The sequence below is a fragment of the Ideonella azotifigens genome, from assembly GCF_006519715.1.
Taxonomy (GTDB): Bacteria; Pseudomonadota; Gammaproteobacteria; order Burkholderiales; family Burkholderiaceae_C; genus Ideonella; species Ideonella azotifigens.
In genome coordinates this window covers 1-53,808 of record NZ_VIDT01000001.1, presented here as the reverse complement: position 1 = coordinate 53,808, position 53,808 = coordinate 1, and the positions used below count along the sequence as shown (strand labels likewise).

The 53,808-nt window shown below is 65.4% G+C and carries 60 protein-coding genes and 3 pseudogenes (1 of these 63 only partly in view); 23 read left to right on the top strand and 40 right to left on the bottom strand.

From position 1 onward, the window contains the following. Positions 1-535, top strand: partial view of a sugar ABC transporter substrate-binding protein gene (locus FKP22_RS00315; protein ID WP_141284049.1) — the 3' portion only. The gene continues 434 nt to the left of window position 1, outside the view; 535 of the gene's 969 nt are visible here — the last part of the coding sequence; its start codon lies off the left edge, out of view; the stop codon is at positions 533-535. A 23-nt stretch (positions 536-558) separates the two neighbouring features. On the opposite strand, the pseudogene FKP22_RS00310 reads toward FKP22_RS00315, so the two are convergent. From FKP22_RS00310 to FKP22_RS00295, 4 genes and pseudogenes are all read right to left on the bottom strand, one after another. Then, positions 559-750, bottom strand: a pseudogene (locus FKP22_RS00310) (LysR substrate-binding domain-containing protein); the annotation flags it as partial. Positions 751-812: 62 nt separating this feature from the next. Continuing rightward, positions 813-1,484: a carboxymuconolactone decarboxylase family protein gene (locus FKP22_RS00305; protein ID WP_141284045.1), complete on the bottom strand. Its 672-nt coding sequence runs from the start codon at positions 1,482-1,484 to the stop codon at positions 813-815. Between the two features lie 88 nt (positions 1,485-1,572). Next, positions 1,573-2,028: a (R)-mandelonitrile lyase gene (locus tag FKP22_RS00300; RefSeq protein WP_231013141.1), complete on the bottom strand. Its 456-nt coding sequence runs from the start codon at positions 2,026-2,028 to the stop codon at positions 1,573-1,575. A 38-nt stretch (positions 2,029-2,066) separates the two neighbouring features. Continuing rightward, a complete protein-coding gene (locus tag FKP22_RS00295) occupies positions 2,067-2,531 on the bottom strand; it encodes a (R)-mandelonitrile lyase (protein WP_141284041.1) in 465 nt (154 codons plus the stop codon). Positions 2,532-2,660: 129 nt separating this feature from the next. On the opposite strand from FKP22_RS00295, the gene FKP22_RS00290 reads away from it, so the two are divergent. The 6 genes from FKP22_RS00290 (at position 2,661) to FKP22_RS00265 (ending at position 8,012) form a co-directional block, all read left to right on the top strand. After that, positions 2,661-3,575 carry a LysR family transcriptional regulator gene (locus FKP22_RS00290; RefSeq protein ID WP_141284039.1) on the top strand — a complete coding sequence of 305 codons (915 nt, stop codon included), beginning with the start codon at positions 2,661-2,663 and terminating at the stop codon, positions 3,573-3,575. Between the two features lie 238 nt (positions 3,576-3,813). Next, complete coding sequence (locus FKP22_RS31685) at positions 3,814-4,101, top strand: hypothetical protein (protein WP_170200671.1); 288 nt, start codon at positions 3,814-3,816, stop codon at positions 4,099-4,101. 605 nt (positions 4,102-4,706) lie between these two features. Then, on the top strand, positions 4,707-5,228 hold the full coding sequence (gene radC / locus FKP22_RS00280; protein ID WP_141284037.1) for a RadC family protein: 522 nt from the start codon (positions 4,707-4,709) through the stop codon (positions 5,226-5,228). A gap of 874 nt (positions 5,229-6,102) precedes the next feature. Next, complete coding sequence (locus FKP22_RS00275) at positions 6,103-6,585, top strand: single-stranded DNA-binding protein (protein ID WP_141284034.1); 483 nt, start codon at positions 6,103-6,105, stop codon at positions 6,583-6,585. 89 nt (positions 6,586-6,674) lie between these two features. Further along, a complete protein-coding gene (locus tag FKP22_RS00270; protein WP_141284032.1) occupies positions 6,675-7,550 on the top strand; it encodes a DUF932 domain-containing protein in 876 nt (291 codons plus the stop codon). A gap of 108 nt (positions 7,551-7,658) precedes the next feature. After that, positions 7,659-8,012 carry a DUF7673 family protein gene (locus FKP22_RS00265; RefSeq protein WP_141284030.1) on the top strand — a complete coding sequence of 118 codons (354 nt, stop codon included), beginning with the start codon at positions 7,659-7,661 and terminating at the stop codon, positions 8,010-8,012. Between the two features lie 38 nt (positions 8,013-8,050). Here the strand turns inward: FKP22_RS00265 and FKP22_RS00260 are convergent, their stop codons facing one another. The 5 genes from FKP22_RS00260 to FKP22_RS00240 form a co-directional block, all read right to left on the bottom strand. Next, positions 8,051-8,362: a type II toxin-antitoxin system RelE/ParE family toxin gene (locus FKP22_RS00260; RefSeq protein ID WP_231013132.1), complete on the bottom strand. Its 312-nt coding sequence runs from the start codon at positions 8,360-8,362 to the stop codon at positions 8,051-8,053. Between the two features lie 8 nt (positions 8,363-8,370). Then, a complete protein-coding gene (locus tag FKP22_RS00255; protein ID WP_141284029.1) occupies positions 8,371-8,649 on the bottom strand; it encodes a ribbon-helix-helix domain-containing protein in 279 nt (92 codons plus the stop codon). A gap of 93 nt (positions 8,650-8,742) precedes the next feature. Beyond that, a complete protein-coding gene (locus FKP22_RS00250) occupies positions 8,743-9,201 on the bottom strand; it encodes a hypothetical protein (protein ID WP_141284027.1) in 459 nt (152 codons plus the stop codon). Then, complete coding sequence (gene stbB / locus FKP22_RS00245) at positions 9,198-9,947, bottom strand: StbB family protein (RefSeq protein ID WP_141284026.1); 750 nt, start codon at positions 9,945-9,947, stop codon at positions 9,198-9,200. The genes FKP22_RS00250 and stbB overlap by 4 nt, the downstream gene beginning before the upstream one ends. Then, positions 9,944-10,393, bottom strand: a complete 450-nt coding sequence (locus FKP22_RS00240) for a helix-turn-helix domain-containing protein (RefSeq protein ID WP_141284024.1) — start codon at positions 10,391-10,393, stop codon at positions 9,944-9,946. The genes stbB and FKP22_RS00240 overlap by 4 nt, the downstream gene beginning before the upstream one ends. A gap of 257 nt (positions 10,394-10,650) precedes the next feature. Here FKP22_RS00240 and FKP22_RS00235 point away from each other — a divergent pair, with 257 nt between their 5' ends. Together FKP22_RS00235 and FKP22_RS00230 are read left to right on the top strand one after the other, a co-directional pair. Beyond that, positions 10,651-11,313, top strand: coding sequence for a hypothetical protein (locus FKP22_RS00235; RefSeq protein WP_170200670.1), 663 nt, complete (start codon positions 10,651-10,653; stop codon positions 11,311-11,313). Between the two features lie 15 nt (positions 11,314-11,328). Next, on the top strand, positions 11,329-12,303 hold the full coding sequence (locus tag FKP22_RS00230) for a relaxase/mobilization nuclease domain-containing protein (protein ID WP_141284020.1): 975 nt from the start codon (positions 11,329-11,331) through the stop codon (positions 12,301-12,303). 21 nt (positions 12,304-12,324) lie between these two features. Here FKP22_RS00230 and FKP22_RS00225 read toward each other — a convergent pair whose 3' ends face one another. The 3 genes and pseudogenes from FKP22_RS00225 to FKP22_RS00215 form a co-directional block, all read right to left on the bottom strand. Continuing rightward, entirely contained in the window at positions 12,325-12,843 is a 519-nt protein-coding gene (locus FKP22_RS00225) for an ATP-binding cassette domain-containing protein (protein ID WP_141284018.1), read from the bottom strand. Between the two features lie 129 nt (positions 12,844-12,972). Next, a complete protein-coding gene (locus tag FKP22_RS00220; RefSeq protein ID WP_141284016.1) occupies positions 12,973-13,485 on the bottom strand; it encodes a hypothetical protein in 513 nt (170 codons plus the stop codon). A 154-nt stretch (positions 13,486-13,639) separates the two neighbouring features. Further along, positions 13,640-14,604: pseudogene (locus tag FKP22_RS00215) on the bottom strand (IS5 family transposase). Between the two features lie 216 nt (positions 14,605-14,820). Between FKP22_RS00215 and FKP22_RS00210 the strand changes: the two are divergent. Beyond that, positions 14,821-15,123 carry a hypothetical protein gene (locus FKP22_RS00210; RefSeq protein WP_141284014.1) on the top strand — a complete coding sequence of 101 codons (303 nt, stop codon included), beginning with the start codon at positions 14,821-14,823 and terminating at the stop codon, positions 15,121-15,123. Between the two features lie 24 nt (positions 15,124-15,147). On the opposite strand, the gene FKP22_RS00205 is transcribed toward FKP22_RS00210, so the two are convergent. The 20 genes from FKP22_RS00205 to FKP22_RS00110 form a co-directional block, all read right to left on the bottom strand. After that, positions 15,148-15,372 (bottom strand): hypothetical protein, encoded by a 225-nt coding sequence (locus FKP22_RS00205; protein WP_141284012.1) that lies wholly within the window; start codon positions 15,370-15,372, stop codon positions 15,148-15,150. 548 nt (positions 15,373-15,920) lie between these two features. Beyond that, positions 15,921-17,150, bottom strand: a complete 1,230-nt coding sequence (locus tag FKP22_RS00200; protein ID WP_141284055.1) for a DUF1173 family protein — start codon at positions 17,148-17,150, stop codon at positions 15,921-15,923. 31 nt (positions 17,151-17,181) lie between these two features. Next, the gene (locus FKP22_RS00195; protein WP_141284010.1) at positions 17,182-18,324 is read right to left on the bottom strand and encodes an LPD7 domain-containing protein; all 1,143 of its coding nucleotides are present in this window, start codon (positions 18,322-18,324) and stop codon (positions 17,182-17,184) included. 32 nt (positions 18,325-18,356) lie between these two features. Next, positions 18,357-18,926 carry an OmpA family protein gene (locus tag FKP22_RS00190; RefSeq protein WP_233446784.1) on the bottom strand — a complete coding sequence of 190 codons (570 nt, stop codon included), beginning with the start codon at positions 18,924-18,926 and terminating at the stop codon, positions 18,357-18,359. Between the two features lie 99 nt (positions 18,927-19,025). Further along, positions 19,026-21,032: a type IV secretory system conjugative DNA transfer family protein gene (locus tag FKP22_RS00185; RefSeq protein WP_141284006.1), complete on the bottom strand. Its 2,007-nt coding sequence runs from the start codon at positions 21,030-21,032 to the stop codon at positions 19,026-19,028. Further along, a complete protein-coding gene (gene virB11 / locus FKP22_RS00180) occupies positions 21,029-22,114 on the bottom strand; it encodes a P-type DNA transfer ATPase VirB11 (RefSeq protein WP_141284003.1) in 1,086 nt (361 codons plus the stop codon). The genes FKP22_RS00185 and virB11 overlap by 4 nt, the downstream gene beginning before the upstream one ends. Then, complete coding sequence (gene virB10 / locus FKP22_RS00175) at positions 22,111-23,574, bottom strand: type IV secretion system protein VirB10 (RefSeq protein WP_141284001.1); 1,464 nt, start codon at positions 23,572-23,574, stop codon at positions 22,111-22,113. The genes virB11 and virB10 overlap by 4 nt, the downstream gene beginning before the upstream one ends. A gap of 4 nt (positions 23,575-23,578) precedes the next feature. Further along, the gene (locus FKP22_RS00170) at positions 23,579-24,490 is read right to left on the bottom strand and encodes a TrbG/VirB9 family P-type conjugative transfer protein (RefSeq protein WP_141283999.1); all 912 of its coding nucleotides are present in this window, start codon (positions 24,488-24,490) and stop codon (positions 23,579-23,581) included. Beyond that, a complete protein-coding gene (locus FKP22_RS00165; RefSeq protein WP_141283997.1) occupies positions 24,487-25,272 on the bottom strand; it encodes a VirB8 family type IV secretion system protein in 786 nt (261 codons plus the stop codon). The genes FKP22_RS00170 and FKP22_RS00165 overlap by 4 nt, the downstream gene beginning before the upstream one ends. 66 nt (positions 25,273-25,338) lie before the next feature. Further along, a complete protein-coding gene (locus FKP22_RS00160) occupies positions 25,339-26,043 on the bottom strand; it encodes a TrbJ/VirB5 family protein (RefSeq protein ID WP_141283995.1) in 705 nt (234 codons plus the stop codon). 26 nt (positions 26,044-26,069) lie between these two features. Further along, complete coding sequence (locus FKP22_RS00155; RefSeq protein WP_141283993.1) at positions 26,070-27,149, bottom strand: TrbL/VirB6 family protein; 1,080 nt, start codon at positions 27,147-27,149, stop codon at positions 26,070-26,072. A 12-nt stretch (positions 27,150-27,161) separates the two neighbouring features. Further along, a complete protein-coding gene (locus FKP22_RS00150) occupies positions 27,162-27,590 on the bottom strand; it encodes a hypothetical protein (protein WP_141283991.1) in 429 nt (142 codons plus the stop codon). Beyond that, positions 27,587-30,079 (bottom strand): VirB4 family type IV secretion/conjugal transfer ATPase, encoded by a 2,493-nt coding sequence (locus FKP22_RS00145; protein WP_141283989.1) that lies wholly within the window; start codon positions 30,077-30,079, stop codon positions 27,587-27,589. Before FKP22_RS00145 ends, FKP22_RS00150 begins: the two co-directional genes overlap by 4 nt. Next, positions 30,063-30,395, bottom strand: a complete 333-nt coding sequence (locus FKP22_RS00140) for a VirB3 family type IV secretion system protein (RefSeq protein WP_141283987.1) — start codon at positions 30,393-30,395, stop codon at positions 30,063-30,065. The genes FKP22_RS00145 and FKP22_RS00140 overlap by 17 nt, the downstream gene beginning before the upstream one ends. 18 nt (positions 30,396-30,413) lie before the next feature. After that, positions 30,414-30,704: a TrbC/VirB2 family protein gene (locus tag FKP22_RS00135; RefSeq protein ID WP_141283985.1), complete on the bottom strand. Its 291-nt coding sequence runs from the start codon at positions 30,702-30,704 to the stop codon at positions 30,414-30,416. Continuing rightward, the gene (locus FKP22_RS00130; RefSeq protein ID WP_141283983.1) at positions 30,701-31,210 is read right to left on the bottom strand and encodes a lytic transglycosylase domain-containing protein; all 510 of its coding nucleotides are present in this window, start codon (positions 31,208-31,210) and stop codon (positions 30,701-30,703) included. The genes FKP22_RS00135 and FKP22_RS00130 overlap by 4 nt, the downstream gene beginning before the upstream one ends. Before the next feature lie 10 nt (positions 31,211-31,220). Beyond that, complete coding sequence (locus FKP22_RS00125) at positions 31,221-31,784, bottom strand: hypothetical protein (protein ID WP_141283981.1); 564 nt, start codon at positions 31,782-31,784, stop codon at positions 31,221-31,223. Positions 31,785-31,921: 137 nt separating this feature from the next. Beyond that, the gene (locus FKP22_RS00120; protein ID WP_141283978.1) at positions 31,922-32,686 is read right to left on the bottom strand and encodes a helix-turn-helix transcriptional regulator; all 765 of its coding nucleotides are present in this window, start codon (positions 32,684-32,686) and stop codon (positions 31,922-31,924) included. Beyond that, entirely contained in the window at positions 32,667-33,065 is a 399-nt protein-coding gene (locus tag FKP22_RS00115; RefSeq protein WP_141283976.1) for a hypothetical protein, read from the bottom strand. The genes FKP22_RS00120 and FKP22_RS00115 overlap by 20 nt, the downstream gene beginning before the upstream one ends. Positions 33,066-33,263: 198 nt before the next feature. Next, a complete protein-coding gene (locus FKP22_RS00110; protein WP_141283974.1) occupies positions 33,264-33,671 on the bottom strand; it encodes an ACT domain-containing protein in 408 nt (135 codons plus the stop codon). 257 nt (positions 33,672-33,928) lie between these two features. On the opposite strand from FKP22_RS00110, the gene FKP22_RS00105 reads away from it, so the two are divergent. Both FKP22_RS00105 and FKP22_RS00100 read left to right on the top strand, forming a co-directional pair. Beyond that, positions 33,929-34,870: a fatty acid desaturase family protein gene (locus FKP22_RS00105; protein ID WP_141283972.1), complete on the top strand. Its 942-nt coding sequence runs from the start codon at positions 33,929-33,931 to the stop codon at positions 34,868-34,870. Continuing rightward, positions 34,867-36,132, top strand: coding sequence for an SLC5/6 family protein (locus FKP22_RS00100; protein ID WP_141283970.1), 1,266 nt, complete (start codon positions 34,867-34,869; stop codon positions 36,130-36,132). The genes FKP22_RS00105 and FKP22_RS00100 overlap by 4 nt, the downstream gene beginning before the upstream one ends. Here the strand turns inward: FKP22_RS00100 and FKP22_RS00095 are convergent. Then, positions 36,085-37,071 (bottom strand): HTH-type transcriptional regulator ArgP, encoded by a 987-nt coding sequence (locus FKP22_RS00095; protein WP_141283968.1) that lies wholly within the window; start codon positions 37,069-37,071, stop codon positions 36,085-36,087. The genes FKP22_RS00100 and FKP22_RS00095 overlap by 48 nt on opposite strands. A 737-nt stretch (positions 37,072-37,808) precedes the next feature. On the opposite strand from FKP22_RS00095, the gene FKP22_RS00090 reads away from it, so the two are divergent. Continuing rightward, positions 37,809-38,120 (top strand): hypothetical protein, encoded by a 312-nt coding sequence (locus FKP22_RS00090; protein WP_141283966.1) that lies wholly within the window; start codon positions 37,809-37,811, stop codon positions 38,118-38,120. A 223-nt stretch (positions 38,121-38,343) separates the two neighbouring features. On the opposite strand, the gene FKP22_RS00085 is transcribed toward FKP22_RS00090, so the two are convergent. Together FKP22_RS00085 and FKP22_RS00080 are read right to left on the bottom strand one after the other, a co-directional pair. Further along, positions 38,344-38,508, bottom strand: coding sequence for an AlpA family transcriptional regulator (locus tag FKP22_RS00085; protein WP_141284053.1), 165 nt, complete (start codon positions 38,506-38,508; stop codon positions 38,344-38,346). A gap of 371 nt (positions 38,509-38,879) precedes the next feature. Further along, on the bottom strand, positions 38,880-40,118 hold the full coding sequence (locus FKP22_RS00080; RefSeq protein ID WP_141283964.1) for a tyrosine-type recombinase/integrase: 1,239 nt from the start codon (positions 40,116-40,118) through the stop codon (positions 38,880-38,882). 475 nt (positions 40,119-40,593) lie between these two features. On the opposite strand from FKP22_RS00080, the gene FKP22_RS31680 reads away from it, so the two are divergent. The 7 genes from FKP22_RS31680 to FKP22_RS00045 all read left to right on the top strand — a co-directional run bounded on the left by FKP22_RS31680 (position 40,594) and on the right by FKP22_RS00045 (position 45,995). Continuing rightward, positions 40,594-41,070 (top strand): DUF2946 family protein, encoded by a 477-nt coding sequence (locus FKP22_RS31680; protein ID WP_170200669.1) that lies wholly within the window; start codon positions 40,594-40,596, stop codon positions 41,068-41,070. A gap of 113 nt (positions 41,071-41,183) precedes the next feature. Then, positions 41,184-41,525, top strand: coding sequence for a hypothetical protein (locus FKP22_RS00070; protein WP_141283962.1), 342 nt, complete (start codon positions 41,184-41,186; stop codon positions 41,523-41,525). After that, on the top strand, positions 41,522-42,919 hold the full coding sequence (locus FKP22_RS00065; protein ID WP_141283960.1) for a TolC family protein: 1,398 nt from the start codon (positions 41,522-41,524) through the stop codon (positions 42,917-42,919). The genes FKP22_RS00070 and FKP22_RS00065 overlap by 4 nt, the downstream gene beginning before the upstream one ends. Before the next feature lie 11 nt (positions 42,920-42,930). Then, the gene (locus tag FKP22_RS00060) at positions 42,931-44,328 is read left to right on the top strand and encodes a multicopper oxidase family protein (protein WP_141283958.1); all 1,398 of its coding nucleotides are present in this window, start codon (positions 42,931-42,933) and stop codon (positions 44,326-44,328) included. A gap of 29 nt (positions 44,329-44,357) precedes the next feature. Further along, the gene (locus FKP22_RS00055; protein ID WP_141283956.1) at positions 44,358-44,687 is read left to right on the top strand and encodes a copper-binding protein; all 330 of its coding nucleotides are present in this window, start codon (positions 44,358-44,360) and stop codon (positions 44,685-44,687) included. Positions 44,688-44,718: 31 nt separating this feature from the next. After that, positions 44,719-45,093, top strand: coding sequence for a copper homeostasis periplasmic binding protein CopC (gene copC / locus FKP22_RS00050; RefSeq protein WP_233446785.1), 375 nt, complete (start codon positions 44,719-44,721; stop codon positions 45,091-45,093). Then, positions 45,093-45,995, top strand: coding sequence for a CopD family protein (locus FKP22_RS00045; protein WP_141283953.1), 903 nt, complete (start codon positions 45,093-45,095; stop codon positions 45,993-45,995). The genes copC and FKP22_RS00045 overlap by 1 nt, the downstream gene beginning before the upstream one ends. Before the next feature lie 68 nt (positions 45,996-46,063). Here the strand turns inward: FKP22_RS00045 and FKP22_RS00040 are convergent, their stop codons facing one another. Together FKP22_RS00040 and FKP22_RS00035 are read right to left on the bottom strand one after the other, a co-directional pair. After that, positions 46,064-46,642: a DUF4337 domain-containing protein gene (locus FKP22_RS00040; protein ID WP_141283951.1), complete on the bottom strand. Its 579-nt coding sequence runs from the start codon at positions 46,640-46,642 to the stop codon at positions 46,064-46,066. 3 nt (positions 46,643-46,645) lie between these two features. Then, positions 46,646-47,161 (bottom strand): dihydrofolate reductase, encoded by a 516-nt coding sequence (locus tag FKP22_RS00035; RefSeq protein ID WP_141283949.1) that lies wholly within the window; start codon positions 47,159-47,161, stop codon positions 46,646-46,648. 202 nt (positions 47,162-47,363) lie between these two features. Here FKP22_RS00035 and FKP22_RS00030 point away from each other — a divergent pair, with 202 nt between their 5' ends. Then, positions 47,364-49,187, top strand: coding sequence for an ATP-binding protein (locus tag FKP22_RS00030; protein ID WP_170200668.1), 1,824 nt, complete (start codon positions 47,364-47,366; stop codon positions 49,185-49,187). A 15-nt stretch (positions 49,188-49,202) separates the two neighbouring features. On the opposite strand, the gene FKP22_RS00025 is transcribed toward FKP22_RS00030, so the two are convergent. From FKP22_RS00025 to FKP22_RS00015, 3 genes are all read right to left on the bottom strand, one after another. After that, entirely contained in the window at positions 49,203-50,066 is an 864-nt protein-coding gene (locus tag FKP22_RS00025) for a thymidylate synthase (RefSeq protein ID WP_141283945.1), read from the bottom strand. A 72-nt stretch (positions 50,067-50,138) separates the two neighbouring features. Continuing rightward, positions 50,139-50,822 carry a YiaD family glycine zipper/OmpA-like lipoprotein gene (locus FKP22_RS00020; protein ID WP_141283943.1) on the bottom strand — a complete coding sequence of 228 codons (684 nt, stop codon included), beginning with the start codon at positions 50,820-50,822 and terminating at the stop codon, positions 50,139-50,141. 130 nt (positions 50,823-50,952) lie between these two features. Then, positions 50,953-52,761, bottom strand: a complete 1,809-nt coding sequence (locus tag FKP22_RS00015; RefSeq protein ID WP_141283941.1) for an ABC transporter transmembrane domain-containing protein — start codon at positions 52,759-52,761, stop codon at positions 50,953-50,955. A gap of 117 nt (positions 52,762-52,878) precedes the next feature. On the opposite strand from FKP22_RS00015, the gene FKP22_RS00010 reads away from it, so the two are divergent. Beyond that, positions 52,879-53,490 carry a MarR family winged helix-turn-helix transcriptional regulator gene (locus FKP22_RS00010; protein WP_141283939.1) on the top strand — a complete coding sequence of 204 codons (612 nt, stop codon included), beginning with the start codon at positions 52,879-52,881 and terminating at the stop codon, positions 53,488-53,490. Positions 53,491-53,515: 25 nt separating this feature from the next. Beyond that, positions 53,516-53,808 (top strand): annotated as a pseudogene (locus FKP22_RS00005) (hypothetical protein); the annotation flags it as partial.

The following is a 53,808-nucleotide window of genomic DNA, read 5'->3' as shown; positions in this document are numbered from 1 at the left end:
GGAACGGGCCGGTGAACTGGCGGTGAAGTTGCTGCCGCACGACCATGCGGGCACCATCGGCGTGGTGGAAGGGGCAGCTGGCTTTTCCGCAGTTACCCAGCGCAATGAAGGATTCCGAAAGGCGCTGGACAAGTCCGGCATTCCTTACAAGATCGTCGCTTCTCGCGCCACGGACTGGTCTCCCGCCAAAGGAGAGGCCGTCTGCAGTGAAATGCTGAAGGCAAATCCCAAGCTGGACCTGCTATTCAGTCATGCCGATGACATGGCGCTTGGCTGCGCTCGCGCCATCCAGGCGGCAGGCGCAAAGACCCGCCTGATTGCCACTGGCGGGGGGTCCGCCTTGGGCAACGAGGCTGTTCGCAGTGGCGTTTTTGATGGGTCGGTTTGCACCCGTCCAGGTACAATTGGCCGCCTCGCTGCCAAAGCCCTTTACGAGGCTGCGACGGGTAAGAACACCGCAAAGGCTCAGTTCTTGACCTACGAGACCCCTTTGATCACCAGAGACACCCTTGCGAGCTGCCCACCTGAATGGTGACCGGTACCTTCAGGACCTGGCCTTCACTCGGTTTGGGCGGACTGCTGCAGCGCTTCGATCACCGTCGCCAATGCCCGCGTCGGATGCCGCCGACTGGTGTAATAGGCATGCAGGCCGGGGAAGCGCGGACACCATTCGGGCATCACCTTCTTGAGACGTCCGGCCTCGACATGGGGCAGGACCATGTCTTCCGGCAGGAAGGCCAATCCATGGCCTGAAAGCGCTGCTCAGTTTCCAGTCGGCGCCAACACAGTTAAGTTCACCCAAGAACAAAGCACTACACTGGCGGCATCGGTTGCGATGCCCGTTGAGCGGCGAGCGAAGCCCGTGCCCGGCTTGCGGCTTCGATGCCTACGCGATCTGCCAGAACCTCGACCAACCGGCCGAGCTGAGCGGCAGTGACTCCGATGTTCATGCTAAAACTTATGTGCGACCGCAGCTGAGATTCGGTGCCTTGCAATGCCGACAGCATGCTGACTGTAGCGAGTTCGCGAGTTTGCCAGTCCAGGTTGTCACGCTCGAAGATGTCGCCGAACAGATGCGTCTTGAGGTACTCATCGGCCGCAGGCACGAACTCGAACAGCGGACCCTTCACGGGGCCGCCAGCGAGCTTGGTTTGATTTGCTGTTCCGGCCGCCAGCAACGCATCGCCCTGTGCAATTGCGCGACTCGGCGTGCGGCCCTGCGCGTCCTGGAGGCCGCGCTGCTTGCGGGCGTCTACGACCTTCATCAACTCGCCCAGGGCATTCAAGCTGCGCGGAAAGCCGGCGTACGCGTAGAGCTGAATCAACACTTCCTTGGCGTCATTCACAGTCATGCCCGCGTCGAGGCCCTGATTCAGCGCGACGACCAAACGGGGCATGTCGCCGGCGGCGCCGAACGCAGCAATCGGAATGATGGCTTGCTGTCGAATCGACAGCGTTTGTGAGGCGGGCTGGGTATTGGACATGGCTTGTGACTCCTGCGCCGGTGCGGCTGCCTGGCAGAACGCGGCCGCGAAGCCCAGCGTTAAGCCGGCGGCGCATCGCCCAAATCGATCAGCGTGCCGTGTACTGCTCATCACTGACCTTCTCCATCCATTCGACATTTTTGCCATTGGCAGTCCCCGTGACCGCGATGTGCGTCATCGCCGTCGTGGGCGAAGCGCCGTGCCAGTGCTTGACGCCGGGCGGACACCACACGACATCGCCGGGACGGAGTTCCTGCACGGGCTTGCCCAATTCCTGAGTTCGACCAAATCCGGAAAGCACAACCAGTTGCTGACCCTTCGGATGGGAATGCCAAGCTGAGCGCGCACCCGGCTCGAAGGTCACGTAGGCTCCCGAGGCGTTGATGTCGCTGCTCGCTGGCCAGATCGGATCGACTCGTACTCGCCCCGTGAAGAAGGCCTCGGGCCCAGTCGCGGATGGTTGAGACCCAGCTCGAGTGATCTGTTGTTGTGCAGCGGCACTCGTTGGGGATGGCTCAACGGCGCCGGCGAGACACGCATGCATCACCGCGAGGCAGCCTGTGATTCCGGTCGTACGTACATTCATCTCGAACTCCTGGTGGGATAGGGTGTGGAGAGCAGGTCAACCGTGCGCTGCCGTGCTGCTCGATGGCCCTTCCAAATACTCGGCTCGGTCACGTGCTCCAACCACTCGACGTTCTTTCCGTCGAACGCCTCGGTCACGGCGATGTGTGTCATGGCCGTGGTCGCGGTCGCGCCATGCCAGTGCTTGTGACCCGGCGGGCACCAGATGACGTCGCCCGCACGGATTTCGACGATTGGCTCTCCTTCGCACTGGGTCCAGCCGCAGCCCGCCGTGACGATCAAGGTCTGTCCCAAGGGATGCGTGTGCCAGGCCGAACGCGCGCCCGGTTCGAAGGTTACGCTCGCACACGATGCCCGTGCCGGCGCAGGCGGACTGTTCAGCATGTCGATGCGGACCTCGCCGGTGAAAAAATCAGCGGGTCCTCTGGCGGATGGCTCCGTGCCGGGGTGTATGAGCTTCATTGGAAGGCCCCTTCATTTTGTTGGGTGCCGCTGCACGATGGTTGCGGTGACAATGGCCGAACTCTATTTGCGAGCACATTGGTTGAGAAGGTAGGAGAATCTGAACACGCTTGTGCACGCCGCTCACCAATGGCCAAAGAAAATCTGAACGATCTACAGGCTTTTGTTGTCGTCGCGCGGGAGCGCAGCTTCACCCGAGCCGCCGCCCAGCTAGGTGTGTCGCGTTCGGGAGTGAGTCACGCCATGTTGGCTCTGGAAGCGCGGCTCGGGGTTCGTCTTCTGACGCGCACCACAAGAAGCGTTTCGACGACCGAAGCCGGCGCCCGACTCCTTGGCGCGGTAGCACCAAGGCTGCAGGAAATCGAGGACGAACTCGGTTCACTCAGTGCGATGCGCGACCGGCCCGCCGGCACCGTGCGCATCACCGCGCATGACCACGCGATCACAACAGCGCTCTGGCCGCGGCTGCTGCCCTTGCTCCGGCAATATCCCGACATCCAGATCGAGTTCAGTGTGGACTATGGATTCACGGACATCGCCTCTCAGCGTTTTGATGCCGGCGTGCGTGTCGGAGACCGGGTGGACAAGGACTTGGTGGCCGTTCGCATCGCACCCGACATGCGAATGGCGGTCGTGGGATCGCCCGGATACATCGAGGGCAAGTCGATTCCGAAGACGCCGCAGGACCTGACCGCCCACCGGTGCGTGAACTTGCGCCTGCCCACCCGAGGCAACCTGTATGCGTGGGATTTCGAGAAGGGAAAGAAGTCCGTCAATGTGAAGGTCGAGGGCCAGACGGTTTTCAACAACACGCCTCTGATGCTGCGGGCTGCTGTCGATGGGATGGGTTTTGCCTACGTGCCGCTCGATCTTGTCCGCCCGCACATCGCCGAGGGCACACTGGTGGCAGTGCTGAGAGATTGGTGGCCTAGCTTTCCGGGCTATCACCTGTATTACGCGAGTCGGCGCCAGATGGCGCCCGCGTTGGCCCTTGTCATCGAAGCGCTCAGGTACCGCGGGCCGACTGAGAGTGCCCGCTTCTGACCGCGAACGCCATTGTCGCCGTGGACCACTGAAGCGCGGCGCTTTCATCACCAGCGAGAAGGCCGGCGAGGGGCTGGCGTTTGCTGGGGGAGTACGGTACCCGGCAAACTTCGGGCACCCGTCCCGCATTGCGCGTACCGGTCTTACTACCCCGCCGCTCGAAATCCCAGACGGGGTGAAGGGCCTCGAATCTGGTTCCCGGCGCGTTACCCGTTGCCGGCGATCGCGCGAGCTAGTTGTGCAAACTGCCCACATCAGTGAACCGGCCGGCCGGTCGGCCGGAAGGCGTCGCTTTCTCGTTGATCTGAAAGGTGTAACCCAGTTCTTCGGCACCGTGGGGAAATACTCGCCGTCGTTCGACAAGGAAGCGATCGATGTCGTCCACCCGCCGCTGCGCAGCCCGCTTGGCAACCCGCTGCGCGTCATCGATGCGACGGTCTCGGGTCTCAACACGCGTCCGTTGGCTCCGGCGCCATCGTTGAGCAACATGCGGATGAACTTCATGTACTCGCCCACCGTCGAGTAGAGGCCGTGGCCGCCCATGTCCATGGTCGGCGGCTGCGGCAGGACGAGCTCGGGCAATGGGGCACCCTGGTCAGGCTTGCAACTCGGTTGCAGATCCGCTCGAACGGCCCTTCGGTTACACAAGTGCCGTCTTTCGAGGCAATCCGTCGCCGGCCCAGTGATGGCAATGGCTTAGCGACGCCGCGCACGGGTTCTCCACAGCGTTGTCCCCATCGCTTGGGGGCAACTGCATGACTTGAGGCTTGGTGGGCGGTCGCTGCAAGCTTCGGGCAAGGGGCAGGCGTGTCCCCGCTTTGCTGGGCCGGGCTCGCGCGCTGGGCGTCGAGCCGCTGTCCTGCGGCCAACGTCTCGCCCCTGACGGGCTTTGATCCCTCACGCAGTTCGGCGAGGCCGGCATTGCCGGCGGTCCTTCCGCTGGTGTTGGTGGCGTGCGGAGGGGGGGTTGCCGTGTCGACCCATCGTGCCCCGACGTTCTCGCGGTCAAGGCCTGCGCGCTCGCGGTGGCGAGCGCTTGCGCCCTGCGGTCGTCGGCGAGCCTTGACAGCTGCGCTGCGTCGATGCGTCCCGGTCTCGGGCAATCCCGCCCGACTCAGACTGGAGCTCGCCATGTCCTCGACCGTTCAATCGTCTGCGCAGTTCGGCCTGTTCACCGCGCTGCTGGTGCAGGAGCCCGATGGCCACCACCGCGCGGCCAAGCCCGAAGAAGTGCTGCACGAGGCGCGGCAAGTGCTGTCGCAGTGGATCCGGCGCGGTCCGGAACTGACGTCGCCGCAGGAAGTCAGGGAGTACCTGTCGCTGCAGATCGGGCTGCTGGAACACGAGGTGTTCGCGATCCTCTTCCTGGACTCCCAGCATCGCGTGCTGGCTTGCAAGGAGATGTTCCGCGGCACGGTCAGCCAGACGTCGGTCTATCCCCGGGAGGTGGTCAAGGAAGCGCTGGCGCTGAACGCGGCAGCGGTGATCCTGGCGCACAACCATCCGTCGGGGCTTGCGGAGCCCAGTCGTGCAGATGAAGCCGTTACCAGCGGGTTGAAGGCTGCGCTGGCGCTGGTGGACGTGCGGGTGCTGGATCACCTGGTGGTGGCAGGCGCGGCGGCAGTGAGCTTTGCCGAACGCGGGCTCTTGTGAAGCCCTGGGCGGACCTGGTCCGCTCTCGTTGGCCTGCAGTCTGCCTGGCGTCTGAGGCTGCCGTGCCGTCTGTGGCGGGAACAGTCTCTCGCTGGGCGTGTCCCCGCTGCGTGGGGGCGGGCTGTTGCGCTGCTGCGCAGCGAGCCGCTGTTAAGGGCTCAGCGTCTCGCCCCTGACGGGCTGCCATCTCTCACGCAACACGGTCAGGCCGGCTGGGCCGGTGGGAACGGCGACGGCGGCCCTTTCCCGTGTCCGGGGCGCGCGGGCCTTGTTTCCTTCACGCTGCGCGTGAACGAGGCCTGCTTGGCGAACTGACCGGCTTGCAGTTCGCTGCGCTGCGCTCCACTCTATGCGGCGCCAGCCAGATCGCCACCCCGGTCACCCGCCATGCCCGAAGCCGGGCCGCTGAAGATCGGGTGCAAAGAAGTGTTCGCAGCGGCTCGACCGCCGCGCCAGTCGCTGCGCTTGGTGGCACGTCGGCCGCAGAGGCGCCGCTGCTCGTGGGCGTTCGGGCGCCTTCGCTGCAACCGCCGCGCCAGACAAGCTGGCACATCGGCCGCGACGCTGCGCCTCCCGTGGAGATACAGGGGAGGGCAGCCCGTGCGCCAGTCGTCCCACCGCGCTCCCCCCAACTGCGCCCCCATCGAATTGCGAGGGGGACTTGTGGGGGGATCTTCAAGCGGTGGGCCGGGAAACCGGCGCACTGCTTCGGCTGCGGGTCACACCACCCATCCCCCACCCCTTCCCGTGAGGGAAGGGGCCATGCCCACCCCCCGCCCGCCCGTGGGCGGGAGCGAGGAAGTCCGAGCGAGAGGATCAGTTTTGAGGAACACCAGGGCGGTGTCCGGCTGATCGTTCTTGCAAGGAGCCCCTCATGGCCAACGTTCAAGTCATCCAGCGTCACGCGCACCTGGCCGGTGCCGTCAAACTCGAATTCGTCAACGGCCGCGACGGCCAGGTTGCCAAGGCGGTGCTGACCGCGATCAGCAACACCCGGCGCGCGAACCGCGATCCAGCCGGCACCCGCGAAGAGGAAGCCACCGCGATCCAGTGGACGCTGTGGGGCAAGCAGGCCGAGAACGCAGCGGCGTACCTGGGCAAAGGCTCGCACGTCAACATCGTCGGCCGGCTGCGCAACAACAACTTCGAGAAGGACGGCGAGACCGTCTACGGCATGGCGTTCACGGCCGAGGACATCGACTACCTCGACAGCCGCGCCGAGAGCGAAGCCCGCCGCAACGGTGGCGCCGATGCCGAAGGCGTCAACCGCAGCGCCGAACGTGTCAGCACCGCGGCCTCGAATCGTAATCCCCGCAAGCCTCGCACCGCGCGCCAGCCGGCACACGCCGACGCCTGAAACGTTCCCCGGCGGGTCGCGGGTTGGGCCACAGGCCACTGCACCGCGCTCGCCCTTCGTGCCTTACTCAATGATCGAAGGAAATCATCATGTACTCGACCCCGACACTGGCCACCCGTTTTGCCCGCGACACCCGCGTGATGCATGGCGATCAAGCACTGAGCGAAGACCAGATGCGCGCCGCAGCGCCGTCCATCTTCGCCCAGGGCAAGCATGGCAGCCGCTCCGAGCGCTACACCTACATCCCCACCATCGACGTGCTGCGCGGCCTGCGCAAAGAGGGCTTCGAGCCCTTCATGGTGGCGCAGGGCAAGAGCCGCATCGAAGGCAAGAGCGAATTCACCAAGCACATGATCCGCATGCGCCACCATCGTGACGGCAGCGGTCAACTCAGCACCCGCGCCGAGGCCAACGAGATCATCCTGATCAACAGCCACGATGGCGCCAGCTCGTACCAGATGCTCGCGGGAATGTTTCGCTTCGTCTGCTGCAACGGCCTGATCGTGGGCGATGTGGTGGACGACATCCGCATCCCGCACAAAGGCAACATCCAGGGCGAAGTGATCGAAGGCGCCTTCCGAGTGCTCGACGAGTTCGAGGCGGTGACCGAGCACACCGAGGCGATGAAGGCGCTGCAGCTGCGGCCGCCCGAGCAGATCGCCTTTGCAAACGCCGCCCTGGCACTGCGTTTCGGTGAGCGAGGTCCGGACGAGGCCGGTGTGCAGCGTCCTGCGCCTGTCACGGCGGAGCAGCTGATTGAAGCGCGCCGGCCCGAGGACATCGGCCACAGCCTGTGGATCACGTTCCAGCGGGTGCAGGAGAACGTGATCCGCGGCGGGCAGCCCGGCCGCAGCGCCCAAGGGCGCCGCCTGCAGACCCGGCCGGTGGGCAGCATCGACCGCGGCGTGAGCCTCAACCGTGCGCTGTGGATGCTGGCCGAGGAGATGCGCAAGCTCAAGGGCTGAACCACCCGGCAACGCGCGCCAGATTTCTCTCCGAATCTGGCGCGCAGTTGGCAGCGCGCGGGCCCGACCATCGGGCCGGCCGTCCTCCCAGAAACCAAAGAGCCACGCATGAACCCCGATGCCATTTTTGCCGAGATCGTGCTGTGCGAGTCCCGATCGCACCTGGCCACCCAAGCAGCCGCGCTCGCATTCGCACGGCTGCTCAAGCTGGCCGAGGAACGCGACTCTGGCCAGATCCCGCGCATCGCACGCTTCCTGGCCGCCGCCTACAACGGCGAGGCCTTCAAGTTCGATCTGTTCGAACTGCGCGCTGTCGACGTTGCCATCAGCGACGACATGCTGATCTGCCTGGACGCACTGCGGTGGGCGCGCGCGGATCTGCACACGCTGGTGCCCGATGGTGATCGGCGCTTGCGTGCCGTGATCGACCGCTGGGGCCTGCAGTGGCCGGCCAGTAGCTGACGGCGGCACCGTCTCAGTTGCAGTCACGGCGCTCCGATTCAATCGTCCCAACGCTCCGTCAAAGCGCCTTCGTGGTCCTGTCTGCCATGGAACAAGCCGACGATGGACACGGTCCTGGCTTCATCGTCGACGGTGTAGGCGATCACGGTGCGCCCCCTGTGATGCGTGAGCCGCAGGCCTGTGCGGATGTCCTCGCGTGACACACCGCGTTGAGGGAACACCGCGAGCCCTTCGCAGGTCGAGACGACCGCATCCGTGTAGCGCTGTGCTGTGGTCGGCGAGGCGTGTTCCGCGATGTACAGGAACAGCGCTTCGAGCTGGTCGCTCGCCTCGGGGGCGAAGACGACCAAATGCGGCCTCAGGCCTTCGCCGATACCTTCTTGTGCGCCGCTGCCAGTCGCGCCTTGACGGCGTTGACCCCGACCGCACGTGACGAGTCGGCCTTCAGTGCGTCGTAGGCGGTGGCGACATCCTTGCGCAACCAGTCCTCGACCGCCCGATCTCGCGCGAGCAGGGTACGCAGACCGTCGCGGATCACTTCGCTCTCCGTGGCGTACTCGCCCGAGGCCACCTTGGCGCGCACGGCGTCGGCCATCTCGTTGGGCAGCGTGATGCTGAACTGCTGTGTTGAGCGCATGGCGGTCCTCGCGATTTCCGTAGGATTTAATCCTACACCAGGCCGACGAGCGCACGGCGACAGGGTCGCCCGGGCCGATGGATGCGAGCGCCATCACCGAGCCCACAGCCATGCCGCCATCGCCCAGGTGAGGGCAGAGGTCACCACAGCCGTCGCCGCGTGCGTTTGCCAGCGCGCGAAGGGGCCGGCGTGCTTGCCGGGAGGTTGTTGCTGTGCTGATAGGCGCTGCAGGGCAGGGCCCAGCTCGCTCCTGAACATCGCCAGAGCCGCCTCCTCCATGGCCCGGGTTTGCGCAGTCAGCGTACGCGCTGCCATCTCGTCGGTGCGGCGGGCGATGTGCCTGACCGCCTGCAGCTTGGCGTTTTCCGTGATGGCGGCCATCCGGGTCTCGAACGCGGCCAACTGGCCAGCGATGGCCTGGCCGGACTGGACCAGGGCCTGGCGGTTCGCGTCCAGTGCTGGCGCAAGCGCCTCCAGGCGTTCGATCAGCCTCCCAGCCTCACCGATCGCCTCGGCAATCAGCGCTTCGCGGGCGCTGCTGAGCTCGCTCACGCGGCCTTCCTGGAGGACGGCCGGGGGCTACGCTCTGCCTCGGATCCCAGTCTCAGCGCCAGGGCTGCGAAGCAGGCGTCCAGCTCAGGCACCACGCCGCAGGCCAGGCGCCGGGTGGCGAGCTTCTGTGCCAGGGCAAGTTTCTCTGCGGTGTCCTTGGCACGGGCGATCAGTCCCTTGTAGTCGGTCTCGTCGCGGGCCAGCTCCGCCAGGTCGACACCGGTTCCTCGGATGCGCGCATAGAGCTCGTTTGCGCCCAGTCGGCAGGCCGGGTTGGCCTGCGCGACCGGTTTCTTGGCCAGGAAGGCAAGCAGCGGCTCGAAGGACTGGGTCAGCTCGGCGTCGTGTTCCAGCATGTTGAAGACGACCTTCATGCGGGAGGCCGGCACGCCGAGGCGGGCCAGCTCGGCCAGGGTGGCGATGGTGTCCTGCTGTTGCTTGAGCGGTGGCACCGTGGGCACGACAAAGCAGTCGAAATCCTCCTGGCTGCCGCGGTAGCGCTGCATCAGGTTCAGGAAGTCCTCGACATTGCTGGCGCCGATGTCGACCACCAGGCTGTCGACGGTCTGCAGGTACTCCTGCAGCTCGCCGAACTGGCGCCCGCGCAAGGCCTGCCCCTGGCCCTCGTCCGCGTTGATGCTCTCGACCGCCACGTACTCGGCGCCCGGCAGACGAGGCAGCAGCAGGTGCCGGGCCACCGTGGTCTTGCCGACGTTGCCGGAGAAGTTGATGACCGCGAGTTTCATGATTGCTCCTCGTTGCGCTGCCTGGCGCGGATCAGGGGGTTGGTGATGTGGCCGCGCATGAAGGTCTCGGCAATGTCCTTGCCGCGTTGATCAACGGTGCGGTTTGGCGGGGCACTTGCGGCCGGAGGCGACGGTGCAGGCCTACGGGAGAGACCGTCACCGCTTGCAGGCTGACGCGGAGACGTATCGGCATCGGCACAGGCGGGTATCGCGTGCGTCGATGTAGCCATCGCTTTACGCCTGGCCAGCTCTCGGTGCACCGTGCTCCTGCTGACCGTGACCCCAATGTCCGCCAAGGCCTCGCAGATGGCGTCCAGCGTGTAGTCCAAGGCTTGAAGCCGTGCCATCTCGGCGGCGTAGGCGCGGGCCTTGCGCGAACCGCGGCCTGGCGGGCGTCTGGGCGCCAACTGCGTGCCGTCGTGGTGGTTCGGATCGGGGTCGTTCATGTGCGCTTTCGATTCGGTTTGATCCGGTTCCGATTCGCTTTTTGTCTCGGTGGCGTCTCACCCGTCTCATTGCCGTACCGGCTGTGTTTCGCATCTGTCTCACTGCTGTCTCAGTCATCCCGGTTTCGTCTCGGTTCGGTCTCGGTGCCGGTTCATTCGTCTCATGATCGGCCCGCCAGCCGGTGAGTGGCGGGCACGATTCCGGCCCGAATCTCGCAGACCAGCTGCATCGTTCGAGGCCGATACTGGGTTCCAAGGTGAGTGCAGAGATAGGCGCGGTGGCGCCGATGTCGGACACGCTCACGCGTGTGGTGCAACCCAGCTCGGAGAACCCGGTCATGACCTCCTCCTCAAGGGATCGAATCAGCGTCGACTTGTTTGGCCTGAAGGCTGCGCTGTTTGAGCGGGCGCGTGCCCACGGCGTCTCGCCGTCCCGGCTGGTTCGCGAGGCTGTGGTTGCGGCGATTGGTGGCGCTGAGCTGAGTGCCTCGCACGGCACGGCAGCCGGTTCGTTTGCGGCCCCATCCGACCGCGTGCGCCTCTCGTTGCGCATGAGCAAGGAGGCCATGCGCGAGACGCTGGCGGCAGCGCGACAGGCCGGCCTGTCGCCGGGCGCCTATGTGGCGGGTTTGGTGGCCGGTGTACCGGCGCTTGCTGGCGGCGGGACGGGGCCTGGCCGAAGCGAATGCATCGCTGTGCTGACGGCGTCCAACGCAGAGCTGTCGAATCTCAGCCGCAACATCCACCGCCTGACGGCACTGCTTCGCACTGCAGACGTCGAACCGGCCAGGCCGTATCGGGCCATGTTGGACACGGTGGCGGGCGACGTGCGCCGGCACCTCGCGTTGGTATCTCGCGTGTTAGCGGATTTGCAGCCTTGTGGTCGCAGCGCCCGATCCGTGGGCCAAGCGGCCTCGTGACTAAAGGACCTCGTCGTGGCGCAACGTCACAACATCGATGGTGTGTTGATCACCTGGGGTGACCGGCTGTTCTATCCCGGCAACCGGATGGTCGGCGCAAAGCCGCAGCCAAGGCTGACTGGCGACGCTGCTCGTTCACGTGCTGCGGCCATCCGAAGGCGCATCGAGGCGACGGTAGTTCGTCGAGCGCCGCAGGTGATGGTCAAGGTCACTGGCGGCGGACGTGGCATGCGGGCGATCGTTGCGCACTTCCGATATATCAGCAAGAACGGCCGGCTGGAGATCGAGGATCAACGAGGCGAGACGATGCGAGGCAATGACACCTTGCGGGATCTGGCTGACGAGTGGCGCTTTGGTGGTTCTCTGATTCCCGATGACGCCGAGCCCGGACACCGGCGCGAGGCCTTCAACATCATGCTGTCGATGCCCCGCGGCACCGACCCGCTGACCGTCCAGCGCGCAGCGCGAGAGTTTGCGCAGGACGAGCTGGCGGATCACAAGTACGTGATGGTGCTGCACGACCACCAGGCCAATCCCCACGTTCACATCAGCGTGCGGGCCGAGTCCAGGCAAGGCAAGCGGCTGAATCCGCGAAAGGCCGACCTGCATCGCTGGCGGGAGACGTTTGCGGAGAAGCTGCGAGGCCATGGCATTGACGCCGAGGCCACGAGGCAGGCAACCCGCGGACAGGCGCGCAGCTATGACCCGCTCTGGCGCATCAAGGCGAAGGAAGAAGGGAGGTTGCGCATGAACCGGCCGACCGAGAATGATGGTGCCAAGGCGATGGTCCGCCGTGAGACGGTGATCGGTGCGTGGGTGGAGATTTCGCGAGCGCTGGCTGCGTCAGACGACAGATCTGATCGAGGTTTGGCGGTGTCGATCGCCAAGTATGTGGAGGAGATGAGCGGGAGGAAGCAACCAGGGCAGGGACGTGCCGCTCCTAAAGACTTCGATCGGCCCAAGCCAGAAAAGCAAGTGCATCAGAGATGAGCCGCCGCTAAAATCGTCCTGTCAATACGAACGAAGTGAACGCACACCCAATGCGCTGTATCGATTGGCCTCCACGACGGCCCGCCCATATTCAGCCTCGGTCGGATCAAGGTCGGCACCGTCGTATTCGAGGTGCTTGATCGAAAGATCCTTGAGTGCGCGCTCGACCGTCAGATGGTGCGTTCCGAACGAGATCTCCGCGCGTGCAGTTGCGTGTACCGCGCCATCGCTCACCCGCGACCTGAAGAAGCGTCGGGCATGTTTCCACCCGACCAGATCGTGCGACTTGGCGCCGACCTCGAACGGATTGACCTTCTGAGGATTGAACGGTCCGACCAACAGCCGCAGCATCACGTTGAGCAGCGTGGTCTTGCCGAGGCCGTTGATGCCCGCGATTACCGTGATGCCAGGCAGGATGGGCCTGTCGATCCCAGTCCTGCCAACGCCTGGGAACAGCTCGTAGCCCGCGATCTTCAGTGACTTGAAGACCGGAAGCGCGATGTTTGGAAGCGCCGGAGCCTCTGCAACTGATTCGTCCAATGCTCTCTCCCTGGCGTGACTGGATGTCAAACCCTGGTTTTCAAAAATATATCCGTTTAGCGTGGTGCTGAGGGGGCGACTGCCCTTTGCTCCTCCGGCGAAAACCCTCACCTACGGTGGCTGGCCGGTTCATTTCGGGGCCAGCCTCTGCGTGAACTGCGTGTCAGCCGCAAGCGCATCGTCGTCCCTCATCATGATGTTCAAGGTGAAGGAGCTGTACGGGTGAAATTCCGGAAGGATGCTTCGAACCTGACCGCCAACCAGTGAGTAGTGGGCGATGCCTGGGAACATGTCTGGGTCGACTGGGTGTGTGGCGGAAGGGTTGTGGAACATCGACAGCCCCTCTGCCCACGACTCGGTGACGGAGCCCTGTTCCACGACGTGCATGAAACCCTTGGGTAGCACCGCGTTCGGGTCATGGTCATGGCGCACACCGAACCTTCTGATCGTCTGGTTGGGCAAGCCGAACCCCGCCAGCTTTCCCATGCGGTTGAACTTGGAAATCGTGCCGGACGCGGAAAATAGCACCGCGCTGATGTTTTCGGCGCCTGGCTGAAGAAAGAAGCCCGACGGGATAACCTTGCCGTTGTACTCATGCGTCTCGCATCTTGAGCGGCGAAATACCCAACTGGCCGGCGTCATCGAACATGAAGGTTACGCTGAACAAGCCATGAATTTCAACAAGCTCCGCCCGCCGATTTCGGCTTGCGAGATGAGGCCGGCGAATCACGCTTTGAGGACGCCTGAGGCTCCGCTCGGGGTCCTCAGGGGCCCATGGCGCCCACTGCGGACGCGCTCATGCCACCAGACGCTGCCGCGCCAAGTAGATGTTGGCCAGACCCAGGACTACGAAGGCGCGTGTGGCGTTCTTGGCAAGCTCTCGGTAGCGCACCTTGGCAAAGCCCCACAGCCGCTTGACCACGGCAAAGACGTGTTCCACATGGGCGCGGACCTTGGATTTGCTGCGGTTCTTCGAGCGCTCGACCTCATCGATTTTCGCCGGCCTTGCGCACGCGCTGGTTGGTGAAGTCCTTGGCCTTCGGGGCCTTGGTCTGGATCAGCGCCTTCTGGCTGGCATAGGCGCTGTCGCCATACACACGCTGTTCGTTGCCGTGCAGCAGATTGGGCAGCGGATGTTTGTCGTGCACGTTGGCTGCCGTCACCACGGCGCTGTGTGCAAGCCCGGTGCGGCTGTCCACGCCAATGTGCATCTTCTTGGCCGTTGTACCACTGCTGGCCCTTGCGCGTCTGGTGCATGTCCGGGTCGCGCTTCTTGTCGGCGTTCTTGGTCGAACTGGGCGCTCCGATGATGGTGGCATCCACGATGGTGCCCGTGCCCACCTTCAAGCCTCGCGTTTGCAGGACTTCTCTCACCTTGGCAAACAGCGCTTCGCCCAGCTTGTGCGTCTCCAGCAGGCGGCGGAACTTCAGCAGCGTGGTGCCGTCGGGCACGCGTTCACGCCCGAGGTCGATGCCCACGAAGCGCCGCAGCGCCGTGCTGTCCAGCAGCGCCTCCTCGCAGGCTTCGTCTGCCAGGTAGAACCAGTGCTGCACGAAGTACATCCTCAGCATGCGTTCCAGCCCGACCGGCGGGCGGCCGTTGCCAGCCTTGGGATAGTGAGGCTCAATGACCTCGCACAGCGCCGACCAAGGCACGATCTCCTCCATGGTCGCCAGGAAGATATCGCGCCAGGTCGGCTTTCGGTGCTGCTCGAATCCTTGGCCTTGATCGGCTGCCATCGCGAGGGTCTGCTGCTTCATCTTCACCTGCTCGTCTGTGCTGTCTCGACACATGCAAACCCCGCGCCAAATTCGACCTTGTTCAGCGTTGCCTTATATTGCCAGCTCACGGATGGCTGCAGCCCGTGCACTTCCGTGGACCTCATCGATTCTGTGGACGTTGAGGGTGCTTCCCAAATCCCCTCGCACAGCTGTAAAAGCCGCGTGAGTAGGACTGCGCGCGGCCGAGCGTGCCGGTTGGTCACCGCCGAACCGGCGTTTGTGCTCGTCGCGGCGCTCAGTGACGGCATTTCAACTCTCACGCAGCCGGCCAATGGGCGCAAACGGTTGCTGGCCGACCGTGGCTACGACAACCAGGCCAACCGGCTGGTGCTGCAGGCCCGCGGGCTGCAAGACGACATTGCCCGCCGAGCCAAGCCCGGACAGACAGCCGAGACGAGACTGAACCGGCGCAACCAGCCCATCAACAAGATCAGAGCTCGGGTAAAGCATGACTTCGCGGCCCTGCGGCAGCAAGGCGGCGATGCGTCCGAGCCATGACCCTGGCATGCAACGCGTTGGCCATCATGTTGCAGTGCGCGGCCCATTAATAAAAGAAGCACGCGGGCGCGAGCTGGTGTGGTTGGACAAAAGCACGGGTGCGTCTGCAAGGCCCGCTGCAGGTGCGGCAGTTGCTGCCCATTGTCGGCGCGGGGTGACTTGCATCTCGCGAATGAGCTTGTAGCCGTATAAAACCTTGCCGAGCTTCTTTGCCAAGAGGGCGTTGCGATCGGTGTGGGCCAGGCGCATTGCGCTTCAGCCTTCGAGCGCCTTGCCTTCGTTGAGCGACTGGCCCACCCGGCGCCAGTCGCTGCCGGAGAGTCCATAGCGTGCAGGCATCGGGGACGTGCAGTGCCCAGTCGCGCCGGCAAAAGCGCGGGAAGCTCAATGGTCTAGCACCTGGTTGCCCGCACTGCTCATCCGAGAGGTTGTACCAGCCCCTGCAGGAACGCCATGCGCATCAGCACCTTGGTGGGTACGGCGGGCAGTCTTCTTGCTTCGGTCTGCGCGGGGTCAAGCCGAATCCACGGCCACCGCCATCGCCGAGAAGTCGATCAGCGCGTCCATTGCCTTGAGGGTCTGAAGGTAGCCTTCAAGCCTGGCCTTGCGATGGCGCTGCAGGAACAAGTCGTCGGGAACCTCTTCGGGAAATATGCTCGAAGGCTATAGTGCGCGGCGTGATCATCTCGGCATCTTGCCGCAGCCTCGCACGGTCAAACGATCAAGGGGCGGCTTCTAGAAACCACCCCGATGGATCCTATGCAGGACGAGGACCTGCCTTGGCGGCTGAACGCTGCCTAACTGCCTTGCATGGTCGGCCGCGGAAGCGGCGGCATTTCGGCGCCGAGATCGCGCCAAACCCACGCTGAGGTCGTGCCCAATGGATCGGTGTGATCGAGGGTGGGGTTGACTGCCGACTGATCCACGTCAAGGCTGCGCCAGAGGTACAAGGCAAGCGGTGACTGCTCAATATCAGTCAGCGCGGCGGCGGGCAGTAGCACTTCGAGAGGCATGTCGTATCGAAGCACCTTTATGAAGTGCCGGTTCTCACGGGCAAGGGTGTCCAACAGCAGGCACTCGAAAGTGTCTTGCACCGGCAGCCATTGCCGGTTCACGGGCATCAGTGACAGCTCCGAGATTGTTGGCACGCCGAGGGTGCTGACCCCGAAGGTCGCGATGATCACCATGTGCAGGTCCGGCGCCGAGCCCCACATCGAAAGCTCCGGCTCAAAGCGTCGGCACAGCCGTCGGTAGAGCCGTTCGTCGAGAGCAAAGGCGAGGTCCGGCAGATGCTTCACCGTGGCCCTGGCGCCGAAGCGTGTCGGCACGATCTCCTTGAGCTCCGCGATCAACAGCATCAGGTGTTGTGCCCTGCCTTGCGCAGCTGAAATGCGGGCACACCGCGCAATGCGGCGTGCGTTGATCTCATCGCGCCGCGGGACACAAAACACCTCCGGCACGTAGAGCCGACCAAGAAGCTCAGCGTGGCGAGCAAATTTACCTTCTGCAGCCCGCAGCAGATGGCGCCGAACGGTGGCCCATGAGCGCTTGCCTTCGAAACCGGGATGCCAGTGCGTGAGCTCGGCCTGGTCCCACAGGTAGTGCAGCAGGGAGCGCATCGACAGCCTAGCGTCGCGGCTCACCGAGCCGCCGTTGACTCGGCAGGGGGCCGAGGTTGCCGGACGCCTGTCGAGCTTGGACAACGAGAAGTCGAGCTTCAGTGTGATGTTGCCGGTGCTCAGGTCTTCGGTAATCGCAGAACCCAGCGTTTGGTTCAACTCGTAGAACTCCGCTGGGAGTTCGTACGACGGGCAGTTGGGCGCATGGCGGCTGCCCGTGCCCGGCATGCGCTTGACGATGTGGCCATTGGCCACCCGGGCGACGTACATCTCGACGCCTTCCGCGAAGCACATGCAGCGAGGTCGCAGGCGGGCTGCGTACGCCTCGGCAATGGCCGCCACCAGGCCGGGTGATCCGATTTCAAACCGTCGCCCGCCGACCTCGTAGGCCGCAGTCAGCGCCTCCATGTCTCCGGCGGAAGTTTTCACTGGCGTGGTCTCACCGTGCAGGCGCCGGTGCGGCGCGCTCGCGCGAGCGCTGCAACTCGGGTGTTGGCACGACAGGCGTTCGCTGCGAAGGCGCCGACTTGTCATAGACCTTGACCTTGGGCGCCTCCCCGTTGCGAATTCGCTGGGCCAGCTTTTCGGTCGCAGCCGCCATCACGGCTGCACGCTGCTTCTCAGGCACATTCTTGGCGACCAGCACCGCTTCGACGGCAGCCAGTACGGCCTTGCGGCCGCCACTGCCCCTTGCGGAGGGCTTCTCGGCGGAGGCCGCTGCGGCGCCGCTGCTGGCCTCTCGGGCGGGCTCGATGCGATTGACCAGGCGCGCCTCGCGCTCGCGCTTGAGCACCTCCAGGTCACCCGGGTTCGGCTCGTAGCCCAGGGCCTTCACGCCACGCACCGACGCTTCCAGCCAGACCAGTCGCTTGAAGTCTTCGTTGCCCGAGACGCGCAGCGCCTTCCAGTTGCGGGCCTCGGCCACATCGACCATCGAGCGCGCAACCGACGGACTGTTGGTCTCCGTGGCCAGCCGGAACGGTGATTCGGTGAACGCCACGCGGGAGCTGTCGCCGCGGAAGCGGTATTCGGTGCGGCCGATGGACACATCGCCGACGCTCACCGGGGCGCGCTTGATGACGTAGCGCTCCATCAGCGCGGCTTCGAGGCGGGCGACGAGCACAGCGCGTTCGGCTTGGCCTTCCATCCTTGCGGTCGTCTTGACGGTGCCCCGCTCAGGTTTTGGTTGGACCCTGGCGGCGCCGGGCATGGGGGCCGCGTTTGCAGCGCCGGGCACCTCATCTCGCGCCGGCAATGGGTCCAGGGGGCGCTCGGGCTGCGCCGGGTGCTGCTGACCGCGCCGCCACCCACCATCGACTTTCTGGATCGCCGTTCGCTTGCCGTCCTCAGCCACCGCGACGAAACGGGTGATGCCCAGTTGATCGGCCTTGGCCACCATCTCCGGGAGGCTGTTCGCCCGGTAGGTGACCTCCGCGAAGGGGTCGCGCAGTTCGAAGCGCTCCGCAGGCTTGCTGTTCGACGCCTGGGTGCGGGAGATGGCCGCGGACGCGCGGCTGGCAGGTTCGACAGTGCCGCCCTGGGCCGGAGTGTCCGAGCCGACTGATGAGTTGTCTGCATCCATGGCGACCTCGCAATCGTAGGTTGGATGGAGGATCAGGGCTGGGCGACAGCGGTCGCGCTCAGTGCGACCGGCAGTGCGCTGTACAGCTCGATCTCGACGCGGCGGTTCAGGGCACGGCCGCCGGCGCTGGCGTTGTCGGCCACGGGGTCACCGGTCGGCTGGTAGGTGGTACGAATTCGCCCGGGTTCCACTCCGGCGGCCACCAGGTAGTCGCGGACTGCGGCCGCCCTGTCCCTGGCGATGCGGCTCTCGGCCGGCGCATCGCTGGTGCCGTCCGTGCGCCCACGCAGCAGCACCAGTGGCGATGCCTTGGCCTCCTCGACCAGGGCTGACGTGACATCGGCCGGAATGGCAACGCGCGTGCTGCCGAACTCGAATCGAACGGTGAAGATGGTGTTTGCCTGGCGCTGCTGACCCGACGACGCCTGCATGGCGGCAAGGATCTGCTGACGCGCCGCCATGTTCGCCAGCGTGGCGGCAGTTGTCTCCGCCAAGCGTCCGGACTCGGTGGCCATCAGACGAGTGTTCTGCAGGTCGTTCTTGCAGACCTGCAGCTCGACGGTCGTCTTCGCGTTGACCGGCCGCTTCTGCGATTCGTCCACCGTCGGCGGCTGCGGCGGCGAACTGCAGGATGCCAACAGCAGCAGCCAGGGAACGAAGGGCGTGAGGGTGATGCTTGTTCGCATGACGGTGCTCCCGGCTCAAATGATGTCTGCGCGCTCGAAGATGCATGGGTCGTCGATGAGCACGCCGTCTTCGTCTGCAGCGGCCTCGATCAAGCCACCGCTTGCGGCCTGGCCCGCCCTGGGGCCGACGACGAAGTCCAGCACGGCCTCGGCCACTTCGCCTGGCTGCCCGTCGGGCAGCTCAGGCAAACGGCTCATGTCGCAGACGAGTTGCTCGACGTCCAGGCTCTCACCGGACGCCAGTTCGTCGTCGGCGTAGCGCCAACGCTCCTGCACGCGTGCGAGGTGCAGGTCCATGTTCATGCGCGGCACGCCCGGCGGGGACAGCAAGCGTGAGGTGAAGGCGTTGTCGCGGTGGTAGCGAATCTTCTCGGCGAGGATCGGCTTGCAGTTCTCAAAGATCACCACCAGCCGTTCGCTGCCCAGCTCCTTGAATTCTTGTGGCAGCAACAAGGCTCGGCGCTGCTCGCTTTCGTTGCGGCTCACGCTGCTGTGCCCATGGCCGCCGATGGACCGGCTGCGCCCGCGTGAGGTGGCGCGCTCGGTGAACTGTCCCAGCATGGCGCTGTATTCGTCGGCATCGCGCTGTTCGCGCGGCGCGAAGAGGATCTGCAAGCCGTGGTTGGTGGCGAAGGTGCGGGCTTCCTTGTCGCCATAGACGGCGTCCAGCTGGGACATGGCCTGCACCACGGTCAGCAGCCGCAGGTTGTAGCCGGCAAGGAAGGCCGCTGAGCTGGTGATGACGCCAACGCGGCCCATGGCTGTGAACTCGTCATTGACCAGAAGGCACTGCACTGTCAGCGTCGGGTCCTGCTCGGGCAGGTGCTGGGTGTTCAGGTTGACGAGCTGCGAGAAAAACAGGTTCAGCAGCGGCCGGGCGTTGGCCAGCCGGTTCGGCGGGATGCGCACATAGACCGACATGCGACGACGGCGCACGTCCTGGAGCCGGAAGTCGTCGGCGCTCGTGGCCGCATCCACCACGGCATCCGCAAAGATGGTCAGCGGCGCGTTGAAGGTGGCCACCACGCTGGACAGCGTGTTCTCGGAGTTTGACAACAGGCGCTGCAGGGCGTCCGCACACTCGTCGGAGAAGGGGGCGCCTTCGTTCCTACGTGCTGTGAGCAGGCCGCTCAAATGATCCTTGAGCGAGCGGCCCTTGCCTGAGGATTGGCGCAGCATCTCGCCGATGGTGCGTGGCAGTGCGGGCGTCTCCAAGAGCACAAGGCCCAGGCCCAGGAACAGGTTGCGTGCCTGGTCGTTGAAGAAGGCTTCCGATGAAGTGCCGCCGCCATCGTTGGGGAAGAAGACCTGGCCAATGGTGAGCATGTCCCCCACGCGGTGCAGCAGGCTGGAGCGCACGGCGGTCAGCGGGTTCCAGCGGTGGCTGCGCGCGTCCTCGTCGAAGGGCGAGAAGGCAAAGACAGCCTGGCCATGCGTGGCGCGGTAGCCCGCTGTGATGTCGTAGTTCTCGCCCTTGATGTCCAGCACCACGACCGAGTCGGGCCAGTTCAGCAGGTTGGGGATCACGACACCCACGCCCTTGCCGCTGCGAGTGGGGGCAGACAACATCACCGACAGCTGGCCGGGCAGCGACAGGAATTTGCCGCGGTGCCGGCCGATGAGGATGCCGGGCTGACCGTCGCTGTCGCTGCGGGTCAATCCAGCGCGGTCTACCTCGGCGGGGCTGGCGAAGCGGGCATCGCCATGCAGCGCGCGACGCGGCCGTGCTGCGGCGACAAGGCCCGCAGGCAGCAGGATCAGCAGGCCGAACCCCGAGGCGCCAATTGAGAGCTGCAGCTTCTTGCGGAGTTGAGCATCGTCCGCATACAGGGCCCAGTAGTGCACGATGCTGGCGAAGTGCGCCTGACGCGGGTTGGCCTTGTTCAGCACCAGGAACAGGGCCCCTGCCACGTAGAACGCCGCACAGGCCAACACGACGTAGCCCATGACTGCAAAGCCGCAGGCAGCGACCTTGCGTCCCTTCGACCATGCAGAAAACGGCAAGGCAGTGACGCTGCTCATGCTGGTGCCACCTGTGCATCCCCTCGGCTGAGCCGCTGGCCGCGGGGCTCATAGAGGATCTCGGAGATGAAGCGGCCGCGCTCGTCGCGATCGAACTGCACGACCACGTCGACCACGACGTTCAGCAGCCACTTGATCTCATTCAAGCGCAGTCCGCCGCCAGCGCCGGTCTCGCGGATCATCAGTGACATCTGCTCAAAGGCCAGCGCGCAGCTGCCGGCATGCACGCTGGTGATGCTGCCTGGGTGGCCAGAGGCTGCGAGGCGCACGAAGTGGAAGCACTCGTCGCCGCGTACCTCGGCCAGGAAGATGCGGTCCGGCTTCATGCGCAGGCAGGCCTCCAGCAGCGACTTGGCCGTCACGCGGGCCGTTCCCTGTGCGTCCTTGCTGTAGAAGAGGTGCACCACGTTCGGGTGGTTGGGCAGCGTCAGCTCGGCGGTGTCCTGGATCGTGATCAGCCGCTCATGCCTGGGTACTTCCTCGACCAGGCCCTTCATGAAGGTGGTCTTGCCCGAGCCGGTCTTGCCGCTGACGACGATCGTCTGGTGGGTACGCACCGCCAGCCGCAGGAATTCGGCGCAGCGGCCGGCGTCTTTCAGCGCCACCAGTTCGCGCTCGAAAGGCTGCAGTTCGGCGTTCGCCGTGCGCGCCACTGTGGCTGTGCGCTCGAACAGGCCTTCGCGCTCGAAGTCGTCCAGCCGCTTGATCAGTTGCGACGGCTTGCGCACCGTGACCGACACCGTGCCGCGCGGCACCGCCGGCGGGATCACAAACTGGATGCGTTCGCCGCTGGGCAGCGTGGCCGACAGCAGCGGCCGCTCCTGGTTGACCTGCTGGTCGCAGAAGGTGGCCACGGCTGTGGCCAGCGACAGGCAGCGCTCCTGCGTCATCTCCGGCGCAGGCACGGTCTGCCAACCACGCACCGTCTCGACCATCAGCTCGCCCGGCCGGTTGATGCAGACTTCCAGCACGCCGGGTGCATCGAGCTGATCGCGCAACGGGCGCAGGAACTCGACCACCGAGGTCGCGTCACCGCACCAGCCTTCGCCCAGGGTGTCGTGCTCACAGGTGTGCGGGTTCATGGCGCCACCTCGCGTGCCAGCTCGCTGGCGGTGGGCCTCAGCGCGTACACCGACGAGAAGTCCACGTCCCGAGCGACGTAGATGCCAACGATGCCGCCTTGATTCTGGTAGATCAGCGGCGGGATGTTGATGGTGCTGTCCAGCACCTTCTCGGCCAGCTTGTTGGTGTTGGCCGTGGTGGACGGCAGCACGACGGTGTTGGCCTGGCCGCTGCTCTCACTTTCGTTGGCCTGGTTCTGGATGACCAGATTGACCGAGTCGTCGATCAAGGACAGCAGCATGGCCGCGCCGATGCGCTCGCCCCAGCGGTTGTCGACGTAGCCATCAATGCCGGACTCGCCCAGCTGACCTGTGCCGGGGGAGTCGATGTCGACCGTGACGCCCAGCGGCGTGCGGATGCGGGTCCACAGCACAGGAATGCGCACAGTGCCGGGTTTCACGGATGCGACGCGGTACTCGCCATCCATGTGCGAGCCACGTTCGATCAACAGCACGCGCCCGTCGTCGCTGAAGACGTTGCGCTGCACCTGGCAGCCGACCAGGCCGGATGCGGCGCTGATCACCTTGGTCTTGAGCGCACAGGTGAAGGCGGTGCCCTTGGGCAGTGTGAGGCTGCGGTTGCCGAGCGTCGAGGCGGCCACTCTGGGCGTTGCGGAGCCTTGCAGCTGGCCGCCGAACAGGCCAGCCCCGGCATTGGCGCCACCAACGGGTGACGTGCCAGCCATTGGCCGCCCGCCGAGAAGGGCTCCTGATGGCGTCTGGCCGGTGGCCTGTCCGGCGGCCAGTGCTGCGGACTTGGTCATGTTGTCGAGCAGGCCCTGGAGCTGGCGCTGGTAGCCCTGCAAGTTGCGCGAGGTTGCTGCCATTGGATCGATCGGGCCAGCAGCATCGGGCGAAGTCGCGCCGTCTTGAGCAGGAGGCGCGGCTGCGTCCGCCTTTCGGGTGAGTGCGCCCGGGCGGGATGTGACCAGCAGGACAGGGGCGTCCTGTGGCGACGCCATCTTCGGACCGCCTGACGCGGCGTCACCGGATCCTGTCCGCCGGACGCCGATGGGCTCGGCGAGTTCTTCGGCCGTCGGGGTCAGGGCAGGGATGCGCGACGCCGTGGCCGGCGGCGCGCTCGCCGCTGGTGCAGCAGACATGTCAAGCTGGCGTGGCTCGACGGTGGCCGCCGTTGGCTTGTTCTTCACCAGCGCTGCCGCTGCGTCGTCAGCCTTCTTGCCGCTGGCCGTGAAGCGCTGGATCGTCAAGCTTGCGACGGCGACAAGTGAGCCCATCAGCAGCGCGACGGCCAGCAAGCCCTTCTTCGACATCGACACGCGCGGCCTGGCGGCGACGTTGGGAATGCCGGCCTCGCCGGGCAGTGGTGAGATCGTGTGGCCGTCAGCTTCGGCATCCGCACTGGCATCGGCGCCGAGTTCAGGATCGCCGTTGTCGCTCGGGTTGGCGTCGCGCTTCATGGCGTCACTCCTCTGTGCTGGTGGCCGCAGCGGCGTGGCCACCGGTGTCGTCCTTGAGCACGCGCTGCACGCCTGGCACGGTGGTGCCATCAGCTGGCGGTCTGCCATCCAGGTCGAAGGCCTCGTTCCAGAGGCCGACGACAGCCGCGCCCGCGCGCAGCATCAGCCGCCGGCTGACGCGGTCCAGCACGAGCAGGTCGTCTTCCATGCGTGCGTTGACCAGCGTCTCGCTGCCATCGCCCAGGACATGGAACACGGCCGGGACCTCGCGATTGCCTGGAAAGCGCAGGTAGGTGAAACGGCCATCGTCGAAGACCAGCGTCGGCACGATGTCCTGCGAGCCGTCGCCTTCGGCAACCGAATATCGGGTGTTCATCACCTGCGGCTTGGCCTGCAGCCGTTCGGCGACGACTTGTTCAGGCGGCAATGGCGGCGGCACGGCTGGCAGTGCGATCAGGGGCGCCGTCTCGCGCTGCGTGAGCCGAGCAACAGGCATCACCTGGGCCGGCGCCCTGACCACCAGCCGGTACACCGGCGGCTTGGGGTCGCCATCGGCCAGCACGACAAAGCGGAAGGCATGCGTTCTACGGTCGGTGACAACGGCCAGGTTGTTCGCCGCGCTGGCCGAACTCTTGGCCTTGACGAAGATGTTCCGGCCGCCGGCTTGCGCAGCAACGCACCATGCGGCTTCGGCCTTTGCACAGTCGCCGCCGAGGCCTGCCGCTACTTCGGTAATCGACTCGTTGGCGTCGAGAACGACCAGGGTGACGACGCCACGCTTGACCGGCACTGTCACCACCGCGGCGGGGTCGTAGATCACTTCGCGCAGGCGCGGGTCTGCGGGCTCTGGAGCGGCCAGGGCCGGGCCGCACATGGCCAGTCCAGTGATCACTGTCAGCCAGGTGCAGGCTTTCATGGCTTGCTCTCCGCTGCGGTCGTGTTGATCTCGGGATCGGACCGATACGCGGTGACGACGAAGCCAAACGGGTTCTCGATTCGGTCGCGCTCCTTGGCCAACACCCTGGGCTGGTATTGGAAGTTGACGCTGGCCACGTGCCGCGTGGTGACCTCAGGCAGCTTGCGCTCCGTCAGGCGCACGACCTTGTCGTAGGTGACGGTCGCCTGGCCCTTGCTGCCGCTTCGAGCGGAGGCGGTCAGGCGCACGCCGATGACGTTGATGCGCCAATCCTCGGCCGGGCCAATCCTCTTCTGCAGCGCTCCGTCGCCCTCGAACTGACGGTTGTAGTCGGCGAACACGGCTGGCACCGCCATTCGGGCCACTTGGTCGAAGTCGCGCTGCAGGAAGGTCCAGCTGTAGCCTTCCCTGGCGCGCACGAACGTGGCGAGGTTGTGCTTGTCGAGCGCCTCCATCGGCGGGATGGTCTCGACGTCCAGCCGCTGCTGGACCGTGGCCTCGCCGGTGACACGGTCGACGACGATGGGGATCTCGACCACGCGGCGGAGTGGGCCCTGGACGAAGACGGCTGCGATGCCGATGAAGCCCAGCGTGAGGCCGGCGATGGCCACCCGCCAGGCCCGGCGCTCGGAGCGTTCGAGCATCACCGCACGGTCGATCTCCCACGCCCGGTTGGCGTCGATCACAGCCTGCTCGGCGGTGGCCTCGGCACCGTCGTGCGCTGTGCTGCGGGAGCGATCAGGCAATGCAGCGGCGATTCCTGGCGTCAGGACAGCACTCATGGTGGGACCTCAGTTGGACTGCGCGCGGGCCTTGGGGGCAGGGCGCAGTGGTTCAGGGATCAGGCATCAGGGCAGGTAGTCGGACACCTTCCCGGTTCGGACGAGCATCTGGTACTGGCGTTCGCGCTCTCGCGACCTTGCGATGCGCTCCTCGCTGTCGGCCATGCCCTGCACCATCTGCAGCTGGGACATCTCGTGGGCGAGAAGGGCGTTTTCTGCGCCGACACGGGCCTGGATCTCCTGCACGGCCTTCTGATCCGTGGTTGCGTTGATCTGGCCCATCAGCGACTGGATCTGCGACAGGCGCCCTGCGGCCGACTTCATCGCGTCTTGCAGCATGCCCTTGTACTGATACGGCTGGGCCAGTGACGCCTGGCAGCTGGTCCGGGCGTCGCTGCTCAGGTCTGTGCAGTTGTAGACCATGCCATCGTCGCGCAGCGCCTTGGCCGTGGCGCTCAGGCCGGCATAGCCCGACGAGTTGATGGCGTTGACGTAGGTATAGGCCTCGGCCGGCACGTAGTTCTGCAGCATCGGGTTGTTGAAGACGTTGCCGAGATTGCGCATGCCGTTGATGCTGTCGAGCTGCCCCTGCAACTGGGTGATCTGCTGCACCTGGTTGTTGATTTCGGTGATGTCGTTGAGGACCTGCTGGACCGTCTGCATCAGGTTTGCGGCATCGATGACCGGGATGCCCTGGGCGCGGGCATGGCTTGCGCCGAACGTGCTCGCGATGACGCAGGCGGCAGCAGCGACTTTGAGACGTGTGTGCATGACAAGGCTCCTGTGCAGGTTGACGATCAAGCTCGGCCGCGCAACGCGGCGAGCTTGTAGGCAGCGGTACGAACCACGCTGTAGCCCTGGCGAACCGCGATGCCCGCTGCGCGACCGGTGGTCGCGGCAGCGGCATTCGTGGCCTGGCCGGCCATATGGGGTAGGCCAGCTCCGGCGCGAACCACACCGCCGGCCGCACCAGCACCACCTGCAATGCTTGCAGAAGCGGCGGAGCGCAGGCCCGAGACCATCAGGGCGTTCTGGATCATCTGCATGCCCTGCTGGACTGCTGCGCCGCCTGTCAGTGCGGAGGCGAGGCTGGGCGCCTGGAAGCAGATGATGGCCATGAGGATCATCAGCACGCAGTAGCGCGTGGCCTCGCCCAGGACGTTGAACGTGGCTCCCAGGAATCCCCCGCCGTCAATGATCGCCTTGAACATGGCAGCTCCCATGTACGTGCTCAGGCCGAGGGCAAAGAAGGCGAACCAGGTGAGCACCACAGAGTTGAGGACCATCGACAACCAGCTGTCGAAGAATCGTGCGGTGGGCCGCCAAGCAAGGCAGAGAATGAACAGAGGCCCGACCGCAATCACGAACGTCAGGAACAGCTTGGCCAACGTCACCACGAAGAGCCCAATGCAGAGGAAGCAGACCGAGCCGATGGAAAAGATCGCGGCGGCCAGAACCAGGTCCAGGCGGAACATACCGGCCTCTTTCATGATGTCTGCTACCTGAGCGCTGGCATCGTCGTTGAACTTGTCGAGCAGTGCATAGGGCGTGGAGACAGTCGCCGGATCGACGCCGGACGGAACGAAGGTCGATGCAACCCCCATTGCCAAGGCATTGGCGCTGTCCGACACGTTCGAGATGTAGAAGCCGGACTGGAGCGCGAAGGCGAGGACCAAGCCAATCTTGAAGACCTTCCACATGAAGGTGGGCAAGGTCTCGGAGACCTCGTTTCGCAGTACGGCCCAGCCGTACAAGGCCACCCATAACGTCATCGCTGTCAGCGCGACCGGTGCGATGGCAGTCATGAGGGTCGAGACCACGCTGAGCACGTAGGTGCTGAGGATGGCGTCGAACTTGGCACCGACCCAGGCAAACATGGCATTGATCTCCTACTGAACGGCGTCAAACGGAAGGTTGGCGGGTGGCCGCGCAAACATGTTCACGCACTTGCTACCCAAGTCAGGGAATTGGCATTGAAGCCAGTTGTTGCCGAACTTGACCACCCAAAGGCGGGAGTGCCTCGTCGTTCCGAACGTGGACTTGCGGCAGGTGCCCGGCCGGGCATAGGCCTCGGTGCACTCCACAAGTCCATCGTTGGTCTCGACCATGTGCCAGGGTCCTGCGTTGCATCCCGCGTCGGCGTTGCAGCGCTTCGTGCTTCGGATCGGACCAGTTGACGGAAGGGGGGCGGTTTCAGCGCGCTTACTCCCATCAGGCATCAACTTGACAGCCTCGTTGCCCTTTACGAACTGGGCGCTGGCCGTTGTGGCGGCAAGTGCGATTGCGATCACTGCGGCGAGATGACGAACAGCGTTCATGCGGCTCTCCTGGAGGTTCGAAACTTGCGATCGTGAACCTCGGCGAGCAGGACGGGAAGCCATTGAAACGGATCGTTGCCGTGTCGTCCGCGCACCGCATCGAGCAGGGCCACGTTGTCGGTGGTGGCCGAGAGCACAGTGATGAAATCCTCCAGCCCCGCGAGGTCCAACTCGCAGATCGCATTGGCATGGCCCTGCTTGACGAGGAAGCGCCGGCCGCCTTGTGCGCCGAGGCTGCGCACGATGTCGAACTCGGCCTGCGTCAGGCCGAAACCGTCGATGTATTCCTCGCGCACCGCTTCCGGATTGGCGAGGAAGATCTTGGTCACGCTCTGCTCGATCATCGTGCGGCCGATGGGGTGGCGCAGCACGTCGGACGGACTCTGTGTGTCGAAGATGCCCAGGCCGTTCTGCTTGCGGATCGTCTTCTGCTTTTGCTTGGCGAAGTCGCTGAAAATCTCGTGGTCGAGCGCCTTCCAGAACTCGGAGATCACGTAGATCAGGCGTTCACCGTTTACGAGCTCTTCCATGACCTGCAGCAGGTACATCATCACCGGCGTGCGAACTTCGGGCAGGTCCAGGAACTCTGTCGTGTCGAAGCCGATGACCGATGCTTCGTCGAGGTCGAGCAGCTGATCGTCTGCCAGGTCGAACACCCACCCCAGCGCGCCTCCCTGGCACCAGCGGCCGAGCCGCTCGAACAGACTGTTCTCGCCCGCCTTCGGCAAGTTCTGGCGCACGGTCGAGAAGCGGCGCAGTGGCGCCGGCATCATTGCCACGGCCTTGACGGCATCGGCGATGGCCCGTTCGTCGGCCGGCAGCAGCGGCATGCTCGGCGTGGCGATGCAGGTGCGGATCAACTGTTCCCAGAACTGGATGCGCGCCGGTGTCGGCTCGCGTTGCAATGGGTTGCAGCCGGTGGGCTTGCCGGCTTCGAGTGTGAAGTAGCGTCCGCCCAGGGCCCGGATCGCGATCTCGCAGCCACGGTCCAGGTCGAACAGCACGAGCCGCGGCGCCGGGTTCCATTTGCGCGTGAGCGTCAGCAGGAACATCTCCAGCGTCGTCTTGCCCACACCGGTGGAGCCGATGATCAGCGTGTTGCCGGGCAGCTTCTTGTCTGCCGAGTCCTCGCCTTCGGGGCTGCTGTGCAGGTTCAGGTAGAACGGTTGGCCTGAGGGCGTGCGCAACAGGGCCAGCGCCTCGCCCCACGGGTTGCCCTCGCGCTTGCCCCGCGCGAAGTTATGGGCACTGGCGAGTGCCGCAAAGGCGCGCGAGGACAGCTTGGCATCCCTGGGCCGCCACTGCCAGTTGCCTGGCATCTGGGCGAACCAGGCGGCGTCCGCCACCAGGTCCACTGGCGACATCTGCAAGCTGGAGGCTTCACCGATTGCGCCGATGGCTTGCGAAGCCCGGCGGCCGGCATCGGCCACGCTCTCCCCGAACACGACCAGGCTGTAGTGGTACTCGCCCATGCAGAACTGGCCGTCGCCGAGTTCGTTCAGCGCCACGTCCATCTCAGCCACCTGGCTGGCCACGACGTCGTCACTGGCGATGAGCTGGTCGCGCTGCAGTTCGAGCGAGCGCATCGCCTCGCGGCGCGGCAGGATCGAGAAGCTTTGCGTCTCGATGAATTCGCTGGCCTCGTAGAGCAGCGCGTTGAGGATGCCTGGCTCAACCGCGTCGGCGTACTCCTTGATGTCCACCAAGGCCGCATAGCGCCTCTGATTTCCCTGGCGCAGTTCCAGCTTGTCGCCGCCAAAGGACAGGCGGGCGGTCGGCAGCATGCGATAGAGCGGCCCCGCCGTCATCGGAATCGGGCGCCAGCGCCCGTTGACCAGGTAGCCGAGGAATTCGGCCAGTTCGGAGTAGGTCCGCCCGCGGTGCTCGCGCTTGCCGAGCAACTGAGGGCCAAAGCCACGCAGCACCCGGCCCACCAACGCGCTGCGCTCCTCCATGATCCGCGTGGCCTCGCTTTGCGCTTCGGCGATGGCGGCACGCGTGCGCTGCGTCGACTGCAGGGCGCGGCTCACGCGCGACACATTGGGCCGGTACACCAGCGTCAGGTAGAGCTCATTGCTCATCATCCGCTGCTCGCCGAGCTTGGCCTGATAGGCGATGGACAGGTCCCGGGCGAAGCCGGGCTGCGCCGGATCTTGCAGACTGTCGCTGGCGACCCGGTGCAGGCGGTGCGTCCACAGCGCCCACTGGCCACCGGCCAGGTTGCGCAGCAGGCTGCACAAGGCCTCGTGCCGCTCGCTGATCTGGTGCTCATCGGCGCACTCGAAGGCCACGCCATCCAGGCGCCACACGCGCAGGTAGTCGCCGCCACGCGTGATCACGTCATGCGGGCTGAGCAGCGACGAAAACGGGATGAAGCGGGCCAGCGGGTTCTCGGTGCGGGCCTGCGCCCAGTACCGAGGCCGCGAAGCCACGCGAGCATCGCGGCCCGGCCGCGCGTCGGCGGCATTGCCTTTAGAAATGCCAAGCATCACGGTTGCTCCGATAGATGGTGGGTGCGTAGCTGCGCGCGTGCCACAAGCGGCGGTTGCGGTCATGCAGGCGCAGCTTCATGGCGACAAACATCTGCCGAAAGCGCTGGTCATCCTTGCCGGTCACGAAGCGCATCCACAGCAGCGCAGGCACAAACGCGAACACCACGCCGAGGGCAATCCACCAGCTCACCAGGATGCCGCCCCAGATGACCAACAGCATTCCCGAGCCAAACAGCACCACCAGTGGCACCAGCGGGATGCCCAGCTTCATTGCCGGGCGCGTGGCGCCCTTGTAAATGGCTTCGACTTGCATGGTCCGCCCCGTCGTCGCTCAGCTGACGATGTAGCTGGCGAAGGCCGCCGCGCCGCCGACGAAGGTGCCGCCGATCAGCACGTTGGACACGTCGGCCAGGCGGGCCCCCTGAAAGATCATCTTGAAGCCGGCCCAGATGATGGCAATGGTCACCACCGCGATCGAGATCGTCACCAGGATCGCGTTGACGTTCATCACTGTGGTGTTGATCTTGTCGAAGCCGTCGGCCAAGGCCAGCTGCGAGGCTGTTTGCGACAGCAGGGCGGCCAGCACCGGTGCAGCGCGGCGGCTCAATGCGAGGGGTTTCATGTCTTCTCCTTGGGTTGGGTGGTTGAAGCGGGACGTGAGGCGGTGACCGCGGCTGTCACGACCCTGCGCACGTAGCCGTGGTGAAAGCCGATGACGAAGTTGCCGCTGTAGTAGCAGGACAAGGCCTGTCGCAAGGCCGCTTGGTCGACCGGCGTTGCCGCGGACGGTGTGCGCGCGCGGTCGAAGCACTCGACCAGCACGGACTGCATGGTCGCCAGGTTCCTGCAGGGCTCGAAGGCCGATTCGACCGTCAGGCCCAGACGCTCGAAGTTGCCGATGTTGATCTGGCCGAGACCGACACTGAAACGCCAGCCTGCCGCTTGAAGCGCGCGAGCCGTGGCCAGGGCTTCTGCGCGGTGCCGAGGCTGGCGCACCAGCGCACCACCGACGACGCCGATCGCCCAGGGATTGAAGGCGCTTTCGACGCTGACCAGTGCCCGCGCGGTGTCGGCGTGCACCTGCGGTGCACAGGTCATTGCCAGCGCGAGGAAGGTGGACGCATCCATGGCTGAGGCCTCAGTTGCCTGGTTCGACTGGTGGCGGCGGCAGCGAGGAAAGCCATGCTGCATAGTCGTCGTCGAACCGTGTGTCCCAGGTGCCGAGCTGTGTTTTCGCAGCCGGGCTGAATTCGGTCACGGTGTCGCCGCTCATGCTCCACCACGTGCGGGTGAAGGGCTCGCCATTGATCGAGACGGACACCGCGCCGGTGTAGTCGCAGGTGTAGACAGGGCCGATGTCGCTTTCGAAGACCCGCGTGTACTGCGGCGGGCAGTAGCTCGGCGCGCTGGCCCAGGCGTTGTTGGCTGAATTCCCCCCACCGGCCATGCTGCAGGTCGGGAACGGCTTGCCACGGGCCAGGTCATGCAACACCTGCTTGATGGGCGTCACGCACTGCGGGATTGAGTGCCAGCTGGGCGCGGCGAAGCAGAGCAGCACGAGGCAGCCGTCGACCGCATGGGCCGGACCTGCTGCGAAGGCACCGGTGATGGCTGCGACGGTAGCCAGCACCGAGGCGGTCCAGCGTTGGCGCAACGGGAAGCTCGACGGCGAGGAAAGGCTGGCGGCCATTGCAGTGGTCATGTTCGCGGCTCCTTCAGAGGCTGCGAGGCCGCTTCGGGAAGCTCGGCGCCTTGCATTGAGTTCACTCTATGCGCCGAATCCGCGAGAACGACTGCTTCAAATGCGCGACTTTCTTGCGCGCCGGCCCCAGGCTTGTCTCAGAGCAACCCATATCGCTTGCACAGCCAGACCGCATCTCGGCGGCTGGCGACGCCCAGCCGCACGTTGAGCCGATGAAAGCGGCAGTCGATGGTCTTGGGCTCCGTGTTCAGGGCCGATGCAATTTGCTTTGAACCCTGCCCAAGCGACTCGCGACGCAGCAGTTCGAGGTCGCGGTCCGTCAGGTGCGCGCGTTGAACCAGTTCGTCGCGCCCTCGACGCTGGAACCAGTCCGTCATACCCAAAGCCAGCGCACGGTAGACCGGCATCAGTCGGCTGATGGCGTCGAGGCAGTGCGCATCCTCGCCCGCCAGCATCAGGAGGCCGAGCGCGTCGGAACCTTGCGGAAGCGGCGCAGGAATCAGCCAGACTGCTCTGGCACGCGCGCAGTGGTTGTCGTCTTGGTCGCCCGCCTCTCGCTCATCGAGGGACTGCTGAACGAGCAGGGGCTCGCTCGATCGCGCAGCATGGGCCAACCAGTTGCATGGATTGCTCTGGAGCCGCCGCAGGGCGCTTGCGGTCCAGGCCGGGTCCAGGGCCGCGATGGATCGGTACCAGCCATGGTCGTCGTCTGTGATTGCCCAGACGAAAAGCGCTGCGCTTGCACCGCCCGTCTTTGCGGCCAGCTCCAGCGCAGAGATGACGCTCGCCAGGTCGGCGAAGGTCAGCGAACTGGTCAACTCGCAAAGCTCGAATGCGGCACTTGGGCAAGCGGAAGGCGGTGCTTTGCTGCACCGGTCGGCGTCATCGAGCGAGGTTGCCATGCGCAAACCTCCGCAGCTCGTCGTGCGCGATGGGATGATCGAATTTGGTTGGTGCCTTGACGAGCCACTGTTCGAACTCGGCCAAGGAGTGAATGACGAAGCACTCCTCCAATGCCGTGCCGGTGTGCAGCCAGGTGCTCAGTTGGACTTGCAGGCCGGCGGGATCAGCGCCCACGACGAGTTCGAGCCAGCCGTACTTGGAGGTCCACGATGCACGGACATGACGTAAATCGCGGGTGAACGATGCGACCGCTGGGCGGACAGACGGATCGGATGCAAATCGCTGTCGTCCCGCAGGCGTTCGACGCCCATTACGATGGCGATCGAAAGCAGGGCTGTCGGTCGAATGCTTCTTGGCTCGTGACTGCGACGTGCTCATGGCGGCGCTCCCAATAAATCCGGTACCTGTTAATCCGTCGCCCGATTACGGGGTGGACTATCCGAGTGATACCGGGAGCGCAGCCTAGAAAGCAGCTGTAGTGCCTGTCAATGCGTGAGGGCCGGATTGCACAAATTTGTGGCAGCGTCAACTCTGCTAAACGACGGCCAAGCGTGCCGTGGTGAGCCTCAATCGAAATCAGGAGATGCTGGCGTCCGCGGAGAGCCGGCGGAGAATTTCCATCGTTTCCGTAGCGCACGCCTCCGGCACGAAGAGGTGGTCGTGGTGGAAGGCTGCCACGGCATTGCAGGCGATGCCTGCCTGCGCGAGCCTGTCCGTGATGCATGCCAGAAAGCCGACCGCATCAAGCGATGAGTGGACGGTGAGGGTGATGAGGCGACACGGAAAGGTGTAGCGAACGCTTGCTGCCTCCGCCTGCGATTTGTCGATGATGGCGGTGAGGCCCTCGGCTTCCCGGAATGTGCAGATGGGATCGACGCCCTGCGGGAGGCGGAAGTCACTGAAGGTGCAGAAGACGAAAACGCCATCGGCAATGCTCGGCGTCATCTCTCGGCACAGGTCGTGCAGATCGCGAACTGCGTTCATCGTGATTTCCTCGAGCCTGCTTGGACCCACCACGGCCGAGATTATGACCATCCTCCAGCGCCGAAGGAACCCTCAATCAGACAGCGAGGCGGGAGATGAGCTCGGCTCCGGTTTAGCGTTCTTGACGTGAAGCGAAAGTTGCTAAACCGCGATCACCGGCAGCGGCGGCTTGGTACCTTGGGGTCGCGGCTGGGACGATCCTGTCGAGTGCGGGCCCTTTCCACGGCGCCCGTCGGCCGCGCTCAAGGAGGTCTGCCATGGCCACCCGCTCGGAAGTACTGTCCGACATCGCGCTGCTCCGGCAGTCCTTGCGTCGCGCCGGCAGCCCCCACTTGCCGCTGCTGAAGCTGGAGGGCTGGCGCCCGATCATGGACATCCTTGTCGATGTTGCAGCGATCTGTGCAGCGCTCGCTGTCGCGCTGCACGAACCCTGGACATCGTCGCTTGCACTGCTGGTCCTCGGCAATCGCCAGCGGGCGCTGGGCAACATCCTGCATGACGCTGCGCACCGTAACCTGATGCGCGATCAGGTGTTGAACGATCTGGTGACGTGGGCGTTGATCGCGCCTCTGCTTTTCGTGAGCCTTCCGCGCTATCGAGACTTGCACTTCCGCCACCATCTGGACCTCGGGGCGAAGGGCGCCGACCCCGACTTGATCCCGATTCCGCCGATGAAGGCTCGATCCTGGGTGTCGGCGGTGGCGGTCAACGCGCTGTCCGTGCGGGCGGTGCTGGGTTCCGCTTTCGGGCACTTGCTGGACAAAGGCGTTCCGCGCCGAGAGAGGCTGTACGTCCTCGCGTGGTGGGCGCTGCTCGTCGCAGCGCTCATTGCGGTGACCGGCGCCGGTGCGGTGCTCAGGATGCTTGCCCTCTGGCTGGCTGCCAGATGCACGGTTTTTCACCTGATCACCATCGTCCGGGAGATGTGCGATCACCATGGCCTGATGCCTGGCGGCGTTTTCAGCTTCACGCGCGACCTCAAGGCTACAGGACTGTGGTCGGCGCTCATCCATCCGCGGAACAATGCGTACCACCTGACCCACCATCTGTTGCCGGCCATCCCGTACTACCGGCTGCCCGACGCGCAGCGCCTCTTTGCGACGCTGCCCGAGTACCGGGAACGAGCCTGTGTGTGCGAGGCCTATTTCTCGGGTCCCGAGCGAGCGGTGGCTTCTTGGCAGCAGGAGCCGGCGCGATGACGGCACGGACGCTGGGCGCTCTTCAGGTCGGCGCACTCCTAATCTCGGCCAGTTACGGCACTGGCTTCCTGTTCGGTTCGGGCGAATACGCCCTGAGATTCGGCATGGCGGGTGCTGTCTACGGCGTTGCGACTGGGCTGGGGATGATTGCGATGGCTGCTGTCGCGGGCCGGCTGTGGCAGGCGGGTCTTTCGGTGTGGGACCTGCTTGGGGATCAGTGCGGGGAGCGCGTGCGACGACTGGTCGCACTGCTATCTGTCGTCTGGATGGCGGGCGTGCTGGCCGCGCAGATCCATGGCGCCGTCGCCGTCATCCGCCTGTTGGGTGTCCGCGCCGTGCCAGCACATGCCGCCGCCATTGCGCTGATCTTCGCGGCGTCTCGCGTCGAGTTGCGCGCGGCTTCTGTCGTCTTCGCCGGTTGCCTCGCAGTCAGCGCGATGGTCCTCTTGTTTGCATTGGTCACGAGCGGCGGTGTTGACCTCTACATCGGATCATTGCCGGCATTCGCTCAGGCCTTGCCGTCGCTTGGCGTGGCGCAGACCTTCACGATCGCCATTGGCGTGGGCCTGCTCGTCTGCACCGGAGCGGACTACCACCAGTTCGTTCTTGCTGCGCGTGGACCAGGCGCAGCCATCTGTGGATGCCTGCTGGCTGGCGTGGGCCTGCTCTTCCTGGCCTTCCTGCCCCCTGCGGTCGTGCTGTCCACGATTGCCCAGCCCGGGTGGCCTGGCGTAGCGGATCCCAAGCAGGTCGTGCCGCAGGCGCTGTCTCTGGCGGCGAAGCATCTGGCGGTCGGTGCCGGCCCGACGATGCTTGGAGCGCTCGGCGTCGCAGCGCTGGGATCGGGGGGCGCGGTGCTTCGCGCCATGGTGTCAGCGTTGCAGGCAGCGGAGCCTCGCCATCTATCGGTGAGGCCTATTGTCCCGGCGGCCATCGCCATGGCCGTCTCAGCGACTTTGACGGCCAGCGGCTTGCCCATTGTGGACATGATGGTGTCGGTCAATGTGGTCTACATCGCCAGTGTCGGTGTCAGCCTTTATGGCTTTCTGCGGGGAAGGCATGGGCACAAGGTTGACGAAACCTGGGTGATCGCGACGGGCTTTCTTGTCGCGTCGGCTGTCTTCGTTGTGAGCTGGCTGGGTTTACCAATTCCGAATCGCGAGCTTGTCTCGCTCCTTGCCGGATTGGCGTGCGCCGGCGTGGCGCGAGCCACGCTACATCGACGCGATGACCACCTCGCGTGCCCTGCGTCGCGCCGGTAGCGGAGACAGCGTCCGCTGCCGGCGTGGCTTGCCGGTCGGCCGGCGCGGTTGGATGAGGCACTTCGCCGCATGGCCAACGATCAAGTCGGTGATCTCCCTGGCGATGGGCGGCTCCATCTCCCAGTGATGCCAGAACAAGTCGACGTGCACAGGATCGCCCGGTGCCAGCTCTTGCAGCACCCCTTCCTGAAGCAGACGTTGGGCTTGGGTGGAGGGCGCCAACCCGTAGCCGGCACCCATGGCGATGCCTTCGAGCAGAGCGGACGGGGAGGGCAGGTAGTGGCGTGGATAGCGGTCGATGCGAACACCGAAGCGCCGTTGCAGGAATTCCGCATGCAGCGCGTCCTTGCGATTGAAATGGATCGCGGGCGCGCGCAACACGTTCGCGACCGTCAGACCGTCACCCAGAAACTCTGCCACGAAAGCTGGTGTCGCGTAGCAGCGGTACTCCATGGCTCCGAGAGGTTCTGCGACGAAGCCCGAGGCTGCCTTGGCATCAGTCGAGATGCAACCGACGACCTCGCCACGGCGCAAGCGTCCGGATGTGTGGTCCTGGTCATCGGTGACGACCTCAAGCGCGACGGCGCGCTGCGCGAAGAGGTCGCGCAGCAGCGGCATGAACCAGGTGGCCAGGGAGTCCGCGTTCACCGCAATTGCCAGCGGCACAGGGCCTTCTCCAACCGATGGGTTCAAGAGCTCGCGCAGAGAGGACGCCTCCAGCAGGCGCAGCGCCTTGACGTGACGCAACAGCACCTCGCCAGCAGGCGTCGGTGTGACGGGCTTGTCGCGCAGGAGAAGGATGGTCGCGAGCGACTCTTCGAGTGCCTTGATCCGTTGCGAGACGGCACCTCGCGTCACGTTCAAAAGCGTGGCTGCGCGCTCGAAGCTCTGTTGCTCGGCCACGCTCGCAAACGTCTCCAGTTGATCTCTGTCCAGCATGGCGCAATCTCCTGTCCGGACGACGCGCGAGGCGTACAGCCGTTCGCGGCCGCAGAGACGGTGGTCCCGTTGCCGTGGGCACTGGAAACGATCTGCGTCGATGCCGGGGTGCGCCATCGGGTCGCTCAGACTGACGTCGTTGCTGTTCAGGCGCCCCCCGTTTTTCCAAGCGAACCACATCGGGCGACGGGTGCTTGTCGGACCGCTTCGGAGTCGGCCTTGTTCAAGTCGCTATTGATGTCTACGGAGGGAGGTATTGTCCAGAGGCGTTACGTCACAAAGCGTAAATGCCAGCAATGGGCGCGCATGCTTCCGCACGCACGGAGACTGCGGTCTGCGCTACGGCCCAGGGCCTATGCTTGCCCGATCCCCTCGTCGCCATGCATTCGCCCATGCCTCGCCTCGCCGGTCGCCAGACATGCGGATCGTCGCGCCGCACGCGCAGCCGCAAGGGGCTTTCGCGGCATAAACGGCCTGCGCCCCGCTCACGCGGGTGCCCTCTGTTTATTCCACGGTCCCCTTGCCGCCGCGCTCGCAGGCGGCGCGCTTGATGCCGCACGGCGACCGACGAATGCGGGGCAAGCACCAGCTCGACAGCCTGGCTTTCTCCGAGGGAACAACAGCCACAAGCGGCTCCCTCGGAACTTTGGGCAGGCAGGGAAGACAGGCCTGACTTCAATAGGCCGGTGGTCGTTGGCAGACGAGATCCGGGTTCTGCTCACTTTGGGAGAAACACGATGTTGATGATCCTTCAGCGCACGCCGCAGCCAGACGCCCGAGTCTGGCCGGGTCGACGCCTGCTCGCTTTTGCCGATGCCGTGGCTTGGCCGGTGGCGTGGGCGAACTTCGTTTTCGGTCTGCCGGCTCACCTGGGACTGGCGGGGCAATGCGTGTTGGCATATTGCGGCTTCGCGGCGATTCAGCGCGCCCATCAAGCGGTGGTCCAGAATCCTCGCTACCACTTCACGACATGGCGTTGGGGGCGCTGGGTGGTGCTCGTGCTCGCCTTCGGGTACGCGCTGAAACTTGCGACGCTGCTCACTGCGTAGCGGTCGTATGTGCCTCGCATCACCGCGTTGGCAGTGCTTGTGGGCGTCGGACCGGTTGGTCGTTGCACTGTGCCTTCACGCCATTGATTCACGGCATGACGCCGGGCTGCGGTGGTTGCACGGCAGGTGGTCGGCGATGCGGTGCTGAAATTGGCGCTGCCGGTGAGACCGTCAGATGCGACACGAAGCTGGCCCCGATGAAGGCCGCTGCGCGTTTCGCAGGTCAGTGCGCAACCAAAGGACGAGCTTCGCTCCACTGATCGAGGTCTGAACTCCTCCACGCAACTGCGCGAGGGCCAAGGCGCACCGGGCTCGGGAACTTGTGGTCCGCGATCAGTCGATAGATTGTCGACCGGCCGAGGCCTGTCATGCGCATGACAGTGGGCATCCGTAGAAAGACCGGCGTCACGGCCTCCGCGTGGCCACGCGATTGTTCGGAAGGGTTGGATTGCACAGGCGATCTCCGGTGAGAGGCATGTGCGCAACTCTAGGACGCGCGCGGGATCGGCGATGTGCTCGATTCGGGCTGCAATCCTGCTCGTTACCTGCTTCGCATCCAGGGCGGCACCATGGTCACCGCCCCTGGACTTGGTAGCGCGGATCTCGCCCCGGCGCCTGAACTGCATCACGAAGGAGCTGTTGGCCACCATCGCCCGCCAACTGCATTCGCAACGCGAAGTCGTGCGGCGTTTGCTCGTGAGCGACTGCTTGCCCGCCAGTTCCGCGCGGCCGTGGGCGAAAGCGCGGGCTTTGTGCCGATCAGCCGTTGGTCGATACCGTCGACTTGAGCCGGCTTGGCTTGCTGGAGCAGTGGTGTGCCCACTCGTCCATGAGCTTTCGCCGCTTTTCAAACAGATCGCCTCGGCGATATGCTGCTTCAACCTTGTCACCGATTGCGTGTGCGAGTGCCATTTCGGCGACCTCGCGGGACACGTCGGTAGCTTCCGCGCACCAGTCACGGAAGGTCGAACGAAACCCATGCGGAACCGCGCCAACCTGCATGCGTCGCATCACCGCGGTCAGAGTCATGTCCGAGAGTTGCTCTCCACGGGGCGAGGGGAAGAGCAGGACGGTGGAATCTTGCGGCAGTGGGTCTGGCAAGAGCCTCCAGGCCGCGTCCGATAGTGGCACTCTGTGTTCGCGCCCCGCCTTCATCCGCGTGGCCGGGATGTTCCAAACGCGGGTCTGAGGGTCAATTTCGCCGCTGGTCGCGCCACGGACTTCACCCGAGCGCGCTGCGGTGAGGATCAAGAAGGTGAGGGCGCGTGCGCCGGTGCCTTCTTGTCCTGCGAGCTTCTGCATGAAGTCGAGCATGCCCGTGAAGGGTATGGCCGCGTGATGCTCGACCTTTTTGACTTTGGTTGGTGCTGGCAGCAGTTGGTCCAAGTGCCCGCGCCAGCGTGCAGGGTTGTCGCCGTGCCGCAACTGACGAACCGTCGCCCAATCCAATATGGACTCGATGCGGCCCCTCACACGTGAAGCGGTCTCCGTGCGATCTCGCCAAATCGGTTCAAGGATCAACAGTAGGTGCCGCAACTCGACTTCGTGGATTGGCAACTTCCCGATCACAGGGCTCGCGTGAAGCCGAAGTGTGCTTTCCCATTGCGCCGCATGTTTGGCGTTCCTCCACGCATCACGATGCGCGGCGATGTAGGCCTCGGCGCATTTGTCGAAGCTCATTGCGCGCTGCTTTTTGACAAGCAGGAGAGTGCGTTCCCCATTGCGCTCGTCAATGGGATCCTTGCCCTGTGCCAAAAGGCGCCTGCAATCGGCAGCCTGTTGTCGTGCCTGCGCCAAGCTGACGTCACGAGCCGAACCAAGGCCCATCCATCGCGCACGCTGGCTATGGCTGTAACGGAACAGCCATGACCGCGTCACAGCGGTGTTCTTCGCGGTCAATTTGACCTGCAGATAGAGCCCGGCGCCGTCGGCGTAGTACCCAGGTTCGGCCTGACTCTGAACGGCGCGTGCCGACAGTCGGTGTATTGGGCTGGTCATTTCTCTACCTACAGATGTACCTACAGAGCGCGCCGCGCTTTGACAAGACGTCATGAAATCACTATGGACATGAGTGGAAGAAAAATCAAATGAAATCAATGGCCTAGATGAGGTGTCGGGATCTAGTGGGACGTCCTGAGATACCGGTTCGAAAGACTCCCTCCGCCAGTCAAAGCCCGCGCATGTCGCGGGCTTTGTTTTTTCGGCGCCCCTGCCACACCACCCGGCCTACGGGTCCGCACCGGGCGGCTCGGGAGTTTGAGGTCAGGAGAGTCTGGGGGGCGCCAAGTCGGTTCAAGTAGACGATGGGCCCAGTGCCAGAGCTGGATCGCCCGCAGTCGATGACGCAGCCACTTGTCCAGCTTGCGCAGGCCCGACGTAGGCTTTCCCCATACCAGCAGGTTCGGCCGCAGCCGCTGGACCACTTGCCCATGCTTGACCTTGCCACAGGTGGAGGGTTTAGGATCATGTTTCGGTGAGTTGGACCCATTGCCATGAATGGCAAAAAAGCCAATTTCCAGTCTTTTCAGCCTTTGTGAAAACCGTTCGCCTCTGCTTCCTGCTGCTGCTGGCCGTGCTGCTTCCCTTGCGGGGCGCGGTGGCGGCCGCCATGCTCTGCTCGGCAGGTGATGCAGGCTCGCACAACGAGCTCCGCATGGCCGAAGGTTCCTCCGAGGCGAACGCGGGAATGGCGCACCACGTGGTTCACGAGGCGGGTCCGTCTGACGCCCGGGCAGATGCCGAACATGCCCACGGCGAGCAACGCCATCATCATGCGGGCTCGGACAAGTGCAACATGTGTTCGGCATGCTGCTCGCTGACACCCCTGGTGAGTGCCGTGCCGGTGCTTGCTGAGCCGTTGGGCTTCACGGCTGTGCGGTTTGCTTCCTACACGGCGCCGTTGCCCAGCTTCTTCTCGGGCGGCCAGGAGCGCCCTCCCCGAACCACCTGACCCACCTTGGGCCTCTTCAGGAGGCCTGACGGGGCTCGCGCGTCCGCAAAGCGGTCGTGCCGAGCGTCTTGCGGCTCGCATTGCTGAGCCGCCGACTCAATTGGTTGCGATTCATGAACAACTTCTTCTGCAGGCTCGCGCCTGTGGTCGCGCTCGGCTTGCCGCTGCTCGCGCCTGCCCAGTCCAGGCCGCCCGATCCAGTGGACCCGAAAGCCTTGGCTCCGGCGCTGCGCTACCTGTCAGCCTTCGCTGACTACACGCGCTGGCAAGACATCAAGACCGGCGATTGGCGCGCGCTCAACGACGCGTTGCGGGACGACGGCGCCGCGGCCGGCCAGGAGGCCCCTGCGATGCCCCTGGCGGCACCACCGGCCGCTCGATCTCCCGCGCCCACGGTCTCTCTGCCAGCGGCGTCGGCCCATGGGGGGCATCACCCGCAAGGAGACGCGCGATGATGCGGCTGACGATTGCTGCTGCAGCAGCACTGGCTCTGGCCGGCTGCGCTTCGTTTTCGCCTGATGGCGGCGCCGGCCAAGTCTCCGAGCTCACCAGGGAGCGCACTGGACAAGGCGTCGGCTTTCAGCGAACGGCGTCCGATGTCGATTCAGCCGCCGCGCGCGTTGGCGAACTGCTCCAACAGCCGCTGACGGCCGACGCGGCGGTCGAGATCGCGTTCCTGAACAACCGTGGCCTTCAAGCCAGCTTCTCCGAGCTGGGCATTGCAGAAGCGGAACGGGTGCGGGCAGGTCGTCTGGCCAATCCCCGGCTGAGCCTCGGGCACCTTGCCGGCGGAGGTATCACCGAGGTTGACCGCTCGGTGGTGTTCGACCTCGCAGGCCTCTTGACGATGCCCATTGCCAACGAGGTGGCACAACGGCAGTTAGAGCAGGCGCAGTACCAGGCTGCCTTCGAAGCGGTCGGCATCGCTGCAGAGGCCCGCAAGGCGTTCTTTGCTGCAGTGGCCGCGCAGGAACTCGCGAGGTACGCCGAGCAAGTCAAGCTTGCGGCCGACGCATCGAGCGAACTGGCGCGACGCATGCTGCAGGCGGGCAACTTGAGCAGGCTGCAACAGATGCGTGAGCAGTCCTTCTACGCAGATGCCACGGCCGACCTGGCGCGTGCGCGCCATCAAGTGGTCGCCGAAAGAGAGCGACTGATCCGCGCGCTGGGCCTCTCTGGCGAAAGTCTTGGCTTCACGCTGCCCGAAAGGCTGCCGGACCCGCCCAGTTCGGCGCTTGAACCCAAGGACGCCGAGCAAACCGCGGTCAGCAAGCGCCTGGACGTCCTGATGGCCAAGCGCGATGCGGAAGCCACGGCAAAGTCGCTTGGGCTGACCAAGACGACCCGCTTCATCAATGTGCTTGATGTCGGCTATGCCGACAAGCGCCAGACCGGCGAAGCCCGCCAGACTGGCTACGAGATCGAGCTGGAACTGCCCCTGTTCGACTTTGGATCGACCCGCACCGCGCGTGCGGAGGCGATGTACATGCAGGCGGTCCACCGCACTGCCGAAGTGGCAACCAATGCCCGCTCGGAAGTTCGCGAGTCGTACTCGGCCTATCGAACGGCCTACGACTTGGCCAGGCACTACCGCGACGAACTGGTGCCGCTGCGCAAGCGCATCTCGGATGAAAACATGCTTCGCTACAACGGGATGCTGACGGGCGTCTTCGAACTGCTCGCCGATGCACGCGATCAAGTCAACAGCGTGACCGGCGCAGTCGAGTCGCTGCGCGACTTCTGGATCGCCGACACCGATCTGCAAAGTGCGCTCACCGGCCGTTCGCCGAACCTGGCCGGCTTCGGCGCGCCAAGCAAGTCGGCAGCGGGCGAGCCGCGCGCGCACTGAGGGAATCAATGATGACAAACCGCAGAACGTTTTTCCAGGCTGCAGGCGCAACCCTTGTGGGTGCCACGGCTGTCAGCCGAGTGGGCGCGGCGATGCTGCCTGAAGCCGTCAGTCAAGCCAGCCCGCTGACCCAGCCACCGCCAGCCCCGCCCAACGGCCGCCCGTTCAATCCCGTGCTCACGCTCAATGGCTGGTCCTTGCCGTGGCGCATGAAAGACGGCGTCAAGGAGTTCCACCTGGTTGCCGAGCCAGTGGTTCGAGAAATTGCCCCTGGCATGAAAGCCAACCTGTGGGGCTACAACGGCCAGTCGCCGGGTCCCACCATCGAGGTGGTGGAGGGAGACCGCGTGCGCGTCTTCGTGACGAACCGATTGCCCGAAGTCACCAGCATCCACTGGCATGGCCAGCGCCTGCCCAACGGCATGGATGGTGTGACCGGGCTGACACAGCCAGGCATTGCACCTGGCAAGACCTTCGTCTATGAATTCGTCGCCCGCCGTGCCGGCACCTTCATGTATCACCCGCATGCCGACGAGATGACCCAGATGGCAATGGGCATGATGGGCTTTTGGGTCACGCATCCGCGGGACATCGGCACGATGCGCGTCGATCGCGATTTCGTGTTCCTGCTGAATGCCTACGACATCGATCCCGGCAGCTTCACGCCGCGCGTCAACACGATGTTGGACTTCAACCTCTGGACGTTCAACAGCCGTGCGTTTCCGGGCATCGACCCACTGGTCGTGCGCCAAGGCGACAAGGTGCGCATCCGGGTTGGCAACCTCACGATGACCAACCACCCCGTCCACCTGCACGGTCACGAGTTCGAGGTGACCGGCACCGACGGCGGATGGGTGCGGCCGCAGGCCCGCTGGCCGGAGGTCACTGCCGACGTTGCGGTTGGGCAGATGCGGGCGATTGAGTTTGTGGCCAGTGAGCCTGGCGACTGGGCCTTCCACTGCCACAAGTCGCACCACACGATGAATGCGATGGGTCACGACGTGCCAACGATGATTGGCGTGGATCAGCGCGGCGTGGCCGAGAAGATCACCCAGTTGATGCCCGACTACATGGCGATGGGCGACAAGGGACAGTCCATGGGCGGCATGGAAATGCCGATTCCGGAGAACACGCTGCCCATGATGGGTGGCGAAGGTCCGTTCGGCGGCGTCGAGATGGGCGGCATGTTCACCGTGATGAAGGTCCGCGCCGAGCAGAAGCCTGGCGACTACAGCGACCCTGGCTGGTACCGGCATCCACCCGGCACGCTGGCCTATGAATGGCAGGGCGGGATGCCCGCGACCCAGCGCAACGAGAGCCCTGGAGGGCACCTCATGCAGCCGACAGGAAAGTCGGCTCCCATCGAGATGACCGTGCGCAAGCCGTCCGGTCATTCAGGACATCAATGACTTCCCACTGCAACCTTGAAAGCAAGACCATGAAGCAACTGCTCAAGCTCACTGCCGCCGTCCTCATTGCCGGCCCGCTTGCAACCATCACCGCGCCCAGCTTTGCGCACGACGAGCCGATGGCGGCCGCCCATGCGGAGATGTCCCAGGGCGAGATCAGGAACATCGACAAGGACAACGGCAAGCTCACCATCAAGCATGGCGAGCTGAAGAACATCGGCATGCCAGGCATGACGATGGTGTTTCGCGTCAAGGATCCCGCCATGCTGACCCAGGTCAAGGTGGGCGACCAGATCCATTTCGTCGCCGAAAAGGTCGGCGGCGCCCTCACCGTGACCGCGCTGCAGGTCGCCAAGTAATTCCCTCTCGCGCCATCGCATTGAATTGAAAGTGAACCTCATGAAAAAACTCAACATGCTCGGTCTTGTCCTCGCCGTTGCGAGCGCGGTCTTGTCGCCGCAGTTGGCGCAGGCGCACGCTTCGCTGAAGAATTCGACACCAGCAGCTGGATCGACGGTTTCGGCGCCCAAGGACCTCTCTCTGACGTTCAACGAGAAGGTCGAAGAGTCCTTCAGCGCCGTGACCTTGAAGGACGCTGCGGGCAAGGATGTGGCCACCCCAAAGCCACACATCGACACGGCTGACGTCACGACATTGCACGTCGACTTGCCGACGCTGACGCCTGGGGGCTACAGCGTGCAGTGGGTCGCAGTCGGCGCGGACGGTCATCGGCGCACCGGGAACTTCAACTTCACCGTCAAGTAATGGACGCCACCACGCTGCTGCAGATCGGCTCGGCTGCAGCCGTCAACGCCAGCCTTTCCGCACTTTTGGGCTGCGTGCTCGCGCGCTGGTGGCTGCTGAGGGCCGGTGCGCGGCCGCAGGGCGGCCTGCTGGTGCATCTGCGCACGTGGGAGCGGTTCGCCGCAGGGCTCGGACTCGTCAGCCAAGGCTTGGCGATGTGGGCGGCGGCGGCCGTCATGATGGGACACACGCTTCCAGAGGCCGCCGCCATGCTGCCCACGATGCTCGTGAAGACCTCCTACGGCCGAGCGGGCGTGCTTGCATTCGTGCTGCTCGCCTGTGCGTCCTTCATGGTGTGGCGGTCCCGATTGACTGCAGGCCAGTGCGTTGCGGCCCTGGCATTGCTCGCCCTGTTCGCGCTGGCCCGTGCCTCAGTGAGCCACGGCGGTGAGGGCGGGCTGTTGAGCTTGGGGCTGGCGACCGAGTGGCTGCACCTGATCCTGATTGCGCTGTGGGTTGGCGGTGTTGCGATTGCTGCCTGGTGCGTGCTGCCGGCGGCACAGGCAACCGCCCCGGCGAATGCGGTGTTCCACCGCTACCTGGAAAGTCTGTCGTTCGCCGCAACGATCGCATTGGGGGGCATTGTGGTGACGGGCCTGGTCAACGCTTGGCAACGCCTGGGTGTCCCAATCCACCTGGTCGACACCGGCTACGGCGTGACGCTGATCGTGAAGCTGGTGTGCGTCGGTGCTGCTGCCGGGCTGGGGGGCTACAACAAGCTCATCGGCTTTCCGACCCTGATCCGGCACGACAGCGCCTCCGCAAAAGTCATCGCGATCTTGCGCCTGGAATCAGTCCTGCTGCTGGGGGCGCTGGTGGCAGCTGCGGTGTTGACGTCTCAACAGCCTCCGGCGGCCATGTAGACGCTTTCTCGTCGCGGGCATGTCCGGCACAGGTGGCGCACTTCAGGGTGGGCCCCCGGTGGGTTGCTTCAGAGGTGGAACCAGGCCGCGACGCCGATCACCACGCCCAGGCCGCCTAGGCCGATGGTGGCGTATTCCAGCCAGCGCCGGCGGGTGAGCAGGGCGATGGCGGCCATCGCGATGGAGATCTGCAGCGCGGTGGTCGCCTGGGCCCAGCGGTGGTGCTGGTGCATCTGCGCTTCGGATTTTTCGTCGAATTCGCGGGATTCGGCTTCCAGCTTTTCGGCGGCGACCTTGATCTCTTCCTTTTCGTGCTGGTAGCGGGCGACCTGCTTTTCGTATTCGCCACGCTTGTCTTCGGCCACCAGCACCACGGCCAGCTCGGCAATGTTCTGCTTGCCGCTCTTGGCCTGGTAGAAGGCCCACTGGTTGGCGGCCTCGGTCTTGCGGATCGCGGCGTCGTTCTTGTACAGGCCAGCCGCGGCCTGGGTGGCGCCGCCCATGTAGGAAAAGATCGCGCCGACCGTGGCGAGGATGGCAGTGATCACGGCCAGCTGGCCGGCCATGCTGCCGGCGCCGCCGTGTTGCGCGGCATGTTCAAGTTCGTGGTCGTGGGGACCGTGCACGTGGAATCCGTCGCCGGACATGGGTCAGCTCCTCAGAGGGACGTGTTGATAGGTGACGAAATCGTAAGCCGGTTGACCGTCCGCGGGCTGGCCAGCGATTCGGGCGACTTCGTGGAATTCCGTGCGGTCGAAGCTCGGAAAGAAGGCGTCGCCGTCGGCGTCCTGTTGCACTTCGGTCAGCAGCAGCTGGTCGGCGCGCGGCAAGGCGAGTTGATAGACCTGCGCGCCGCCGATCACGAAGGCCTGCGGTGCGGCCTGGACCAGCAGCAGGGCCTCGTGCAGGCTGGTGGCGCATTCCGCGCCTTCCAACTGCAGGCCAGGCTGGCGCGACAGCACCACGTTGCGCCGGCCTGGCAGCGGGCGGAAGCGCGGTGGCAGCGAATCCCAGGTCTTGCGGCCCATGATGACCGGGCAGCCTTGGGTGGCACGGCGGAAATGGGCCAGGTCCTCGGGCAACTGCCAGAGCAACTGGTTGTCTCGGCCAACGCAGCCATTGCGGGCCACGACGGCGATCAGGGTGACGAGGGTTCGGCGGATCATCGGCGGGCATTGTCGCCCTTGCTGCGGGTGAGCACCCATTCGACTGCGAGGTGATGCGCCTAGACTGCACTGCAACATGCACCACCCGGCCGACCCAGCCCCTGCTCCGGGGGATGCCGAGCACACGGAGGCCGTCGCAGCGGGTTCGTCCACAGGGCGGACCGGACAGGCGTGGCCGCCAGGGCGGTGGGCCGCCACGCCCTTGGCTGCGCCACTGCGCGCGGCTTGGCAGCTGGAGCAGTTGCACCTGGTGTGGCTGCACGCCGCCTCGGCGATGGTGCTGGCCAATGCCTTTGCGATGCTGGGCGCCTGGCAGCTGCGGGCCAGCGTACCGGCGAGCTTGCTGTGGCAATGGGTGCTGCTGAAGCTGGTGGTAGCCTTGTTGCGCTTGCTGCATGCGCGCCAGCTGATGCCGCTGCTGCAGCCCTTTCCGGACGTGCCGGGCCGGCCTGAGCACGGCGAAGAACCTGCCGCCGACGGGCGTCTGCCGCGTTGGCGCCACTTGACACTGGGCGGTTTGCTGATCGATGGCGCGGTCTGGGGCCTGGCCGGCGCCTGGCTGATGCACGACGTGCCCGAGGTCGTCGCGCTCGTCGTGGCCAGCCTGGCCAGCGTGGCCTGCGTGGCGACCTTCGGGCTGCAGATCAGCCTGGCGGCCACGGCCTGCTACGTGCTGCCCATCCTGCTGCCCACCGCTGCTTCGCTGCTGTTGCGCGGCGACCGGCTCGGGGTGTTTGGCGGATTGGGCCTGCTGTTGCTGGTGGCCGCGCAGCTGGCCACTGCGGCCCGCATGCAGCGGCGCCTGCTGCAGGCGGTGACGCTGCGCCTGCAGGCGCGCGATCTGATGCGCGAGCGCAGTGATGCGCTGCAACTTGCCTTGCAGCAAAGCGCCGTGAAGTCCAAGTTCCTCGGCGCCGTCAGCCACGAATTGCGCACGCCGCTGCACGGCATCATGGGCCTGGCGCGGCTGATGCATCTGGACAGCGCGGACGCCTTGGCGCGCCGGCGCATCGAGCTGATCGAGTCCTCCGGCCGCCACCTGCTCGGCTTGATCAGCGACCTGCTGGACATGGCGGTGATGGAAGAGGGCCGCTTTGCGCTGCGCGAGGAAGTCTTCGACCTGTGTGCGCAGCTGAACCAGGTGATGGGGGTCTACGAAGTGCGGGCGCAGGAGAAAGGCCTGCGGCTGGATGTGGACTGCGGGCTGAGCTCGCCACTGTGGGTGCGCGGCGACCCGGTGCGCTTCCGCCAGGTGCTGCACAACCTGCTGGGCAATGCGGTGAAGTTCACCGCGCAAGGCCACGTGGCGCTGCGCGTGCGTCCAGCCGAGGACGACGGCGAGGGCGAACGCTGGTTGATTGAGGTCGAAGATTCCGGCCCTGGCATTGCAGAGGCCGATCAAGCCCGGGTATTCGAGGCCTTTGAGCAGGCCGATGCCGGCATGCGGCCACTGGAGGGCACAGGCCTGGGCCTGCGCATTGCACGCGCCATTGCGCAGCGCATGGGCGGTGGGCTGACGCTGGAAAGCCGGCTCGGCGAAGGCTGCTGCTTCCGTTTCGTGGCCCGCCTGCCGCGGGTGGCCGAAGCCGCCAGTGCGGCGCAGGTGCCTGCGGATTCACTCGCTGGCCAGCACCTGCAGGTGCTGCTGGCCGAAGACGACGACGTCAACGCGATGATCGCCGAGGCTTACCTGCAGCGCCTGGGCGTGGTCGTGGAACGTGTGCCGAACGGCCGCGAGGCGGTGCGCCGCGCCTTGCGCGACAACGGCCGGCCCGACCTGGTGCTGATGGACTGCCGCATGCCGGTGATGGACGGCTACGAAGCCACGCGCGAGATCCGCCGCCGCGAGGCCGCGCTGGGCCTGCCACGCCTGCCCATCGTGGCGCTCACCGCGACCGTCACCGCGCTGAGCCGCGCGCAGTGCCTGGAAGCGGGCATGGACGATTTCCTCTCAAAGCCCTTCACGCTGGACGATCTGGCGCGGGTGCTGCAGCGGCCATTGCCCGTCGCCGAGGCAGGCAACTGAAGGGGCAGCGTCCGGTCAGACCGCGACAGGGGCCTTGATCGCTGCGTGGTGCTGGTAATCGACGATCTCGAAGTCCTCCAGCGTGTAGTCGAAGATCGATGCGGGGCGGCGCTTGATCTGAAGCGTGGGGTACGCAAACGGTTCGCGTGCCAGCTGGGTCTGGACCTGCTCGAAGTGGTTGTTGTAGAGGTGGCAGTCGCCGCCGGTCCAGATGAAGTCGCCCACGTCCAGGTCGCACTGCTGGGCCAGCATGTGGGTCAGCAGCGCGTAGCTGGCGATGTTGAAGGGCACACCGAGGAAGATGTCGGCGCTGCGCTGGTAGAGCTGGCAGCTGAGCTTGCCGCGGCCGCCGGGTTCGGTGGCCGGTGCCACGTAGAACTGGAACATCGCATGGCAGGGCATCAGCGCCATCTTGTCCAGCTCGGCCACGTTCCAGGCGCTGACCAGGATGCGGCGCGAATCGGGGTTGGTCTTGAGCTGCTGCACGACCTGGGCGATCTGGTCGATGTGGCCGCCGCCGGGCGTGGGCCAGCTGCGCCACTGCACGCCGTAGACCGGCCCGAGGTCGCCGTCGTCGCGGGCCCATTCGTCCCAGATGGTGCAGCCGCGTTCCTGCAGCCATTGCACATTGGAGTCGCCGCGCAGGAACCACAGCAGCTCGACGATGATGGCCTTGGTGAAGACCTTCTTGGTGGTGACCAGCGGGAAGCCTTCGGAGAGGTCGAAGCGCATCTGGTGGCCGAACACGCTGAGCGTGCCGGTGCCGGTGCGGTCGCCCTTGGCCACGCCGTGTTCGAACACATGCCGCATCAGGTCCTCGTACTGGTGCCGAACCGGGGGGCGAACCGGGCGCGAGGTGGGCGAGGGCTGGCTGGTCATGTGTGCAGGCGAAAAAAAGCCGGGGCACAAGCGCCCCGGCCGGGATTGTAGAAGTCGAGGATCAGCCTTGGTTCAGCCCTGCTTCTCGGCCAGGAAGATCTCCACGCGACGATTGCGTGCACGGCCGTCGTCGGTGCTGTTGTCGGCGATGGGCTGGTGCGAGCCACGGCCGTCGGTGCTGATGCGCCCGGCGGCAACGCCACGGGTGACCAGGTAGTCCTTGACGCTGGCAGCGCGGTCGACCGAGAGCGGGTTGTTGATGGCATCACTGCCGGTCGAGTCGGTGTGGCCGACGATCTGCACCTGCATCACACTGCTGTCCAGGCCAGCCGCGAATTTGTCCAGCACCGGCCGCAGTTCCGGTCGAATCGCCGAGCGGCCGACATCGAAGCTGATGTCGCTGGGCACGTTGACCTGCAGCTGGTTGTCTGCCGTGCGGGTGACCTGCACACCCGTGCCGGCGGTGGCCTGCTCCATGGCGCGGCGCTTGTCTTCCATGCGCTTGGACCAGACGTTGCCGGCGACCGCGCCGAGCGCGCCACCGATCAGCGCGCCGGTGCCGGCCTTGCCGCCGGTGGCCGAGCTGATCACCGCACCGCCGATCGCGCCGATGGCAGCGCCGCCGGCGGTGCCTTTTTCGCGCTCGCCCATGTTGGCGCAGCCGGTCACGAAGACCGTGGCGCTGAGCAGCGTGAGGCCGGCCGCGTGCGCCAGGGGGCGGAAGTTGAAGCGTGGGGTGTTGATTTTAACCTGCATGGAAGACTCCTGTGTGTTCGAGTTGGGATGCGGGCGCCGCAGCCACGCGAGCGCCGTCGCAGCCATTAGGGACCGGAAACGGCGTAAAAGTTCAGCTGCCGCTGTATCGGCGAGTGTCAGCCCGTTCAGCTCAAGCGGCGCGGACCTGCGATTCGCCGCCAAACTGCAGCGCCGCCAGCCGTGCATACAGCCCGCCTCTGGCCATCAGCTCGGCATGCCGGCCCTGGTCGACGATGCGGCCCTGGTCCAGCACGACGATGCGGTCGACCTGCTGCACCGTGGCCAGCCGGTGGGCGATGACCAGCGTCGTGCGGTCGGCCATCGCGGCCTGCAGGGCGGCCTGCACCACCCGCTCGCTCTCGGCGTCCAGCGCGCTGGTGGCTTCGTCCAGCAGCAGCAGTGGCGGGTTCTTCAGGATCGCGCGGGCAATGCTGATGCGCTGGCGCTGGCCGCCCGACAGGCGCACACCGCGCTCGCCGAGGAAGCTCTGGTAGCCGCCGGGCAGCGCGAGGATGAAGTCGTGCGCAAAGGCCGCCTTGGCCGCTGACATGACTTCCTCGTCCGTCGCCGTGGGGCGGCCGTAGCGGATGTTTTCCATCGCATTGGCCGAAAAAATCACGCTGTCCTGCGGCACGATGCCGATGCGCTCGCGCAGGTCGTGCAGGCGCGTGCTGCGCACGTCCACCCCGTCCAGCGTGACGGTGCCGGCGTCCACGTCGTAAAAGCGCAGCAGCAGCTGGAACAGCGTGGACTTGCCGGCGCCGCTGGGGCCGACCAGCGCCACCGTCTCGCCCGGCTTGATCTGCAGGTTCAGGTCGGCCAGCGCGGCCTGGGCCGGCCGGGAAGGGTAATGGAAACGCACATGGTTCAGCGCCACCGCCGAGCCGCCACGCGTGACCGGCAAGGCCTGCGGCTGGGCGGGCTCGGCCACGGTGGACTGGGTGGCCAGCAACTCCATCAGCCGCTCGGTTGCCCCGGCAGCACGCAGCAGGTCGCCGTAGACCTCGGACAGCACCGCCACCGAGCTGACCAGCACGATCACGTACAGCACCGTCTGTCCCAGGTGGCCGGCGGACACGTCGCCACGGATCACCGCCTGCGTGCCCTGGTACAGGCCGAACAGCAGCGCGCCGAAGGTGGCGCTGATGATGAAGGCGATCAGCACCGAGCGCACGCGGGTGCGGCGGCGGGCGGTCTCGAAGGCCGCCTCGGTTGCGCGGTCGAAGCGCGCGGCCTCGCCGGCTTCCTGGGTGTAGCTCTGCACCACTGGAATGGCATTCAGCACCTCGTTGGCCAGTGCGCTGGCGTCGGCCACGCGGTCTTGGCTGGCGCGCGAGAGGCGGCGCACGCGGCGGCCGAAGTACAGCGCTGGTCCAACGATCAGCACCAGCATCGCCAGCACCGGCAGCATCACTCGGGCATTGGTGAAGATCAGCATGCCCAGGGCGCCCAGGCCCATCACGCTGTTGCGCAACCCCATGCTGAGGCTGGAGCCGACGACGGTCTGGACCAGCGTGGTGTCGGTCGTCAGCCGGCTGATGACCTCGCCGCTGGAGGTCGTCTCAAAAAAGCCCGGGCTTTGCAAGACGACGTGGCGATAGACAGCATTGCGCAAATCAGCAGTGACACGCTCGCCCAGCCAGCTGACCATGTAGAACCGCAGCGCCGAGAACACGCCCAGCAGCACGCCGACGACGAACAGCGCCAGGAAATGCTCGCGCAACTGCATCACCCGCGCGCCAGGCTCGGCGGCCACCAGGCCTTGGTCGATCAGCGACCTCAGCGCCACCGGCATCACCAGCGTGGCGGCGGCAGCGGCGACCAGCGAAACCAGGGCCAGCGCGATGCGCCAGCGATAGGGGCGCAGGAAGGGCAGCAGGCCACTGAGTGAGCGGGGGCTGCGGGCGGTGGGTCGGTCGGCAGAAGCGGGCTGGGTCATGCCGGCCAGTGTAGGCAGCGCTTCGTGACGAGGCGCCGTTGAGACAAAACCTTGCAAAACGCAAGCCTATTCAATCATCGCCTGATCAATACTTGCCTGAACAAATATAGTTCAGGCATGAAATCGACCCAGGCCTCTCCCGTCTCGCCGTCTACCGCCCTTGAAGGGACAGGGGACGCGCCTGCGGGCATCGCTTTTTACGCGCCCGGCCAGTACAAGTCCGAGGACAGCGTGGGCTACCTGATGCGCTTGGTGATGAACTCCGTGATGACGCGGGTGGATGCCCGGCTGTCGGCACTCGACATGACCCATGCCCAGTGGCTGCCCCTGTTCAAGCTGGTGGCCGACAAGGACCACACGATGGCCAGCCTGGCGCGTGAGCTCGGCACCGACCCGGGTGCCATGACCCGCTCGCTGGACCGGCTGGAAGCCAAAGGCCTGCTGCGCCGCGAACGTTCCACTGCGGACCGCCGCGTGGTGCACCTGGTGCCGACCGATGAAGGCCGGGCTGTTGCCGCGCAGGTGCCGCCGGTGCTGTCCGACGAGATGAACCGGCACCTGGCTGGCTTCTCGGCCGCCGAATGGCAGCAGTTGTTGCAGTTCCTGCGGCGAATGATCGCCAACGGCGAAGCACTCAAACCGGGCTGCTGCGGCAATGTCGGCGCAGCCATCGTCGCCAGCGCGGTCATGGCCGGCACCACGCCCCCTGCTGCGGATGTCAGCGGCTGAAACTTCAAGAACAAGGAGCCTGCACATGGCCCACTTTCCCCTGCTGCCGCGCCGCGGCAATGCCTCCAGAACCCATCTCCTGTCGTCTCTGTTGCCCATGTCCATTCACAGCCTCTCGAACCTGGCCCGCGCCTTCGGTCCTGCCAGCCTCACCACCGCGGTGGCGCTGGTCTCGGCCGCGGTGCTGCTGACCGGCTGCGCCAGCCCTGGCCCGGACCACACGCCGCTGGCCCGGACCGAACCCGCCGTGCTCGGCCTGACCCAGCAAGCCACGCCTGAAACCGCCGCGCTGAACTGGTCGGTGCTGGGTGATGCGCG

Bases quoted from the DNA above. Each gene is read 5' to 3' on its own strand.
- FKP22_RS00070 (WP_141283962.1), top strand. From the start codon at position 41,184: ATGAACAACTTCTTCTGCAGGCTCGCGCCTGTGGTCGCGCTCGGCTTG.
- FKP22_RS00130 (WP_141283983.1), bottom strand. From the start codon at position 31,210: ATGGATGCGTCCACCTTCCTCGCGCTGGCAATGACCTGTGCACCGCAG.
- FKP22_RS00090 (WP_141283966.1), top strand. From the start codon at position 37,809: ATGTTGATGATCCTTCAGCGCACGCCGCAGCCAGACGCCCGAGTCTGG.
- FKP22_RS00255 (WP_141284029.1), bottom strand. From the start codon at position 8,649: ATGCGCTCAACACAGCAGTTCAGCATCACGCTGCCCAACGAGATGGCC.
- FKP22_RS00105 (WP_141283972.1), top strand. From the start codon at position 33,929: ATGGCCACCCGCTCGGAAGTACTGTCCGACATCGCGCTGCTCCGGCAG.
- FKP22_RS00205 (WP_141284012.1), bottom strand. From the start codon at position 15,372: ATGCGCCTGGCCCACACCGATCGCAACGCCCTCTTGGCAAAGAAGCTC.
- FKP22_RS00155 (WP_141283993.1), bottom strand. From the start codon at position 27,149: ATGTTTGCCTGGGTCGGTGCCAAGTTCGACGCCATCCTCAGCACCTAC.
- FKP22_RS00115 (WP_141283976.1), bottom strand. From the start codon at position 33,065: ATGAGCACGTCGCAGTCACGAGCCAAGAAGCATTCGACCGACAGCCCT.
- FKP22_RS00010 (WP_141283939.1), top strand. From the start codon at position 52,879: ATGAAATCGACCCAGGCCTCTCCCGTCTCGCCGTCTACCGCCCTTGAA.
- FKP22_RS00120 (WP_141283978.1), bottom strand. From the start codon at position 32,686: ATGGCAACCTCGCTCGATGACGCCGACCGGTGCAGCAAAGCACCGCCT.
- FKP22_RS00125 (WP_141283981.1), bottom strand. From the start codon at position 31,784: ATGACCACTGCAATGGCCGCCAGCCTTTCCTCGCCGTCGAGCTTCCCG.
- radC (WP_141284037.1), top strand. From the start codon at position 4,707: ATGTCCTCGACCGTTCAATCGTCTGCGCAGTTCGGCCTGTTCACCGCG.
- FKP22_RS00300 (WP_231013141.1), bottom strand. From the start codon at position 2,028: ATGCATGCGTGTCTCGCCGGCGCCGTTGAGCCATCCCCAACGAGTGCC.
- FKP22_RS00095 (WP_141283968.1), bottom strand. From the start codon at position 37,071: ATGCTGGACAGAGATCAACTGGAGACGTTTGCGAGCGTGGCCGAGCAA.
- FKP22_RS00240 (WP_141284024.1), bottom strand. From the start codon at position 10,393: ATGAACGACCCCGATCCGAACCACCACGACGGCACGCAGTTGGCGCCC.
- FKP22_RS00080 (WP_141283964.1), bottom strand. From the start codon at position 40,118: ATGACCAGCCCAATACACCGACTGTCGGCACGCGCCGTTCAGAGTCAG.
- FKP22_RS00185 (WP_141284006.1), bottom strand. From the start codon at position 21,032: ATGAGCAGCGTCACTGCCTTGCCGTTTTCTGCATGGTCGAAGGGACGC.
- FKP22_RS00040 (WP_141283951.1), bottom strand. From the start codon at position 46,642: ATGTCCGGCGACGGATTCCACGTGCACGGTCCCCACGACCACGAACTT.
- FKP22_RS00295 (WP_141284041.1), bottom strand. From the start codon at position 2,531: ATGAAGCTCATACACCCCGGCACGGAGCCATCCGCCAGAGGACCCGCT.
- FKP22_RS00065 (WP_141283960.1), top strand. From the start codon at position 41,522: ATGATGCGGCTGACGATTGCTGCTGCAGCAGCACTGGCTCTGGCCGGC.
- FKP22_RS00135 (WP_141283985.1), bottom strand. From the start codon at position 30,704: ATGAAACCCCTCGCATTGAGCCGCCGCGCTGCACCGGTGCTGGCCGCC.
- FKP22_RS00160 (WP_141283995.1), bottom strand. From the start codon at position 26,043: ATGCACACACGTCTCAAAGTCGCTGCTGCCGCCTGCGTCATCGCGAGC.
- FKP22_RS00020 (WP_141283943.1), bottom strand. From the start codon at position 50,822: ATGCAGGTTAAAATCAACACCCCACGCTTCAACTTCCGCCCCCTGGCG.
- FKP22_RS00305 (WP_141284045.1), bottom strand. From the start codon at position 1,484: ATGTCCAATACCCAGCCCGCCTCACAAACGCTGTCGATTCGACAGCAA.
- virB10 (WP_141284001.1), bottom strand. From the start codon at position 23,574: ATGAAGCGCGACGCCAACCCGAGCGACAACGGCGATCCTGAACTCGGC.
- FKP22_RS00140 (WP_141283987.1), bottom strand. From the start codon at position 30,395: ATGCAAGTCGAAGCCATTTACAAGGGCGCCACGCGCCCGGCAATGAAG.
- FKP22_RS00055 (WP_141283956.1), top strand. From the start codon at position 44,358: ATGAAGCAACTGCTCAAGCTCACTGCCGCCGTCCTCATTGCCGGCCCG.
- FKP22_RS00150 (WP_141283991.1), bottom strand. From the start codon at position 27,590: ATGAACGCTGTTCGTCATCTCGCCGCAGTGATCGCAATCGCACTTGCC.
- FKP22_RS00100 (WP_141283970.1), top strand. From the start codon at position 34,867: ATGACGGCACGGACGCTGGGCGCTCTTCAGGTCGGCGCACTCCTAATC.
- FKP22_RS00195 (WP_141284010.1), bottom strand. From the start codon at position 18,324: ATGGATGCAGACAACTCATCAGTCGGCTCGGACACTCCGGCCCAGGGC.
- virB11 (WP_141284003.1), bottom strand. From the start codon at position 22,114: ATGAACCCGCACACCTGTGAGCACGACACCCTGGGCGAAGGCTGGTGC.
- FKP22_RS00275 (WP_141284034.1), top strand. From the start codon at position 6,103: ATGGCCAACGTTCAAGTCATCCAGCGTCACGCGCACCTGGCCGGTGCC.
- FKP22_RS00035 (WP_141283949.1), bottom strand. From the start codon at position 47,161: ATGATCCGCCGAACCCTCGTCACCCTGATCGCCGTCGTGGCCCGCAAT.
- FKP22_RS00265 (WP_141284030.1), top strand. From the start codon at position 7,659: ATGAACCCCGATGCCATTTTTGCCGAGATCGTGCTGTGCGAGTCCCGA.
- FKP22_RS00170 (WP_141283999.1), bottom strand. From the start codon at position 24,490: ATGAAAGCCTGCACCTGGCTGACAGTGATCACTGGACTGGCCATGTGC.
- FKP22_RS00200 (WP_141284055.1), bottom strand. From the start codon at position 17,150: ATGGAGGCGCTGACTGCGGCCTACGAGGTCGGCGGGCGACGGTTTGAA.
- FKP22_RS00290 (WP_141284039.1), top strand. From the start codon at position 2,661: ATGGCCAAAGAAAATCTGAACGATCTACAGGCTTTTGTTGTCGTCGCG.
- FKP22_RS00060 (WP_141283958.1), top strand. From the start codon at position 42,931: ATGACAAACCGCAGAACGTTTTTCCAGGCTGCAGGCGCAACCCTTGTG.
- FKP22_RS00220 (WP_141284016.1), bottom strand. From the start codon at position 13,485: ATGACGCCGGCCAGTTGGGTATTTCGCCGCTCAAGATGCGAGACGCAT.
- FKP22_RS00085 (WP_141284053.1), bottom strand. From the start codon at position 38,508: ATGCCCACTGTCATGCGCATGACAGGCCTCGGCCGGTCGACAATCTAT.
- FKP22_RS00045 (WP_141283953.1), top strand. From the start codon at position 45,093: ATGGACGCCACCACGCTGCTGCAGATCGGCTCGGCTGCAGCCGTCAAC.
- FKP22_RS00025 (WP_141283945.1), bottom strand. From the start codon at position 50,066: ATGACCAGCCAGCCCTCGCCCACCTCGCGCCCGGTTCGCCCCCCGGTT.
- FKP22_RS00015 (WP_141283941.1), bottom strand. From the start codon at position 52,761: ATGACCCAGCCCGCTTCTGCCGACCGACCCACCGCCCGCAGCCCCCGC.
- FKP22_RS00110 (WP_141283974.1), bottom strand. From the start codon at position 33,671: ATGAACGCAGTTCGCGATCTGCACGACCTGTGCCGAGAGATGACGCCG.
- stbB (WP_141284026.1), bottom strand. From the start codon at position 9,947: ATGAAACTCGCGGTCATCAACTTCTCCGGCAACGTCGGCAAGACCACG.
- FKP22_RS00270 (WP_141284032.1), top strand. From the start codon at position 6,675: ATGTACTCGACCCCGACACTGGCCACCCGTTTTGCCCGCGACACCCGC.
- FKP22_RS00145 (WP_141283989.1), bottom strand. From the start codon at position 30,079: ATGCTTGGCATTTCTAAAGGCAATGCCGCCGACGCGCGGCCGGGCCGC.
- FKP22_RS00165 (WP_141283997.1), bottom strand. From the start codon at position 25,272: ATGAGTGCTGTCCTGACGCCAGGAATCGCCGCTGCATTGCCTGATCGC.